The organism is Nostoc sp., from assembly GCF_036917195.1.
In the GTDB taxonomy this organism is placed as follows: Bacteria; Cyanobacteriota; Cyanobacteriia; order Cyanobacteriales; family Nostocaceae; genus Nostoc.
In genome coordinates this window covers 1-57,671 of record NZ_JBALDG010000092.1, presented here as the reverse complement: position 1 = coordinate 57,671, position 57,671 = coordinate 1, and the positions used below count along the sequence as shown (strand labels likewise).

At 41.3% G+C, this 57,671-nt stretch carries 54 protein-coding genes and 2 pseudogenes (1 of these 56 running past the window's edge); 27 read left to right on the top strand and 29 right to left on the bottom strand.

The annotated features are described in order from the left end of the window. The 3 genes from thiC to V7K40_RS31060 all read left to right on the top strand — a co-directional run. Positions 1-537: the final stretch of a phosphomethylpyrimidine synthase gene (gene thiC / locus V7K40_RS31070; RefSeq protein WP_334966662.1), read on the top strand. Its footprint begins 837 nt before the window's first position; the window shows 537 of its 1,374 coding nt (coding positions 838-1,374); the start codon falls outside the window, past its left edge; its stop codon occupies positions 535-537. A 256-nt stretch (positions 538-793) separates the two neighbouring features. Further along, complete coding sequence (locus tag V7K40_RS31065) at positions 794-1,954, top strand: glycosyltransferase (RefSeq protein ID WP_334966660.1); 1,161 nt, start codon at positions 794-796, stop codon at positions 1,952-1,954. A 244-nt stretch (positions 1,955-2,198) separates the two neighbouring features. Beyond that, on the top strand, positions 2,199-2,981 hold the full coding sequence (locus V7K40_RS31060; RefSeq protein WP_334966658.1) for an ATP-grasp domain-containing protein: 783 nt from the start codon (positions 2,199-2,201) through the stop codon (positions 2,979-2,981). A 182-nt stretch (positions 2,982-3,163) separates the two neighbouring features. Here the strand turns inward: V7K40_RS31060 and V7K40_RS31055 are convergent, their stop codons facing one another. Beyond that, positions 3,164-5,152, bottom strand: a complete 1,989-nt coding sequence (locus tag V7K40_RS31055) for a S8 family serine peptidase (protein ID WP_334966656.1) — start codon at positions 5,150-5,152, stop codon at positions 3,164-3,166. Positions 5,153-5,175: 23 nt separating this feature from the next. Here V7K40_RS31055 and V7K40_RS31050 point away from each other — a divergent pair, with 23 nt between their 5' ends. Together V7K40_RS31050 and V7K40_RS31045 are read left to right on the top strand one after the other, a co-directional pair. After that, the gene (locus V7K40_RS31050; protein WP_334966654.1) at positions 5,176-5,349 is read left to right on the top strand and encodes a hypothetical protein; all 174 of its coding nucleotides are present in this window, start codon (positions 5,176-5,178) and stop codon (positions 5,347-5,349) included. A gap of 843 nt (positions 5,350-6,192) precedes the next feature. After that, complete coding sequence (locus tag V7K40_RS31045) at positions 6,193-6,777, top strand: hypothetical protein (protein WP_334966652.1); 585 nt, start codon at positions 6,193-6,195, stop codon at positions 6,775-6,777. Positions 6,778-7,078: 301 nt separating this feature from the next. Here V7K40_RS31045 and V7K40_RS31040 read toward each other — a convergent pair whose 3' ends face one another. The 5 genes and pseudogenes from V7K40_RS31040 to V7K40_RS31020 form a co-directional block, all read right to left on the bottom strand. Next, entirely contained in the window at positions 7,079-8,386 is a 1,308-nt protein-coding gene (locus tag V7K40_RS31040) for a CO2 hydration protein (RefSeq protein ID WP_334966650.1), read from the bottom strand. Between the two features lie 74 nt (positions 8,387-8,460). Further along, positions 8,461-9,957: an NADH-quinone oxidoreductase subunit M gene (locus tag V7K40_RS31035; RefSeq protein ID WP_334966648.1), complete on the bottom strand. Its 1,497-nt coding sequence runs from the start codon at positions 9,955-9,957 to the stop codon at positions 8,461-8,463. A 165-nt stretch (positions 9,958-10,122) separates the two neighbouring features. After that, positions 10,123-10,836 (bottom strand): annotated as a pseudogene (locus tag V7K40_RS31030) (carbonic anhydrase). A gap of 51 nt (positions 10,837-10,887) precedes the next feature. After that, positions 10,888-12,765, bottom strand: coding sequence for an NAD(P)H-quinone oxidoreductase subunit F (locus V7K40_RS31025; protein WP_334966646.1), 1,878 nt, complete (start codon positions 12,763-12,765; stop codon positions 10,888-10,890). A 521-nt stretch (positions 12,766-13,286) separates the two neighbouring features. After that, positions 13,287-13,472, bottom strand: coding sequence for a hypothetical protein (locus V7K40_RS31020; RefSeq protein WP_334966644.1), 186 nt, complete (start codon positions 13,470-13,472; stop codon positions 13,287-13,289). 611 nt (positions 13,473-14,083) lie between these two features. Here V7K40_RS31020 and V7K40_RS31015 point away from each other — a divergent pair. Then, the gene (locus V7K40_RS31015; protein ID WP_334966642.1) at positions 14,084-15,601 is read left to right on the top strand and encodes a hypothetical protein; all 1,518 of its coding nucleotides are present in this window, start codon (positions 14,084-14,086) and stop codon (positions 15,599-15,601) included. 83 nt (positions 15,602-15,684) lie between these two features. On the opposite strand, the gene V7K40_RS31010 is transcribed toward V7K40_RS31015, so the two are convergent. Further along, the gene (locus V7K40_RS31010; protein ID WP_334966715.1) at positions 15,685-15,852 is read right to left on the bottom strand and encodes a hypothetical protein; all 168 of its coding nucleotides are present in this window, start codon (positions 15,850-15,852) and stop codon (positions 15,685-15,687) included. 114 nt (positions 15,853-15,966) lie between these two features. On the opposite strand from V7K40_RS31010, the gene V7K40_RS31005 reads away from it, so the two are divergent. Continuing rightward, a complete protein-coding gene (locus tag V7K40_RS31005; protein WP_334966640.1) occupies positions 15,967-16,227 on the top strand; it encodes a MoaD/ThiS family protein in 261 nt (86 codons plus the stop codon). Positions 16,228-16,639: 412 nt separating this feature from the next. Here the strand turns inward: V7K40_RS31005 and V7K40_RS31000 are convergent, their stop codons facing one another. Together V7K40_RS31000 and V7K40_RS30995 are read right to left on the bottom strand one after the other, a co-directional pair. After that, positions 16,640-18,031, bottom strand: a complete 1,392-nt coding sequence (locus tag V7K40_RS31000; RefSeq protein ID WP_334966638.1) for a hypothetical protein — start codon at positions 18,029-18,031, stop codon at positions 16,640-16,642. Between the two features lie 489 nt (positions 18,032-18,520). After that, positions 18,521-19,369 (bottom strand): 1-acyl-sn-glycerol-3-phosphate acyltransferase, encoded by an 849-nt coding sequence (locus V7K40_RS30995; protein ID WP_334966636.1) that lies wholly within the window; start codon positions 19,367-19,369, stop codon positions 18,521-18,523. Between the two features lie 2 nt (positions 19,370-19,371). Here V7K40_RS30995 and V7K40_RS30990 point away from each other — a divergent pair, with 2 nt between their 5' ends. Further along, positions 19,372-19,557, top strand: a complete 186-nt coding sequence (locus tag V7K40_RS30990; protein ID WP_334966634.1) for a hypothetical protein — start codon at positions 19,372-19,374, stop codon at positions 19,555-19,557. Positions 19,558-19,586: 29 nt separating this feature from the next. Here V7K40_RS30990 and V7K40_RS30985 read toward each other — a convergent pair whose 3' ends face one another. After that, positions 19,587-20,783, bottom strand: coding sequence for an MFS transporter (locus V7K40_RS30985; RefSeq protein WP_334966632.1), 1,197 nt, complete (start codon positions 20,781-20,783; stop codon positions 19,587-19,589). Positions 20,784-20,938: 155 nt separating this feature from the next. Between V7K40_RS30985 and V7K40_RS30980 the strand changes: the two genes are divergently transcribed. After that, positions 20,939-21,835, top strand: a complete 897-nt coding sequence (locus V7K40_RS30980; protein WP_334966630.1) for an AraC family transcriptional regulator — start codon at positions 20,939-20,941, stop codon at positions 21,833-21,835. Positions 21,836-21,943: 108 nt separating this feature from the next. Next, positions 21,944-23,296, top strand: coding sequence for a cytochrome P450 (locus tag V7K40_RS30975; protein ID WP_334966628.1), 1,353 nt, complete (start codon positions 21,944-21,946; stop codon positions 23,294-23,296). Between the two features lie 45 nt (positions 23,297-23,341). Here the strand turns inward: V7K40_RS30975 and V7K40_RS30970 are convergent, their stop codons facing one another. The 5 genes from V7K40_RS30970 to V7K40_RS30950 all read right to left on the bottom strand — a co-directional run bounded on the left by V7K40_RS30970 (position 23,342) and on the right by V7K40_RS30950 (position 27,543). Continuing rightward, positions 23,342-23,887 (bottom strand): GNAT family protein, encoded by a 546-nt coding sequence (locus V7K40_RS30970; protein ID WP_334966626.1) that lies wholly within the window; start codon positions 23,885-23,887, stop codon positions 23,342-23,344. Positions 23,888-23,956: 69 nt separating this feature from the next. After that, entirely contained in the window at positions 23,957-24,655 is a 699-nt protein-coding gene (locus V7K40_RS30965; RefSeq protein ID WP_334966624.1) for a glutathione binding-like protein, read from the bottom strand. 66 nt (positions 24,656-24,721) lie between these two features. After that, positions 24,722-25,504 (bottom strand): class I SAM-dependent methyltransferase, encoded by a 783-nt coding sequence (locus V7K40_RS30960; protein WP_334966622.1) that lies wholly within the window; start codon positions 25,502-25,504, stop codon positions 24,722-24,724. Between the two features lie 34 nt (positions 25,505-25,538). Continuing rightward, complete coding sequence (locus tag V7K40_RS30955; protein WP_334966620.1) at positions 25,539-26,228, bottom strand: SDR family NAD(P)-dependent oxidoreductase; 690 nt, start codon at positions 26,226-26,228, stop codon at positions 25,539-25,541. Between the two features lie 76 nt (positions 26,229-26,304). After that, the gene (locus V7K40_RS30950; RefSeq protein ID WP_334966618.1) at positions 26,305-27,543 is read right to left on the bottom strand and encodes a glycosyltransferase; all 1,239 of its coding nucleotides are present in this window, start codon (positions 27,541-27,543) and stop codon (positions 26,305-26,307) included. Between the two features lie 464 nt (positions 27,544-28,007). Between V7K40_RS30950 and V7K40_RS30945 the strand changes: the two genes are divergently transcribed. Then, positions 28,008-29,939 (top strand): glycosyltransferase family 39 protein, encoded by a 1,932-nt coding sequence (locus V7K40_RS30945; RefSeq protein ID WP_334966617.1) that lies wholly within the window; start codon positions 28,008-28,010, stop codon positions 29,937-29,939. Positions 29,940-30,016: 77 nt separating this feature from the next. Here V7K40_RS30945 and V7K40_RS30940 read toward each other — a convergent pair whose 3' ends face one another. The 4 genes from V7K40_RS30940 to V7K40_RS30925 form a co-directional block, all read right to left on the bottom strand. Next, positions 30,017-31,756 carry an MFS transporter gene (locus V7K40_RS30940; RefSeq protein ID WP_334966615.1) on the bottom strand — a complete coding sequence of 580 codons (1,740 nt, stop codon included), beginning with the start codon at positions 31,754-31,756 and terminating at the stop codon, positions 30,017-30,019. An 18-nt stretch (positions 31,757-31,774) separates the two neighbouring features. Beyond that, a complete protein-coding gene (locus V7K40_RS30935) occupies positions 31,775-32,440 on the bottom strand; it encodes a nitroreductase family protein (RefSeq protein ID WP_334966613.1) in 666 nt (221 codons plus the stop codon). 101 nt (positions 32,441-32,541) lie between these two features. Continuing rightward, positions 32,542-32,973: a nuclear transport factor 2 family protein gene (locus V7K40_RS30930; protein ID WP_334966611.1), complete on the bottom strand. Its 432-nt coding sequence runs from the start codon at positions 32,971-32,973 to the stop codon at positions 32,542-32,544. Positions 32,974-33,091: 118 nt separating this feature from the next. Further along, positions 33,092-34,204 (bottom strand): alkene reductase, encoded by a 1,113-nt coding sequence (locus V7K40_RS30925; protein WP_334966609.1) that lies wholly within the window; start codon positions 34,202-34,204, stop codon positions 33,092-33,094. Positions 34,205-34,422: 218 nt separating this feature from the next. Here V7K40_RS30925 and V7K40_RS30920 point away from each other — a divergent pair, with 218 nt between their 5' ends. Beyond that, the gene (locus V7K40_RS30920; protein ID WP_334966607.1) at positions 34,423-34,599 is read left to right on the top strand and encodes a hypothetical protein; all 177 of its coding nucleotides are present in this window, start codon (positions 34,423-34,425) and stop codon (positions 34,597-34,599) included. Here the strand turns inward: V7K40_RS30920 and V7K40_RS30915 are convergent. Together V7K40_RS30915 and trxA are read right to left on the bottom strand one after the other, a co-directional pair. Further along, complete coding sequence (locus V7K40_RS30915; protein ID WP_334966604.1) at positions 34,596-35,390, bottom strand: SDR family oxidoreductase; 795 nt, start codon at positions 35,388-35,390, stop codon at positions 34,596-34,598. The genes V7K40_RS30920 and V7K40_RS30915 overlap by 4 nt on opposite strands. Positions 35,391-35,535: 145 nt before the next feature. Further along, positions 35,536-35,859, bottom strand: coding sequence for a thioredoxin (trxA, locus tag V7K40_RS30910; RefSeq protein ID WP_334966602.1), 324 nt, complete (start codon positions 35,857-35,859; stop codon positions 35,536-35,538). A gap of 80 nt (positions 35,860-35,939) precedes the next feature. Between trxA and V7K40_RS30905 the strand changes: the two genes are divergently transcribed. Beyond that, positions 35,940-36,290 carry a helix-turn-helix domain-containing protein gene (locus tag V7K40_RS30905; RefSeq protein WP_334966600.1) on the top strand — a complete coding sequence of 117 codons (351 nt, stop codon included), beginning with the start codon at positions 35,940-35,942 and terminating at the stop codon, positions 36,288-36,290. 111 nt (positions 36,291-36,401) lie between these two features. On the opposite strand, the gene V7K40_RS30900 is transcribed toward V7K40_RS30905, so the two are convergent. From V7K40_RS30900 to V7K40_RS30890, 3 genes are all read right to left on the bottom strand, one after another. Continuing rightward, a complete protein-coding gene (locus V7K40_RS30900) occupies positions 36,402-37,181 on the bottom strand; it encodes a nucleotidyl transferase AbiEii/AbiGii toxin family protein (RefSeq protein ID WP_334966598.1) in 780 nt (259 codons plus the stop codon). Further along, entirely contained in the window at positions 37,178-37,414 is a 237-nt protein-coding gene (locus tag V7K40_RS30895; RefSeq protein ID WP_334966596.1) for a hypothetical protein, read from the bottom strand. Before V7K40_RS30895 ends, V7K40_RS30900 begins: the two co-directional genes overlap by 4 nt. A gap of 79 nt (positions 37,415-37,493) precedes the next feature. Beyond that, entirely contained in the window at positions 37,494-38,702 is a 1,209-nt protein-coding gene (locus V7K40_RS30890) for a glycosyltransferase (protein ID WP_334966594.1), read from the bottom strand. Between the two features lie 125 nt (positions 38,703-38,827). On the opposite strand from V7K40_RS30890, the gene shc reads away from it, so the two are divergent. After that, positions 38,828-40,744 (top strand): squalene--hopene cyclase, encoded by a 1,917-nt coding sequence (gene shc / locus V7K40_RS30885; RefSeq protein WP_334966592.1) that lies wholly within the window; start codon positions 38,828-38,830, stop codon positions 40,742-40,744. Positions 40,745-40,865: 121 nt separating this feature from the next. Continuing rightward, on the top strand, positions 40,866-42,167 hold the full coding sequence (locus V7K40_RS30880) for an NAD(P)/FAD-dependent oxidoreductase (RefSeq protein ID WP_334966590.1): 1,302 nt from the start codon (positions 40,866-40,868) through the stop codon (positions 42,165-42,167). A gap of 107 nt (positions 42,168-42,274) precedes the next feature. Here V7K40_RS30880 and V7K40_RS30875 read toward each other — a convergent pair whose 3' ends face one another. The 3 genes from V7K40_RS30875 to V7K40_RS30865 all read right to left on the bottom strand — a co-directional run bounded on the left by V7K40_RS30875 (position 42,275) and on the right by V7K40_RS30865 (position 43,953). Further along, positions 42,275-42,448 (bottom strand): hypothetical protein, encoded by a 174-nt coding sequence (locus tag V7K40_RS30875; protein ID WP_334966588.1) that lies wholly within the window; start codon positions 42,446-42,448, stop codon positions 42,275-42,277. A 240-nt stretch (positions 42,449-42,688) separates the two neighbouring features. After that, a complete protein-coding gene (locus V7K40_RS30870) occupies positions 42,689-43,180 on the bottom strand; it encodes an orange carotenoid protein N-terminal domain-containing protein (RefSeq protein WP_334966586.1) in 492 nt (163 codons plus the stop codon). Positions 43,181-43,554: 374 nt separating this feature from the next. After that, on the bottom strand, positions 43,555-43,953 hold the full coding sequence (locus V7K40_RS30865) for a DUF6335 family protein (protein ID WP_334966713.1): 399 nt from the start codon (positions 43,951-43,953) through the stop codon (positions 43,555-43,557). A gap of 424 nt (positions 43,954-44,377) precedes the next feature. Between V7K40_RS30865 and V7K40_RS30860 the strand changes: the two are divergent. The 6 genes and pseudogenes from V7K40_RS30860 to V7K40_RS30835 form a co-directional block, all read left to right on the top strand. After that, positions 44,378-44,509 (top strand): annotated as a pseudogene (locus V7K40_RS30860) (hypothetical protein); the annotation flags it as partial. A gap of 46 nt (positions 44,510-44,555) precedes the next feature. After that, the gene (locus V7K40_RS30855) at positions 44,556-45,653 is read left to right on the top strand and encodes a DJ-1/PfpI/YhbO family deglycase/protease (RefSeq protein WP_334966584.1); all 1,098 of its coding nucleotides are present in this window, start codon (positions 44,556-44,558) and stop codon (positions 45,651-45,653) included. A gap of 183 nt (positions 45,654-45,836) precedes the next feature. Then, positions 45,837-46,532 (top strand): SRPBCC family protein, encoded by a 696-nt coding sequence (locus tag V7K40_RS30850; protein ID WP_334966582.1) that lies wholly within the window; start codon positions 45,837-45,839, stop codon positions 46,530-46,532. Between the two features lie 25 nt (positions 46,533-46,557). Continuing rightward, positions 46,558-47,004 carry a zinc-binding dehydrogenase gene (locus V7K40_RS30845; protein ID WP_334966580.1) on the top strand — a complete coding sequence of 149 codons (447 nt, stop codon included), beginning with the start codon at positions 46,558-46,560 and terminating at the stop codon, positions 47,002-47,004. A gap of 243 nt (positions 47,005-47,247) precedes the next feature. Continuing rightward, positions 47,248-47,565 (top strand): hypothetical protein, encoded by a 318-nt coding sequence (locus V7K40_RS30840; RefSeq protein WP_334966710.1) that lies wholly within the window; start codon positions 47,248-47,250, stop codon positions 47,563-47,565. 408 nt (positions 47,566-47,973) lie between these two features. After that, on the top strand, positions 47,974-48,324 hold the full coding sequence (locus V7K40_RS30835; RefSeq protein WP_334966578.1) for a cupin domain-containing protein: 351 nt from the start codon (positions 47,974-47,976) through the stop codon (positions 48,322-48,324). 379 nt (positions 48,325-48,703) lie between these two features. Here the strand turns inward: V7K40_RS30835 and V7K40_RS30830 are convergent, their stop codons facing one another. After that, the gene (locus tag V7K40_RS30830) at positions 48,704-49,075 is read right to left on the bottom strand and encodes a hypothetical protein (protein ID WP_334966576.1); all 372 of its coding nucleotides are present in this window, start codon (positions 49,073-49,075) and stop codon (positions 48,704-48,706) included. A gap of 52 nt (positions 49,076-49,127) precedes the next feature. Then, on the bottom strand, positions 49,128-50,369 hold the full coding sequence (locus V7K40_RS30825) for a methionine gamma-lyase family protein (protein WP_334966574.1): 1,242 nt from the start codon (positions 50,367-50,369) through the stop codon (positions 49,128-49,130). A gap of 85 nt (positions 50,370-50,454) precedes the next feature. Here V7K40_RS30825 and V7K40_RS30820 point away from each other — a divergent pair, with 85 nt between their 5' ends. From V7K40_RS30820 to V7K40_RS30795, 6 genes are all read left to right on the top strand, one after another. Beyond that, positions 50,455-51,276 (top strand): acyl-CoA desaturase, encoded by an 822-nt coding sequence (locus V7K40_RS30820; protein ID WP_334966572.1) that lies wholly within the window; start codon positions 50,455-50,457, stop codon positions 51,274-51,276. 343 nt (positions 51,277-51,619) lie between these two features. Next, positions 51,620-52,672, top strand: a complete 1,053-nt coding sequence (locus tag V7K40_RS30815; RefSeq protein WP_334966570.1) for a fatty acid desaturase — start codon at positions 51,620-51,622, stop codon at positions 52,670-52,672. 221 nt (positions 52,673-52,893) lie between these two features. Continuing rightward, positions 52,894-53,973, top strand: a complete 1,080-nt coding sequence (locus tag V7K40_RS30810; RefSeq protein ID WP_334966568.1) for a fatty acid desaturase — start codon at positions 52,894-52,896, stop codon at positions 53,971-53,973. A 538-nt stretch (positions 53,974-54,511) separates the two neighbouring features. After that, positions 54,512-55,207 (top strand): NYN domain-containing protein, encoded by a 696-nt coding sequence (locus tag V7K40_RS30805; protein ID WP_273767763.1) that lies wholly within the window; start codon positions 54,512-54,514, stop codon positions 55,205-55,207. 168 nt (positions 55,208-55,375) lie between these two features. Further along, positions 55,376-56,086: a response regulator transcription factor gene (locus tag V7K40_RS30800; protein WP_273769498.1), complete on the top strand. Its 711-nt coding sequence runs from the start codon at positions 55,376-55,378 to the stop codon at positions 56,084-56,086. A gap of 5 nt (positions 56,087-56,091) precedes the next feature. Then, complete coding sequence (locus V7K40_RS30795; protein WP_334966565.1) at positions 56,092-57,180, top strand: HAMP domain-containing sensor histidine kinase; 1,089 nt, start codon at positions 56,092-56,094, stop codon at positions 57,178-57,180. Positions 57,181-57,671: the final 491 nt, after the last annotated feature.

Below are 57,671 nucleotides of genomic sequence, written 5' to 3'. Positions count from 1 at the left end.
GTGCCAATGGATCAAATTGAGTTCAACGTCCGTAAACAGATGGAAGAGTGTTCTGAAGCACCTTTCTATGTGTTGGGGCCATTGGTGACAGACATTGCTCCCGGTTATGACCATATCACTTCAGCCATTGGAGCAGCGATGGCTGGATGGTACGGAACTGCAATGCTGTGCTATGTAACACCCAAAGAACATTTGGGTCTACCAAATGCTGAAGATGTTAGAAATGGGTTGATTGCGTATAAAATAGCAGCTCATGCGGCTGATATTGCTAGACATCGCCTTGGTGCAAGGGACAGAGACGATGAACTTTCAAAGGCGCGTTACAACTTCGATTGGAACCGTCAGTTTGAATTATCACTCGATCCAGAAAGAGCTAAGGAATATCACGATGAAACTCTACCAGCAGATATCTATAAAACTGCTGAGTTTTGTTCGATGTGTGGGCCTAAGTTCTGCCCAATGCAAACTAAAGTTGATGCTGATGCGCTGACCGAATTAGAAAAGTTCTTGGCGAAAGAGGCTGTTACCCAAAGCTAACAGATTGGCATATCGAGTCCGGTTGAATACTTGTAGCGGTTTTCAGATGGATGAGATATAGGATAGAACACGCTGTAGGGAATTGTGGTTTAAATAGTTTTGTAGGGTGCGTTAGGACGAATGTCTTAACGCACCTAAAATTTGAGGTGGTGCGTTACGTGATGATTATCATTATGATTAGGACTTACGCATTGACAGAAGTCAGTGTAGATATGTGGGGCGGCTTTGCCAAAGTCATTTTTGAGGAGGTCACTGAATGAAAAGAATAGATTTGATTTTCTATGATGCTGGTGGGGGACACCGCAGCACTGCAACTGCTTTGTCCCAAGTCATTGAGAAGCAACAGCCGAACTGGCAACCCAGGCTAGTCAACATTGAAAAAATTGGAACTATAGAGCGTACAAATACAAATATTTTTGATATCATCATTGGTCGTTTGACTGGAAGTGAGATTTACAACCTGATACTAAAAAAAGGCTGGACATTCCTCTTTCCATTATTTCCATTACTTCGGACTTTGACAAAGTCAAACATTCGTCAAAATTCTTCCGAGCTGATAGCTATGTTTGAAAGTCACTGGCGGAAGAATCAGCCGGATTTAGTAGTATCGTGCATTCCATTTTTTAACCAAATACTCCGAGAAAGCTTACAAAAAGCAAGGCCTACAACACCCTTCGTCACTATTCTTACGGATTTTGCGGATTCTCCTCCTCACTACTGGATAGAACCACAGGAGCAATTCCTAATCTGTCCTACTGAACAGGCAGTCGAACAAGCGCGCACGTTCGGGTATCAGGAAAAGCGAATCTTTCGCACATCAGGATTGGTAATTAATCCTCGGTTCTACGACCCCATTACTGTCGATCGCCGAAGCGAAAGACAACGCTTGGATCTAGATCCAGATTTACCCACTGGATTAGTTCTGTTTGGCGGTTATGGCTCTAAGGTTATACTCGAAATTGCCAAGCGTCTCGAATGTTTTCAAGACAAGCTCCAACTCATTTTTATTTGCGGACGCAATGAAGAGTTAGTTTCAGCACTCCGTCAAAGTCAAGGTTTTCAGAAGCGGTTTGTCACTACCTTTACTGAAGACATTGCTTACTATATGCATCTTGCAGATTTTTTTATTGGTAAGCCAGGACCGGGTAGCCTCAGCGAAGCTATGGCGATGAAGTTGCCCGTGATTACAGAAGGCAATGCCTTAACTATGATTCAGGAAAAATACTGCTGTGAATGGATTACGGATAAACAAGTCGGGATTGTAATTTCTAATTTTCACAACATCGAGCGGGCTGTCGAAAAGCTAATCCAACCAGAAAACTATTCTCACTACCGGGCTAATCTCAACACCCTTAATAACAGGGCTGTATTTGAAACAGTTAATATTTTGGAAAACATTTTGAAAATTCCTATTTAAGTAAGGACTTCCAAAAAATAAATTATCCGCTTTCTTTCATTTGGGTAGACCACAATATGACCGTAGGGGCGGGGTAACCCCGCCCTTACCATGTGGTCAATTCTACTTCCTGAAACGACCAAATTCCGTTAGACACATGATGCTCAATTTGTATAGTGCGTAAGTCCTAATGATTTACTGGTGACTTGATTTTTTGGGAGTCCCATTATAATTAGTAATTAGCTGTAGATTAAATCTAAATATTGTGAGATTTCTTTTTCCTAGTGATTACTTCAATCCTAAGAAAGCGGATGCAGCATACTTAGAGCAGGTTGCTTGTATGCAAAATGCTGGGTTTGCAACTTCCGTTATTTCTTTGGAGTCGCTGGGATCTGGTTCATCAAAGATTATCCCAGTTCCCACTCCTGATTCAAAAGTGGTCTATCGGGGTTGGATGCTCTCGCCCTCGGATTATGAGTTATTAGTTAGTGTTGTAGAGAGTACAGGGGCAAGTGTCTTAACTTCTAAGGCTGAGTATCTAGCTACACACTATCTGACAAAGTGGTATCCCCTGATTACTGATTTAACTCCAGAGACTAAATTTTATTCCGTTGATGATGATTTAGAGAGTGAGTTGAATCGACTTGGTTGGAATGGATTTTTTATCAAAGATTATGTTAAATCTCTTAAAACCTCAGTTGGTTCGATGATTGATAAACCTTCAGAAATCGAAACAGTGGTTGCCCAAATGCAGAGGTTTCGGGGCAGTATTGAGGGAGGTATTTGTGTCCGCCGGATTGAAGATTTTGTGTCTGAAACCGAGAGGCGTTACTTTGTCGTATCTGGTAAACCTTTTGCCGCTTTACCAGATGAAGAAGTTCCAGAGATTGTTTGTGAGTGTGCCAAGCGGATTAGAAGTCAGTTTTTCTGTGTGGATGTAATAGAGCGTAGAGATGGTACTAAGCGGATCGTAGAAATTGGTGATGGCCAGGTATCAGATATTGTTGGATGGACAGCTGAACGTTTTACTCAACTATGGGTGGTGTGACAGCTAAGAAGTTAATGCAGCTGACTGTTGAGAGAAGAGATATTGGTTGGGTTACAAAGCTTATGTAAGAAACAAAATGTAAGCAAGGGAATTCTTAAAGTTTTGCTTCTCTGAAAATACAAGGTTGGGTTTCGCGATCGCTCTACCCAGCCTACAATTATCCTTAAGCCAAGCTTATTAGCTTAAAATCCAATTTCAATGGTCAAGCTGCGAATCTTTCCTGTATCTGTCTCAGCTTTATCTGCAACTTGAAGAGTCCAGGTTCCTTGGGGACTTTTACCCTTAAAGGCAGCAAGTTTCAGGGTATTTACTTCGTCATAGGTTGTTTTGATATTATCTGTAGCTCCGCCCTGGCGATCGTGCAGAATTATCGGAAGTATGCCTATTTGCACCGGGGGAAGGAGAGTAACTACAAGGTCACCAATATAAGTATGCTCGATGTCTACATTAACTTTGATGGATTTCATCAGGCTGGTATTAGCGATCGCCAAGGACAATGTTGATGTTTGCAAGTCGTTAATTGGGATATCTTGCACTGCCTTGAATATGCTAATGGGCGATGTTTGAGCCGGCTTGGCCAATTCCACAGCTTTGAAAGCATTGATTCGACCGTAACCGTAGAAGGGGCTACGACCATTGGCATCATATTTACCTTTAGCTGGATCAATGCGATCGCTGGAGCGTTTAATAATATCTCGCACTTCGTCCCAGCGCAGATTTGGATTTCTGGCAATAATCAGGGCTACTACACCAGCTGCACCTGGACAGGAACTGGAAGTACCGCCGAAGTCGTTCGTGTAGTTACCTCCGGCGTCACCCAAATTCCGATTAACTGAATTATAGCCAACTACACCAGAGCGATCGGTTGTCCAAATGCCAGGGGTTTGAGAACTATCACCATTGTTGCTGGGGAAGGCACACCAGACCGCCTGACCAAAGTCGCTGTAAGCGCTTCTCGTGCCAAAGTCGTTACAAGCTGCCACAGCAATCACCTTTTGGTAGCTGGCGTAGCCGTCATTATCCACGCTTTCGTTACCATTGCCAGCCGCAAATAAAATTACACATCCCTTGCCGTTGCGTCCTTTATTGATTGCAAAATCCATAGCAAGTCGTGTGGAGTCAGGTAGAGGTACTTTTTGGTTGTGTACAGGATCGTTTGGCTCAAACCAAGTCCCATCTGCTGGTCCCCAGCTACAAGAAATGACATCAGCACCATTTTGAGCCGCCCAAATAAAAGCATCTGCTTCGTCTTGTGACCCTAGCGCCGAAGCTAAACGAATCGGCATCAGCTTTGCACCTGGTGCCACACCAGATGCACCAAAGTTGCCGTTTGCACAAGCTACTCCAGCACAGGCTGTGCCGTGGTTATTGTCGTTTCCCGGTCTGGGATTGTTAGTTTTACGTGTGACATCACGCGGGGCAACAATCTTTCCAGAGGAACGGAACTCTTCATGATCGAGATCCACACCGTCGTCGATAATTGCAATAATCGTCCCTGTGCCATCGCTTAACTTCCAAGCTGCCTCAACGTTGGCATGGGCGTTAATTACTTTATTATTAATTGTTGTTTGCTTTAAGTGCCACTGCTGCGGGAAAACCTGACGTTGGCGTGATTCACGTGCTAGTTCAGGATGGCACAGTTCTACTGATTCCTCATTCAGAAGTCTCTCGGCGATGTCAAAGATGGCTATACCAGTATTTGCTGGAGCACTGACAAAGTAAGCATTTCGTGCATATTCAAGTTGGCGTTTAATTGTTAAGCCGTAACGTCCCAATACTTCTTGGCAAACCCTTGACTCTTCTTCGTTATCAAATTTAACGAAGAGGTTTTCAGTGTAGACTACAAGTTGTTTGGATACTGGATCGAGAAGGACACGTCCGGCAAATTGGACTTGAGACTCTTTGTTGAGAATTTCACGGGCGTGATCGCGCAAACCGACACCCTGAGTCGGAACTTTTGATCGCAGAATTTCTACACCCGCTTGCCGAAACCGCGTTACTAACTCGAATTGATTGAGGATATTGCGAGCTGTGGGTGATACAGGTGCGACTTCAAATGGTCTTGCACCGACAAGAGTAGTGCGGCTTTCGGTACGCACTACAACGTGTTCGTTACTGATAGCAAGTTCATAGTGTTGACCGTTCTGTCCACCATAGCGAACCTGAACCATAGTTTAATCTCCTGGGATATTGAATGTCTATTGGGCATTGGGGAGCCAGCGCCGTGGGCGGGTTTCCCGACTTGAGGCGACTGGCGTCATGGGGCGTTGGGCATTGGCAAACCTTATTATGCCCAACTTTTAAAGCTTGTTACACGCAGTGTGCGCGGGTAGCGTTTTCAATGCAAGCCGATGCATTGGCATTGTAAGCTGACGCATTAACAATGTAAGCAGATGCATTGGCATTGTAAGCTGACGCATTGGCATTGTAAGCTGATGCATTGGCATTGTAAGCAGATGCATTGGCATTGTAAGCTGACGCATTGGCATTGTAAGCTGATGCATTGGCATTGTAAGCTGATGCATTGGCATTGTAAGCTGATGCATTGGCATTGTAAGCCGACGCATTGGCATTGTAGGGTTATTGCCAAATTTAATTTGCTACGAATTAATGAAATGCTGTACTGAGTTCATCCAAGCTTTCAATTCTTCTTTCCAAACAAGAGGGATTAAAAGTCAGGTTGTTTTAAAAATCTTTACTATCAATAGGGGTGTATAGCTTGCATCCCAATGAAAGATTTGTATTCCATAAATTAGATGCATTTAAATAAATATAAGATAATTCGTCATCGCGTTGGCGCAGCTTTCCCGTAGGGTACGAAGTGTTCGCGGTAGCGTCTTTAAGAGTTGCAATTTTAGTTATGACTTACGCAAAAAACCTCTCAAACTCTCATTCCTCCGTGTACTCTGTGTCTCTGTGGTTCGTTTTTTCATGACCCGTGCGTAAGTCCTATTAGTCTTTGCGATTACAACTCTTAGAGACGCTACGCGAACACTCCACTACGTTACGTACCCTACAGTTAGGCTTACGCCAACGCAATGACATTTTATCAGGACTTATGCACAGGTAACGGAAAACGAACCACAGAGGACGCAGAGGTCACGGAGAAATGATAGTTTGAGAAGGTTTTTGCGTAAGTCCTATTTAGATTTAATTTCGCCCAACTACTTACCACTGAAAAACGTTATAACATCATTAGAACTTGAGAAAGATGTTTTACTTTTCGGCTGAGTATTTTCTACAGGTGTACTCTTTACCCTTGATTGCTGAAGTGAGATTTCAAAAAGATTACTTTTCTGAGTATCCTGAACAAATTCGCGTTGGCAGCGGTCGCACTGCTGTATCCTACACTCGTAAGCCTGGGTACTATGCAATACATTACAATCAACCAAAGACCGTGGCATCAGGAGCAGTTTTACACCTTAACGATGGTGCGATGTCTACGACGGGCTACGCCTACGCAGTTTTTCCAGGCGAACCCAATCAATCAGAACAAGGGACACTAAGCCCAATTTACACACTACAACCTAATGGTTCTTTGGCAGTACCAACTGGACTGGTTTTCATCCGCTTTGCTGAAGGGGTTGATGTGGAGTCCCAGCGCGAAGTAATTAATCAAGCAGGTTATGAAGTAGCGCAAAGTCTTGACTATGCACCTCACGCCGCTTGGTTGCGTGTCCAATCAGGTAATATTGCTGATGCGATCGCCAAGATTCCTCAATTAGAAGCGATACCTAAAGTTGAGAATATCGAACCTCAGATGCTTATGGAAAAAGGTTTGAGACTAGGGCATTGATTATCACCAGCGATCGCTCTTTCGCGTCAAGTTTGTGATCTACTGACTTTATCTTTTCTTACTCCCCAGTATTGAAAGGCGATCGCACTCAGCATCAAATCAGTTCCGATTATCCAGACTTGATATTAAACTGCGTCCACCTTGAAAACTGTAGTTCTTTCCGTATGAAAAGAAAAAACCCTCATCCCCCAGCCCCTTCTCCCAAATTTGGGAGAAGGGGAGCCGGAAAGAAGTCCCTCTCCCAAGTGGGAGAGGGATTTAGGGTAAGGGCAAAAACTACGGTTCTCAACATAGATGAGGTTTATCTATAATCTTGCTTTTGAATACTTCCCAAACGAGCAGCATCACGAATATTGTAGTCGGATCGAGTAAAGCGATTTAGCTGCATCTCAAAAAAATCTCGATTGGCTTGTAAATGCTTGGGATTTTGGTCATCTAAAGGATATAAAAGTGCAGTTCGCAAGGCTTGGATTACCGCAGAAGTAACACAGTACATTGACCGTTGAAAACTAACTCCCAACTGAATCAACATATCTTCTTCACCCCGGCAATATTGGCTGTAATAATCAACAAGATATGGTGGCAAAAAATGCAACATGTCTTGCATTAGTAATGTGGGAGGAATGCCAGCAGTACCCACTGGAAATACATCAGCGTAAAGAATGCCATAGTGAAAGTCTTTCTGGTCTTCCGGTACTTGACGCGCTTGAGCATTATAAGATTTTGTGCCTCGGAAGGGTGCGGTGCGGTAAAAAACAGCTTCTACATAAGGTAATGCTGCTTCATATAGCCACATGAAGCCCTTGGATTTGGGAACAATTTCGTAGCATTCGCCACGAATATAAACATGATGGTAAATGGGACGACCTGCGATCGCAAATATACCATTAACTAAGAAACTCATCGCCTCTGGGACGCTGCTAATGCTGCCTTCGTCATAGCGATCGGACATTTCAAAGAATACTGGGGCCATGACTTCCCAGAATAAGCCCAGATTAGCGTAGTATGACATCTGGCGACACTGTTCTAAAAACATATCGGGGAACAGCTTGTAAAGTCCCAGCATTACGGGGTTCCCTTGGAAGTAAGCTTTAATTGCCCTGTCGGCGTTGGCTTTGTATTCTTCAGAATCTAGGTAAGGGTCAAATTGTCCACCCATCCCTCTGTGCCACAACATCGCCCGCATACAAGCTTCAGCAAATTCCATGTTAATGCGATCGTGGAATAAGTGGTGCAACAACTTTGGCATTTTGAAAGTTTCACCCTTATCAATAAATGCCAAAAGTTCTGGATGTGCAGTAGCTTCACCGCGCCAAATTCGCAAATCGGCATCATCGCCAGCGTAATGATTATGAAGTTCTAAATACTCTTTGGGTAAAAAGTATTTAAACAAGGGAAGCGGGTTTAAAAATTCGCGTTCAGCAATATAAAGTAGGTCACGCCAGTAAAAGTCCATCGGCACAGCATAAGCTTTGTATAAACCGATGATTTGCATCAAGTTTTCTGGGGTATCAGGTAACATTGCACCGCCTGCTTCTAAGCGATGAATTACTTCTGCAAATTCATGCTTGGAAGGAGGTAATTTAGTGGGTGTTTTAATTGCTGTCATAGTGATGGTATTTGCTAAATTGCGTAAATTAATAGCGAATAAAATTCCCAAACTCTGCGTTGAAATTCCAACTTTCAATTATTTGGTACTTCAGAGATTACGGTTTTTTCCAAGGAGGGAATTACAGCCACCATTGCTGTAGTTGTAGATTCACTCCAACGCACTAACCAAGTGGGTTGTATTCCCAAAAAGATGATAAAAGCTGCCAAAATTAAAGCTGGTATTTTCTCAGACCATAGGACTTTGGGATAGTAGGCTAAATTATCGAGTCTGCCAAAACAAGTGCGGTTGAGGAGGATGACGAAATAAACTGCGGTTAATCCACTAGCTACTACACACAAAATTGTCGAGATGGGAAAGGCAGAAAAGCTGCCTTGAAAGACGATAAATTCGGCGATAAATCCTGTTAAACCGGGAATACCTGCACTAGCCATGCCACTTAAAACTAGTAAGGCACTAATTAGAGGTAAGCCGCGTATAGGACTCATCAAACCATTGAGTTTATCTAACTCGCGGGTACCGACTTTGGCTTCTACGACTCCCACCAAATGGAAGAGAATCGCCAGGATAATGCCGTGGCTAAACATTTGGGCTACTGCACCAACAAGTGCTAGGGGAGTACTAGCGGCACCAGCTAGCAAGATATAGCCCATGTGACCGACGGAACTGTATGCTACCATGCGCTTGATATCTTTTTGAGCGATCGCAATTACTGCTCCATAGATAGCGCTGACTGCTCCCCAAATTGCCAGAGTCGGTGCAATAATACTCCAAGCATGGGGAAACATACCCAACCCAAATCGCAGCAGTCCATAGGTTCCCAGCTTTGCCAACACACCACCGAGAAGAATGGCAATTGGTGCTGAAGCCTCAACGTAAGCATCAGGTAGCCAAGTATGGAAGGGAACTAAGGGAATTTTAATCCCAAAACCCAATACTATCCCTGCTAGTAAAAGGATTTGCTTTGCTGTTGACAGATTTTCTGTAGAGACTGCATCAAAAGCAAAATTGGTAGAACCACTCAGCCACACCATACCCAAGAATGTTGCCAGAATTAATGCTCCCGATACGGCAGTATAAATCAGGAATTTAATCCCAGCATAACCCCGTTTTTCTCCTCCCCAAATGGAAATTAGTAAGTAGAAAGGGATTAATTCTAGTTCGTAAAATAAGAAGAATAGCAGCAAATTCTCTGCTAAAAAAGCACCTGTAACTCCTCCACTAACTAATAAAATCATGGAGTAGAACAGGCGGGGGCGTTCAGTTTCTTTACTACTGCTGTAAATAGCAATCCACGTCAGCAGGCTATTTAAGACCAACATCAATATAGAAAGCCCATCAACACCTAATTGATAACTCAAACCGAGAGTTTCATTCCAGGGAAGATATTCTTCAAATTGCATCCCCGGATTACTGATATCAAATTTCAGCAGGAGCAAAAGGTTCCAGAGGAAAACTATCACAGAAAAAATTAATGCTGTCAAACGAATGCGATGAGTAGGGATATTTACAGGTAATATTGCTATGAGAACAGCAGCGAAAATCGGGAGCCAAATCAAGACACTTAACATGGTATACTTATCCTTTATTTTTGGTTATTTGCCTTTTGTCTTTTATGATTTACTTTTAGCCAATGACCAATACAACTCTTAGAGAAGCTGCGCCCTAAGCGTAGCTACACCGCAGGCTTTACGACTGCGCTCAGTACAAGTGACTAATGACAAAGGACAAAAAAACTAACTTACTATACTAATTTCTCCAGTATCTAAATCGTAATAGCCACCGACTATTTTCAGCTTCTCAGCTTTGATTAACTCAGATAAAACTGACGATGATTGCAATCTTTTAATTTGTGCCAAAATATTTGCTTTACAAACATTTTCTACCATATCTCCTGATTTATTTTTTGAGCTTTCCACACTTGGCTTAATTGCTTCAAGCAAACTTCCAATATTTCCAGGTACTGGAGCACCTTTAATCGCCGCTTGTACCGCACCACATCTTTCATGCCCTACTACCATGATGACTTTGGTGCCTAATACTAAGCTGCCAAATTATAGACTACCAATTTGCTGTGTTGTGGCAATATTACCAGCTATCCGGCAAACAAATAAATCTCCAAGTCCTTGGTCAAAAACAATCTCTGAAGGCACTCGTGAATCAGCACAACCGAGAATAGAAGCGAAAGGCTTTTGACCTTTAGCAACCTCGACTAAACGTGAATAGCTTTGGTCAGGATTACGACGTTTTCTTTTGGCAAACCTTTCATTTCCATCTAATAACTCTTGCAGTGCTTTATCGGGCGTAATATCTTCTTCTACTGGTTTTTTTTCGGCTGCAAGTAAATTTGAGCCAAGTCCTGCTGTCAATACACCTGTACCGATCGCACCTGCACCAAACTTGAATAAACTCCTTCTGGAAAGATTTATCCGTGGATGTCGTATGCTCATGGAATTATCCTCACAATATTAAACTGTTAACTTTTCGTAGGATAGTTATTGCTACCTAAGTGTCGAGATTTGAAAAACAAAATTTAAAAACTGTACTCCCCAAAATGGCCAAGTTACCCACATTCCTAAAAGACTCACTCCTAGAAGAACAGTGAATGCATAAAATTGGGTTTGTCCAGAGGTGCTGTATTTGAGACTTTCACCACCTAATAGCGAAAATAAACCAACTAAATTAACAATGCCATCGACTACAAAGCGGTCAATCATATCAGCAAGTTGAGAAATTTTGGCAACGCTGAAAATAATTGTTATCCGATAGAGTTTGGGAGTGTAAAAGTCGTATGCGATTAAATCTTGTAAACCTTTCCAAGGCAAACGAATCGGTTTGGGAATATTGCTTAAATAAATCACAGCAGTGATAATGCAACCAAAAATACTCGACCACATTAAAAGTAGTGCGACATCTTTATTTAGGTTTGCCCAATCTGGTAAAAGTGATAAGTTTTGCAACACTAAAGGAAGATGTAGGTTTAAGCCAAGTAAGATTACCATCGGCAGAGTCATTGGCCAGTGAGCTTCAGGCGATCGCTGGGCCATTTGTCTAGCTTTACCGCCAAAAATTAAAGCGAATTCTCTCGTCAAACTCACAGCTGTCAAAGCATTTACAGCTATTAATACTCCCACTAACCAAGGTTGAGTTTCCCACAACTTATCTGCTAATTCGATCAGCGCCCAAAAGCCACCCAATGGTGGAAAACCAATTAACCCCAAACTTCCAACGATAAAGGCGATTGCGGAAATTGGGCGGCGTGTCCACAGTCCACCAAGTTGGGTTACGTCTTGGGTGATGCTATTCCAGATAATTCCGCCAGTACTCATCACCAACAATGCTGCGGATATAGCATTGCTAAGGACTAACGACAGCGCTGCTTCGTCTTGTTGCACTCCCACAGCAATGAACACTAAGCCCATGTATGCACTGACAGAATAGGATTGACAGCGTTTTAGGTCAATTTGGGCGATCGCAATTAAAGAAGCACCCACGGCTGTCACCGCACCAATTCCCACCATCGCCGAGGAAACTATCGGCGACAGGCTTAAGACAGGTTGCAGTTTAATCAGCACCCACGCACCACTAGCGACTACTACCGAGTTCCGCAAAATTGTACTGGGAACAGGGCCTTCCATCGCTTCATCTAACCATAAATGCAGGGGAAATTGGGCACATTTGCCCATCGGTCCAGCAATTAAAGCTAAACCCACTAATGTGATTGCTGTCGGGTTGACGTTCGCAGTAGTCGCCCATTGGGCTAGTTCTGTATAATTCCAAGTTCCAGCTAAAGGCCATAATGCCAATACGCCCACCAGCAAGAATAAGTCTCCCACCCGCTTGGTTAAGAAAGCATCTCTTGCACCTGAGACTACCAACGGCTGGCTAAACCATAAGCCGACTAGTAGGTAGGTTCCTAAAGTGAGGATTTCCAGAATGATATAACTGAAAAACAAGTTATTACATAGAGCAAGGGCACATAATCCCGCTTCAAATAATCCCAACAAAGAATAGAAGCGTCCCCAACCCCAATCCATTTCCATGTAGCCGATCGCATAAGTCTGCGCCAGCAAATTCAAGCCAGTAATCACAACTAAAGCACCGACACTCACCGAGGATATTTCCAAAGCAATTGTCAAATCTAAACCAGCCGTAGATAACCAAGGAATAAACACTTCTTGGGCTGGCTGATTCCAAGTTGCTTGTAAGGCGATCGCACTATGTACAAATGCCAAAAATGTCATCACCAAGTTTACATAACCCGCCGGTCTTGGCCCGGTTTTCCGAATGATCCCTGGCGACCAAGGCACGGCTAACAAGCCACCTATTAAGGCATAGCACGGAACTAGCCAAACAGTCTCAAGTAGAAACTGAGCCATCAACTTACCTCTATATTGTGATCAAAAATTTGGGGTTTTGAATCAACTTGTGTTGATCCCAGTTAACCCAGGGATGTCTACGACGGGCTATGACGCTCGTTGCGCGGCATCGTCTCCCCGAATCCCATTCGTGAGAGGCTAGCGCCTGCCGTAGGATGCCCAAAGGGCTATAGGGAGAAGACTCGAAGAGAGTAACTCTTGGAGACGCTCTTGCTAGCAAGATCCCCATAGGGGTACGCTATCGGCGTCGCAGATAATGCAAATTTATCTTTGCTTTATTTTGATTAAAAATAGCTTACCGTTATATTTGTCAAAATGGAATTAATTAATTAAATAAATTTCCAATAAGAACTCTAATTATTTCTTATCCAATCAACTATTTGACTAATGAATAATAACTATTATTTTTTATCTATGAATTGACTGTGGTATTAATCAATAGTCATCATTAGTTTTTATTTATTGACATAAATCATAAGAGACGCAAGTCCCTTGCGTCTCTATAGTCAGCTAAATGTAATTTACACTTTGGCAATTTTGTCAATCTGCCAACAATTAGAAATAATTGCAGGCGTTTGGTCAAATTGGCTGATGGGAGCGGGTTTCATGTCCCGGTAGTCCAGCAGTTGGACTAAGATCAGGTAGGCGATCGCTAAAACGATCGAAATCACACCTGTAATAATGGCAACTAATTTTGAACGATCCATCAGTATTTCCTGTAATGCAAGTTATTGTGCAGTGTCTATATCCACATTAATACTTGAGATACACACTTACCGATATACTCGCGGTTGCTCAAAGCAACGGTTTAGACGTTCTGCTAATGATGCATCTACTTGCTGATAAAACTTATGTACTTTGCGAATTAATACCAGCATCTACGTTTAGCCGATTATTGCTGCTTGGTCTTTAACTCCCTGTGTTTGTCTGCTGTTTTAAAGTAAAACACAAAGTTCGTCTTGCTCACAAGTTAGGAATATACTCAAATGAGCGGTTGTATTTAAGTCATCTCAGTAAATGCATTCGATTTATTTATATTTACATAGTTTAGTTTTTTCGTGCCTACTTACTTATTGAAGCAATATATGAATATGGAGTTTTGCTTACACTGTAAACATTTGCAAACACTAAAAGGTGTGAAAGAACATAATAAAGTTAAGATTACAGTTAAGTACCAAGAAACTCATAGCTATTTACCATTATAGTATCTTTACAGTTTCTAAACATTATCAATAACAAAGAAGCTACATAGTAACTATTATCTTGTTAGGATATTAACTACTGCGGTATATTTACTTATATTTAAATTAAAAAATTCATGATTAGGATTGCTAAATTAACTAAAATTGACTTTTTAGTTGTGATTGTTATTGTCATGATTGGTCTTGTACATTTACCTTTTCCATTTGACGGAGATCAAGCATTCTTTAGGCTAGGTGCTTTAGAGATGCAACAGGGAAAGGTACTCTATCGTGATTTTTGGGATATTAAGCAACCGGGGATTTTCTACTTTTATTTTTTGGCAGGAAATTTGTTTGGTTTTAATGAGATTGGCATTCATGTCTTTGAACTTATTTACATGGTGCTTTTTTCGATAATATTGCTGCTGACTCTAAAAAGCTATTTTCAGCATCAAATAATCGCAAGTCTAGTACCTTTGTTAACGGTTGGCGTTTACTATATTGTTTCAGGTGCTTGGCACCTTACTCAAGTAGAAGCACTGATTGGTTTTCCTTTATTCCTTTGCCTTTGGCTGACTTTTAACTCTTTTAAATATGAAGGAAAGCAAAGATTTTTCCTGCTTTTAATCTCAGGCTTCATTGGTGGAATTGTCCTCCTATTTAAATTCGTATTTCTGCTTATCTTGCTTTCGTTTTGGCTAACTATACTGATGTATTCTATATTAATAAAGCGACATGGCATTCAACAAACTATTATTGATATTTGTCTGCCAATTTGTATAGGAATTATATTTCCTCTTTTAGTTTTTGCCAGCTACTTTGTCTGGCTTAATAGCTTTTCAATAGTGTATCAGACATTTTTTATAGATCCACCTCGGATTATTGCTAATACTAATTCTGCATTGGATAAAATTGATTTAATTTCAGGAATCAAATGGTTCTTACAGAATTTTTACCCTTTAGTGTTACTGGCTATTGTTGCAGTATATTTATCATTGTATAAGTTTAAGAATATATTGACTTTGCTACTAGTTATTTGGTGTATTTTTGGTTTAGGTATTATTGGTATTCAATATACAGCATTGTGGGAATACCATTATTTACTGTTGTTTGTACCCATAGGTATTTTAGCAACTAAAGGATTAGATATATTATGGGATTCTTTAAAACAATTAAGTTCCTCACTTCCGACAATTCTACTCATATTTTTATTGTTCTTCCCCTTATCATCCACTCTGACAAAAAAGAGTATTACTCTAGTTAATAATAACTTTGCTTTAACTGAAGATACACGATTTAAATATCAGACTGTCTTAAGAAAAAAATATGCATCCCTTCGTTCAGAGGCTAACTTAATCTCTCAACCAGGAAGTCTTCCTGGTGAGATTTATGTAGCTGGTGATCCATCTATTTACTACTTCTCTGGTCGGACTCAAGCAACAATACTACGTGGTTGGGCACTTGAATATTTTCTGCCTGAACAATGGCCAACACTTCTAGAGCAGTTAGATTCATCAAAGCCTCCTTATATTTTTATTGATTATAAACCCCAGGCTATAATCAAAGAAAGTTTTCCAAAAATGCTGGAATTTATTGGGCAAAGGTACTCGATTTTACGTCAAAATAATAACGGTATTTGGTATATCATCAAATGAGCTGTTTATAGTGGAACGATGGTAAATTATTGACAGCCATTTTCAAACTTGGGTTGAATACAGGGCATTGCAATGCCCTGTATTCAACTGATGGAGGCGGGTTTCATGTCGTGGGAGTCTAGCATTTGAACTAGGATGAGGTAGGCGATCGCTAAAATAACCGAAATTGCACCTGTAAAAATGGCAATTATTTTTGAGCGTTCCATCAGTAGTTCCTGTAATGCAAGTTCTTGTGCTGTGCCTATATCCACATTTTTCGCTATGAACTTGTAAAATCATCTACTTAGTAATGTATAATAAAGCTCAATAGTTTAGGGTGCTTGTCAAGTATTAAACTACTTGCTAGTACTGCCAAAGCATATTGTATGTCTAAATCTGCAATCACCGTTACCGTCAAATTGTTTGCTGCTTATCAAGAAGCCTTTAGGGTTTCGGAACTTGTACTAGAATTTCCCAATAGTATGCCAGTCAAAGCAGTATGCGATCGCCTCATATCTGAACACCCCGAACTCTCCCAATGGCGTGACATCACCCGCTTTGGGATTAATTTAATATTTGTCGAACCAGATACCCTACTACAAGATGGGGATGAAGTCGTGCTGATTCCACCAGTCAGTGGTGGCTAGCAAAACAGTTATGAGTTAGGAGTTATGAGTGATGAGTTAAAGATTCAAAACTTCTAACTCATCACTCAAAACTCCTCACTTGCTTGGGACTTACGGAAGAACTCTCTGAAACTCTTGTTCGTTTGTGATGGCTAGCTAGTTCATACTTGAACAAGGCTTGCGATGGCGATCGCACCCTTTGTTTGGCTGCAATTTTTCCTCCTACCTAAACTTGAATAAATGCAATTTTGCTTAATAACCCAAGATAACCCACAACTTTGGTTAATATATTTTTGCCAAAGTGGGATGCTTCCATATTAACCTCAGTACCAGCACCATAGGCGATATAGTCAATAATTAATCAACCAGCATCTCATGTAAATGATTCATTTGTTCAATATTATATTAATTTGCAATTAAATGATTTTTTGATTCAGTTTGCCACCATTCTTTTTTGAGCTTGGATATCACGCCTAAACCAAAATATAATTAATGCTAAAGTTGGTATAACCGTTACAACATTGAAAGGTGGGAAACCTTGTATTAGATAGTAAGCAACAGTACTTGTAGTACTAAATACTATACTAGTAATCACAAATCTTTTTGAATGTATGTTTAAAGCTACGACTGCCAGCAGCACAGACGAATACCAAGAGCAATACCAAGGAGCAGCAAACAGAAATAATATTAAGGTAATCCATCCAATATTTATACTAAGATTAGTTTCAGAATAATTTTTTTTCAAATATGGTTTTAGCATAACAACAAAATAAGCAACTAGAAATGGAAAAAATATTATAGGTTTAAATATCGAGAATATAGTCTGTTTAAAACTTAGAGAAAAATTTATAAATTTAAAATGTAGTACTTGCGTAAGCAAAGCATATAAGGAACCATTTACTTTGTTTTCAACCCCAGGATTTAAAAGGCTTTTCCAAGCCTCGACTGTATGTAAAGCTATAATATCAACTGCAAAAACTATAACTACAGAGATACAAATAGCACTGAATAAACTTTTCCACCGTTGTTGCTTAATCAAATAAACAAAAATTAAAGGCAACCAAATAATTGGTAATGTTTTAATTAAAAAACCAATCCAAACTGTAATAGTGGCAGCTATATAATTATGGTTTTTTAGGCAGATTATTAAAGTAATTAAAATTGTAGAAATTAAGACATCAATATGTGCATTTGTAACCTGCTCAAACAGCAAAACTGGGCTAACTAAATATGCAATTGTTACATTGATTTTCTGAGGAGAGTTTTTTAATTGCCCCCAGATTAAGTAAGTATTTAATATATGGAATAAAAGACATATTAATTTAAATACATAAATTCCCAAACTAGGAGTAATTGCAACGAAAGCAGCGGAAATAATAAAAAATAATTGAGATACAGGCCCATAAGTTGAAGTCTGTTTCCAGACAAGAAATGAAGACAACTTTGAGGTAAATGTGCTTGCAGCATTAATAAAAGGGTTAATTCCATTTAAGTCCATCAAACCATAATGCACATATAAATTAATATCAGTAGTTATTGGATAACTTATGAAGGCGATAAATAAAAAAAATGAACTATTTCTAAGTATTTTTCTAAAAGTTATATCTCTTTTTTTGTTTTTATTTCTATTTATGATTAACCAAACAATATATATAACATTTAAACCAAGGTATTCTATACCTGTTCTTACTTTATCAAAACGGCTAGAAAAATCAGGTAAATATTTACCTGTGTAATTAGTTAAAGCTTCAATATCAAAAGAATAAGCTCTAATTGCTAATTCTCCACATAATATTAACGACAAAATTATGGCAAGGCCTAACAATATTTGGTTTTTTCTCGTGGAATTATAATCATTCACATTTAGCATAATTATATAAAAATTAAATGAATTAAGAAATTTTTCACTTATATTATAGCAATCCGAATTGAATCGTGAGAAAATATGGAGATGAAAATTATGTATTTATAGACTTTTCAGTCTTTTACTTTCTCACAAATGATTTAGGATTGCTATATCAGAATTAACGTTTATTTTTCATTGGATTTTATAAAATTGAATGTGTTTAATTCAATAGTACTATAAAGTTACACAGTAAAACTGAAAATTTTCAATTACTTCAGCTTCTATTTTTGGCGAAGGTATTGTTTATGGATCACTTTTAGGATGGGGAGTGGTGTAGTTCAATTAATTGAAAAACGCAGTAAATAATTTTTGCGCTGATCACCATTGGCCGGATAATTCTCGTGCTGTCCTTACTCATCTGAAATCAAGTTAGTTAGAAGTTGTCCGTGCCAATTCTACTCAATACCTTTAGGAGTTAGCAGTTAGCTTCACTAAGTTATCTAACTCTTGCTGCATCTGACTAACAACTAATTCATAACATTCATTGACATAATGGCGATCGCTAGCTGCTTTAGGGCCGTAGCGTTCAAATACAATTGGCGGACAAACCCGCGTGTAGATGGTCACAGGTAATGGAATGTTAGGCAACGGGCCAATTGCTAATCCCCAAGGCAGTCCAAGATAGATCGGAAAAACTTCCGGATCAATCCCAAACAGCCAAGGCATTCCCCATTCATGGAGTTGCTGTACAATTTTGTAGTAGTCAGCTAGCACAATCAGCGTATCGTGAGCACCCCAGGAAATCACAGGCACAATCGGCACATTTTCCCGCAACGCTAACTTGATAAATCCTTGCCGCCCCGCAAAGTGGATTTTGTCACGTAAATAATGCGGTCGGAAGAGATCTTCGCCTCCCCCTGGATAAACTAGCACACTAGCTCCAGAGTGCAAGGCAGCGTAAGCCATTTTTGGATGAGCGATGATTGCTCCAGCTTTGACGACCAGTTGCGCTAGTGGTGGGCTAACCTGCCAAACTTTGGGATGCATCAAACCATAAACGGGTTGCTCAACACCAAATCGTCGAAACCAGTCATACATCACCATCGTCATATCGGGTGCCGCCAGTCCCCCATTATGGGAACCGACAAATAGGACTTTTTCTTGGGGTTGAATATTATCCCAGCCACTAGTTTGAACTCGGAAATAGTAGTGATAGAAAAAGCCTATTAGGGGCATCAAAAATTCTATGAACTTTGGATCTCGCTCATCCAAAGACCAACCAGGTTTTTTGTTTAAGAGATGTTGCTTTTTTGACATCGATGCATTCTAACAGGATTGGTAAAGGTCAAACAATTAATGCAGGAGATGACATTGGCATTGTCAGCCGACGCATTAGCATTGTAAGCCGATGCATTGGCATTGTCAGCCGACGCATTAGCATTGTCAGCCGACGCATTAGCATTGTCAGCCAACGCATTAGCATTGCAGGGTATTACCTTTCTTGAATTCGCTACGAATTAATCAAATGCTGTACTTAGCTTTCATCGCTGTTTTGCTTCTGCTTGACTAACCAAACAGAGAGCAGAGCGATCGCTACACCAACCACAAGAAAACAATAAATGTAATCGAAGTTATCCACAATCCTACCAAATACTGCCGCGCCGATGCCCTGGCCGACAAACAGGTTGAAGGCGAACAGCGAAACGGCTGTGCCTCGTGCTTCAGGTGTTAGCTCAGTGGCTTGAGTCTGGAGGGTGCTGTGCATCATATAAAAGCCCAATCCCATTAAAATATTCAAGGGGATAAAAAGCATCCAGTTATGGAACAATGCGATCGCTAAGAAGCTGATACACATTAAGCCTCCTCCCACCCCTATTAAACCAATTTCACCCAGTCGCTTGACTAACCATTTAACTGAGCGACTGTAAATCAGTCCACCCAATCCAAAACCACTGAGCATAAACCCGATCGTTAGATAACTTAGACTATAGCGATCGCGCAAAAATGCGCCGATGTAAGCAAATGCCCCAAAGACGCAAAAGCCTTCCACAAACACCCCTATAATTACAGTCCGGGCGATCGGTTGGGTCAATAGTTGGTAATAAGGTCGAAATGTTATTTTACCTATCCGACCTTGGGGACGTTGAACATCGCCCAGGTGGCGCGTCTCACGCCATAAAAGTCCAGCAATGGCAAGGGAGACGATGCCAAATATGAGAAAGATGTCACGCCAGCTGATATATTCCCCAAAGATGCCGCCCAAACTACCACCGAGAATTTGACCTAGCATCAGGGCACTTAGATACTTGCCGATCGCAGCTTGGCGTTTTTCATAAGGAAAGTTGTCACCAATATAAGCTAGGGTAACGGGAATCACCCCAGCAGCAGCCATCCCTGTGAGAAACCGCAGCAAGGTAAGTAAGACGATATTTGACACAAAGGCACAAACAGCAGTACCCACAGCAAATGCTGCCAATGCTACCGTAATTACCTTAAGTTTGCCGATGCGATCGCCTAGTGGGCCATAAACTAACTGAAATAACCCGTAGGGAATTGTGTATGCCGAGATAATTATCGCAGCGCTGCCAACACCAACTTTGAACTCGTCGGCAATAATGTGCAGCAGAGGGTCAATTACCCTTGCATCAGCAACCACCATGAAGGCAGCAGCGCCTAACAATCCTAATGAGACAGGTGTCTTCCCTGCTGTATCCTTTGCTAACCTGCCCACTGCTATGTTCTCCTGTAATTTGAGTTTTCGCACTTCTAGAATAGACTTTTTGCAGAAGGGCAAGGGCTGAGGAAGTAAGAGAGTTACTGAACAGTAACTCTTTTACTTTCCGTTCTTCAGTAATTTATATTTAGAAAAAAAGCGTGCGAGTCGTCATGCAAATAGAGCAGCCTTTTAGAATTAATGCCGCCCAACCAGACAAGCTAAAACAATTCCTTCCCAAACCTTTAATTATCGTCAGCCCAGCCGCCGGTTGGAATGGTTTTTATTTTGCCTATCATCGCCAGTCGAACTATCAACTCCCTGAGACATCGCCTTTTCAGCACATTATTACCATTTACACTAGAGAGTTTGAGGCAAAATTAAAAATTAACGGACGCTGGCAAAGTAAATTCTATACAACAACTGATGTGGGTATCTTTCCTGCTCACCAAATTTCTCCAGCAGTACAATTTGAACAGGAATTAGGGTTTATTCACGTCGGTCTTGAACCAGCGATGATTACTCGTGTTGCCTACGAGTCAGTAAATCCTGATGCAGTTGAAATTGTCCAACAACTGCAAACCCACGATCCACTGATTCAACAAATTGGACTGACACTCAAGCAAGAAATAGAAACTAGTGGATTTGATAGTTATCTGTATATAGAGTCAGCGGCAAATCTGTTAGCGGTGCATTTATTGAAACGTTACTCAACGCAAAAATTCCTGATTCGAGAATACACAGGTGGATTACCAAAACATCAATTAAAAGAAGCGATTGCCTATATCAACGATAACTTAGACCAAAACTTGTCCCTTGCAGAAATTGCTGCGATCGCACAGATAAGTCCGCATTATTTTGCTAGCTTGTTTAAGCAATCAATGGGAATAGCACCTCACCAATATGTCACTAAATGCCGAGTTGAAAGAGCAAAGTATTTACTTGCAAAGCGAGAATTATCAGTTATACAAATCTCCCAATTAGTAGGATTTCAAAGTCAAAGTCATTTCGCCAAGGTTTTTCGCAAATATATCGGCATCACTCCTCAAGCATTTAAGAAGCTATATTGAATTTTTCGGAAGATAACGCTAGTTTTCGGAAGATTGCGTGAGACAGCATGATCTTGTTAAAGCTAGACTCAATAGTTATCACCACACTTTCAGTCCATAATCCAAAAAATGACACAACTAAAACCAGCCGAGGAAATGCCCGGTAGCTTTGGGCTACCCATTTTAGGTGAAACTCTCCGATTATTTGCTACCCAAGGATGGGGGCTGACGAAGAACTACCAACGCTACGGGCCCATTTTTAAAACCAGCATTTTAGGAAAGAAATATGCAGTTTTGGTAGGGACAGAAGCAAATCGACTAATTTTGCAAGAAAAAGCCGATCATCTATCTTCCTACTTAGGATGGAAACTGGCTATGGAGCATATTTTCGGGCAACCAATGATGCTTCAGGATGGCGAAGAACATCGCCGCACTCGTCGCTTAATGGCTCCAGCATTTCATGGAAAAGCTATTGCAAACTATTTTGACATCATGCAAACTGAAGTTAACAAGTACCTAGAAAACTGGATAGAAGGCAGTCCAATTTCCATCAAAAATGAATTTAATCAGTTAGCATTGCGAATTGGGATTCGGCTATTATTAGGTGTTCAACTACAAAGCGAAGTTGAGCAAGTCGAACAGTTGTATAACACTTTGACGCAGGGAGCATTGGCACTATTGCGGTTAGATATACCGTTCACAAAATATGGTCGTTCCCAAAATGCCCGTCGTCAACTTAAAGCTTTCTTACAAAAGATTATCAGTAAGCGCAAACTTCAAGGCAACTTGCAGGAGTCTTGTGAGGTATTAGGATTGTTTTTGGCAGCAGTAGATGAAGAGGGAAATGCTTTAGCTCAATCGCAGATCATAGACGAACTGATACACTTATTAAATGCAGCGCATTTCACTACTGCTACATCCTTAACGTGGGCAATGGTTGAATTGGCAGCGCGTCCGCAATGGCGTGAGATACTCCGCCAAGAACTGGCAGAAGTTGTAGGAGATGAACCTTTGAACTTGGGACACCTCAAGCAACTTAATCAAATTACTTATTTTTTAAAAGAAATAGAACGACTTTACAACCCCGCAGGTGTAGTACTGTTTCGGGGAGTTGTCAAGGAAATTGAATACGCAGGTTACCGCATTCCTCCTGGTTGGGTGGTAATTGTTGCTCAAGGATTAACGCATCGCATGAGCGAGATTTATACTAACCCAGAAAGTTTTGATCCAGAACGCTTTGCCCCTCCCCGTGAAGAAGATAAAAAAGACTCCTTTGCTTTAATTGGTTTTGGTGGTGGTGAACATATATGTATTGGAATGGAGTTTGCCAAGATGGAAATGAAGATTTTTTTGACAACCTTGCTGCAACGATATGATTGGAAAGTAACACCAGAATATGAACCTAACAACTATCATCAAACACCGTTTAAAGTAGAAAGAAAATTACAGGCGCAAGTCAGCAAACCCAATCTGAAAAACTAGACTCAACATCAGCTGTATCCATTGCTAAGTTACTCACTCAGTTTTTTATTTTTGAAGCACAAATTGCTCCAGATCGTGAAACTGCCCTTTGAAGAAGCCATACTGTTTCAGTACACCTTGACTGTGAAAACCTAACTTTTCTAGCAACTTTTTAGAAGCTATGTTGTCCACCATGACTTGGCCAACAATAAAACGCAAATCCATTTTCTCAAACCCAAATTGCAAGATACTACCCACCGCCTCAGTCATGATACCTTGTTTCCAAAAGGTACTAGCAAGCTCATAACCGACTTCAGCAGAGTGTTCTTGTGGGTTTACGTGGAACCCACAAGAACCAATCAAAACGTTGTCTTGCTTACGAGCAATTCCCCAGCGAATTCCATCTCCTCGCTCAAGCCGCTTGGCTCTACGTTCAATGACTGCGATCGCTTCTTTAATAGAAGTGAAGCTATCAAGATCATGAAACTGAGTCACGCCTGGATCACAAAAGACAGCAAAGATCGCCTCAGCATCCTGCAACGTTGTTTCACGCAGAAGGAGCCTTTCTGTTTCTAATTGAGGAAAGGAAGATAGTGAGAAATCTTTGCTCATATAGCAACCGATGATCTAGGGTTAGAGCTGACTTAGTACACGCCACACTCACAAGATAATTCAAAAGGCTCAAGGCTGAATAGTCTTCGCCGACTGGTTAAATAACATATCTCGTGATTTATCTGGATCAAGCGCTTGAGTTTGCAATGCCTCAGCTTTCTCATAGGCGCGAATTGTTGCCGGACGGGCTTTAATTGTCTCAAACCAGCGCTTGAGGTGAGGAAAATCCTCTAGGTTTTGGTTTTGGCGTTCATAGGGCACAATCCAGGGATAAGCAGCAATATCGGCGATAGAATAATCGCCAGCCACAAATTCTTTATCTGCTAATTGCTTATTCAGCACTGCATATAAGCGTCCCGTCTCATTCACGTAGCGGTTAATGGCATATTCAATCTTTTCGGGAGCATAGGCGCTAAAGTGATGATTTTGTCCCGCCATTGGCCCCAGCCCTGCCATTTGCCAGAATAACCATTCTAAAACTTTAGTGCGTTGGCGTAAATCTTGGGGGATTAATTTCCCAGTTTTTTCTGCTAAATATAGCAAGATTGCACCAGACTCAAATACTGAAATTGGCGCACCTCCATCGGCTGGTTCGTGGTCAATGATCGCAGGCATCCGATTGTTAGGAGAAATCTTCAGAAATTCCGGCTTAAATTGCTCCCCAGCCCCAATATTCACAGGATTTATGGTATATGGTAAGCCGACTTCTTCCAAAAAAATTGTGATTTTATGACCGTTTGGAGTTGGCCAATAATAAAGATCAATCATGGTTAATTTTCCTTATATTGAGGGTTGAAATTTAAACGCAAAAGGGCGCAGAGAATTCGCTACGAATTAATGAAATGTTGTATATTGCGGTGATTTTGCGATCGCTGCCCAAACTCTGTGGTGAACCTGAAGAATTGGTGTGGGATATTTTGCTTCAAGTAATGTTGCCAATTCTTGGTCAAATACTTCTACCTTTTCTGGTGTCAAGCTGGCTCCCACACCAGCACTAGCCCGAATTCGCCCCCGCCAATCTTCCTGTGTATAAGGTACAAATACATCATAAGAAAATGTGCGGATTTCTCGGAATCCTCCTTCGCCAATGTCTTGTAACCACAGGGGATACAATCCATTACCGCCGTCCAGATTCCACGCGGGATTATGAGCCTTAATCAGTTGTTCTGTTGCTTCAACTACATTACCTTTTAAGGGTATCCAATCAAAATGAGCGATCGCAATCAAGCCATTTCTTCTCAATATGCGAATAATTTCCTGGACGACACGCAAACGGTCAAACCAATGCCAACACTGTCCAGCTGTTACCACATCCGCACTTGAGTCTGGTAACTCGGTATTTTCCGCAGTTGCGACTCGATAATCTACTTGGAGTTGGGCAGATTCGCTTAACTGGCTCGCTTGTTCTAAAAGTGATGCTGATCGGTCTATGCCAATCACATAAGCACCTCTATCCGCAAAGCCCCGCGCTAGTGTTCCTGTTCCTGTGCCAAGGTCAACAATGTTCTGCCCTGGTAAACCTATACCATATTCAGACAGTTTGTTAAATAATGAACTGGGAAAGCCAGCGCGGTGTTTTGCATAATCAGTAGCAGTTGCACCAAAATCAATTCTCATACCTGCAAAACTATCTTTTTAACAATTGTCTAGGCTAGAAGTTCTCTACCCACGGACGTAGTTCTATTTCCCATGTCCAAGCACTGCGGGGTTGGCGGAGAATACTGAGATAAGTTTGAGCGATCGCATCCGGGTCAAGGGTACTATCAGGATTATCTGCTGGATCTGGGCGGTCTGTTGAGCGGATTCCACCATCAATCACGAAATGCGCCACATGGATATTTTTCGGTGCTAATTCTCTAGCAATACTCTGAGCCAAACCGCGCAGTGCAAATTTACCCATTGCAAAGGGAGCAGACAGAGGATAACCCTTGATACTGGCTGAGGCTCCAGTAAAAAATATAGCACCACCACCAAGCTGCAAAAACCTTTTGGTAGCAGCTTGGGCCACAAGAAAGCCACCATAGGCAGTTACATCTAAGGTTTTTGCCACCTCACCAGGGTCTAAATCAACAAGAGGCCCCCGCACCCGAAAACTGGGATTGTAAACGACAATATTCGGGGAACCGACTTTATTTTCAACATCAATAAATAACTGTTCTACTTCATTTGGCTTTGAGACATCAGCAGCGAAACTAACTGTGCCAATTTCACTACTCAATTGAGTGAGTTTTTCAATTTGACGAGCCGCTAAAGCAACGGTGAATCCTTCTTTGGCAAATAGGCGGGCTAAAGAAGCGCTCAGTCCACTACCTGCACCGACAATTAAAGCTGTTGTTGCCATAAATTTAATTCTCCTTGTTAGAATAAACGATTAAGACGTTTATATAGCGATCGCTCAGGGAGCATCCCAAATCTACTTACTTCACCTGTGTTACTCGCCAACTCAGCTTTAGATTTACCCAAAAATTCCACATAGTCGCAACTGCGATCGCAATTAAGTTAGCAGTATATCGGTTATGAATGATTAAATTAAACACAATATTTAATATCAACACGTTTAATCCCAATCCGGCAAGGCAAATAATATTGAATTTTAAAAACCGCTTTAGGCGTTGACCCCCTTGTTTTTGCTGTATCATTACATCAGCAAAAGTCCAAGCATCATTCCAGAAGAAATTATTAAAAATAGCTATTTCCCCAGCAATAATCTTACTACGTGTCAAAGGTAAAGCAAGTGTAGAAGGGTCACTTAATAAATAAAGAAGCGCCATATCTACAAAAACCCCACTCAGTCCCACTAAACCAAAACGTATAAAACGACCTATGGGGAACTTTTGAGTGAAACGTTCTAAATTTCCTGTAGAAAGACGCAATCGTAATAAATGGTGAATATATTCTACATACTGCTTCCATGTAACTTTACTTTCACCTTCTTTGCGTTCAGAAAACACATAACCAACTTCAGAAATCTTACCTACTTTACCCCTACCAATCACTTCTAAAAGAATCTTATATCCAACTGGATTCATTGTTGCACCTGCAATACACTCTCGGCGCACCATAAAATAACCACTCATCGGATCAGAAACTCTACCCAATACTTTTGGTAAGATAATTAATCCTAATAGTTGAGCACCACGAGATAAAAAACGTCTGGCAAAACTCCAACTACTTACTCCACCTCCTTCGACGTGGCGACTAGCAATAGCTAAATCTGAATTTTCTTCTATAGAATGTAACAATTGCAACAGTATATGGGGTGGATGCTGCAAATCTGCGTCAATAACCCCCAAAATACTTCCCTTTGCTATTTGCCAACCACGAATTACCGCAGAAGATAATCCTCGTTCATTTTGGCGACGCATCACACGCAGTTGAGGATATTGCACCATTAATGACTGCGCTATTTTCCAAGTACCATCTGGGCTATTATCGTCTACTACAATTAACTCATATTTATCAGGTATATATTCATCTAACATCTGACTAAGCAAGTTGATAATTTTCTCAATATTTGCCGCTTCATTATAAGTCGGAATTATTAAAGACAACCAGGGGTAATGAGTATTTTTATCAGTAGCACTAGGTGGTAGATTTAAGATTTTTAAAGTTCCAGAAGGAACTGCTAAAAATGAATTAGATTGATTATTGTTCATTAGTTAAGCCTTAATTAAACAAAGAGGATCTGGACAAATTTATGGAGAATATTCTATTAGTATCGAATTCTTTAGTGAGACAATATAATCTTGCTATTTTTACAAGGCTAATATCATCAACAAAATTACTTAAATAAATGTTTTTTTACGATTAAAATTACGTAAATATTCTAATAACTTTAGGTAAATTAGTATGATATAATTATAAATAACTAAGTAAATCGGCGTTATAAAAATCAACTAATGTGACGTTGAAATTACCAAAAAGCTTAAAAATAAGTAATTTTATAGATTTGAAAAAGTTGAATACACATGAGTTTTATCGTGCCGACCTACTTATTTATGCTTACATAACAGCAAAAAGCTTAGAAAATAATTTAATATTTACCAGAGAAGCTAAAATTTTTGATTTTTAGTAACAAGTGATTATTCAGTTTATACTTTAAACAACTGGGAGATAATTAATGTTAATTTTTTTACCGACAATATTTTATGTATTTTTATTTTTAATATTTAGCTCTCACCGAAAATCTCTCCGTAGCTCATTATTGTCATCTTCTATTATTTTGGGGGTAACAATAACTCTAATAACTGAATTACTCAGCTTATTTCATCTGATAAATTATGGATTTTTGTCAGGGTTTTGGTTATTTCTAGACATTGGATTAGTTGCTACTTATTTTAGTTTTTCTAAAAATAAATTTAATTTAAAATACTATCTTTCAAATTATCCTTTTCCAAATTTTCTAATTTATTTATTAGTGGGTGCGTTTTTTGTAGTAGGAATAGTTGGTTTAATTGCGCTCATAGCACCAACAAACAACTGGGACTCTATGGACTACCATATGAGCCGTATTGTTCATTGGATACAAAATCATACTGTTGAGCATTATCCAACAAGTTATACACCACAGTTATATCAAAATCCTTGGTCAGAATTTGCAATTATGCATTTTCAAATTTTAAGTGGTAGTGATTATTTTGCTAATCTTGTGCAATGGTTCAGTATGATTGGGTGTATGGTAGGAGTCTCATTAATTGCCCAGCAATTAGGAGCTGATTTACTGGGTCAACTTTTGGCTACTGTCACAACTGCAACAATTCCTATGGGAATTTTGCAAGCTTCGAGCACTCAAAACGATTATGTCGTTGCCTTTTGGATAGTTTGTCTTGCATACTATGTGCTATTAATTGTGCAAAAAGGTAAAACAACGAATTTGACTGATTATTTTTACCTTGGTAGTAGTCTAGGACTAGCTATTTTGACTAAGGCTACAGCTTATTTTTATGTATTTCCCTTCTTGCTTTGGGTAGTTTTTTCACATATAAAATATTTTAAGTTCAAAGTATGGAAGCCAGGTTTAATAGTCGGTTTTGTGGCTTTATCTTTGAATATTAGTCATTATTTACGCAATTATAATTTATTTGGTTCTCCTCTTGGCGAACCAAGTGCATATAAAAATGAAGTGCTTGGCATTAATGTAATGCTTTCTAATATATTAAGGAATGCAGCTTTACATATAGGAACTCCAATAGGCTTCTGGAATGGAAAAGCACATAAGATCATTGAAATAATACATATATTTCTTGGTCTAGATGCTAATGATAAAAGGACAACATTCGCTGGTAACTTTTTTGTCCCAGGAGGTTGGTCTACCCTGGGATTAACTGGGAATGAAAACAGTGCTGGTAATTTAGTACATTTTTTATTGCTCTTATTATGCATTAGTGTTTTTTTAATAAGGAAAGATTTCCGAAAACAAAGTTATTTAAGAATTTATATTTTCGCTACTATTGCAACGTTTTTAATTTTTTGTTATTTGCTCAAATGGCAACCTTGGAATAGTCGGCTCCATTTACCGCTATTCGTACTAACATCTCCATTTATTGGTTTAATATTATCTAAGATTCTGCAACGGAGAATGGCAATTTTTCTGGCCTTGATTTTGATATTTTCATCATCTCCGTGGATTTTTTATAATAGGTACAGACCAATTATTGATTCTAATAACATTTTTACAGTTAGCAGAATTGAGCAGTACTTTAGCAATCGACCATATTTTAAAGATCCTTACACTGAAGCAGTTGAGTTTTTAAACACAAAAAGCTGCTCTAAAATCGGTCTGGTTTTAGCAAACGATCCTTGGGAATATCCGTTTTGGGTGTTAATGCAGCAAACAAAGGGGAAAGATTTTCATATAGAACATATTAATGTCACGAATATCTCAGTAGTCAAAGAAAAACAGGCACCCTATAAAGACTTTGAACCTTGTGGTGTTATCCATATGGAAACCAAAAAAAGTAAACAGGTGCAACAGCAAGAGATAAATTATAAAGATAAAACTTTTGTGAGAGCATGGAACTCTACTGGTCTGGCTGTGTTTCTCAAAAAGTAGAATTTTAGTGCGATCGCTCATTTGTATGCAATATACTTTGACCTCTCTCCTTTTTTGGAGAGGATAAGCGCTATAGATTAAGAATTGAGCGTGACTGAAGATAACTGTGAATTGCCCTTAGTCGGACTTTGACCAATTTGCAATACACAAACTGCGGCAATCAGACAGAGAACGCCTGATAAAATAAACGCTTGTAAATAACTACCCGTCCAGGTTCTCAATACCCCGGCTCCGAATGCTGCTGTGGCTGCACCGAGCTGATGTCCTGCGACAATCCAGCCGAATATCACGCCGACATTTTCTTTACCGAAGACGTTAGCAACAAGACGTACTGTAGGTGGTATGGTGGCAATCCAATCAAGTCCATAGAAGACAGCGAAAATGGAAAGTCCATAGAAGGAAAAGTCGAAACTGAAGGGTAAGAAAATCAAAGACAAACCCCGCAGTCCGTAGTACCAGCACAATAAGTAGCGATTGTTCCAGCGGTCAGATAGCCAACCGGACATAGTAGTTCCAAAAAAATCGAATAGTCCCATGATTGCCAAAAGACCAGCAGCTTTGACTTCAGGGATACCGTGGTCAATACAAGCGGGAATTAGATGAGTACCAATTAACCCATTTGTGCTAGCACCGCAGATAAAAAAGCTACCAAATAACAGCCAGAAGTCTCGATTACGCATTCCCCGCCACAGGGCATTGAGGGTGGAGGTGATGGAGTTCACTCTAGGCTGTGAGACTTCCACCGTTTCGCTGTTGTCGCCAAAGGTCCGCAAACCGACATCTGCCGGACGATCGCGCATAAAGGCTGCGATCGCTGGAATAATTAGAAGTGCTGCACCAGTGAGAACAAGAGCGGCTATTCGCCACCCAAAGCGATCGCTTACTGAGGCCAGCATGGGCAGAAATACCAGTTGCCCGGTAGCTGTACTGGCGGTTAGGATGCCGAGAACCAGACCCCGCTTTTCAAAAAACCAGCGATTGACGACAATAGCACCCAAAACCAGGGCGATAACTCCGCTACCAGAACCGACAACTACACCCCACAGCAAGACTAGCTGCCAAGATGCTGACATCAAAGTGGTTAAACCGACACCGAGAGCAATGATAGCAAGTGAGAACACCATCATCCGGCGAATGCCGATCCGCTCCATGACTGTCGCAGCAAAAGGGCCAATTAATCCGTAGAGTACTAAGTTAATGGAGATTGCCAAAGATATAGTAGCTCTACTCCAGCCGAACTCCTGTTCGAGAGGCACTATAAAGACTCCCGGAGCAGAGCGAATTCCGGCTGCAACCAACAAGGCTAGGAATGTTAAACCCGCGACGAGCCAGCCATAGTGAAAGGAACGACGCGCTAGGAAGGAGGCTAAGGACATGGTGGGAAATGGGAGTGGGGAGCAGGGGGCAGGGGGAGCAGGGGGAGCAGGGGGCAGGGGGCAGGGGGTGGAGTTCAAAGACTCGTCTGCGAGTATCAAAGACTCGTCAGCGAGTATTAAAGACTCATTTACGAGTATCAAAGACTTGTCCGCGAGTATCAAAGACTCGTCCGCGAGTATCAAAGACTCGTCCGCGAGTATTAAAGACTCGTCCGCGAGTATCAAAGACTCGTTCACGGAGTTCAAAGACTCGTCCGCGAGTATCAAAGACTCATTCACGAGTATCAAAGACTCATTCACGAGTATCAAAGACTCGTCAGCGAGTATCAAAGACTCGTCAGCGAGTATCAAAGACTCGTTCACGGAGTTCAAAGACTCATCGGCGAGTATAAAAGACTCATTCACGAGTATTAAAGACTCATCCCCAATGCCCAATGCCAATGCCCAATTTAGGGAAAGCTACCCTGCATAAGGATTACCAATTCTGCCTACAGAAACATTGAAGGAGAATGGCAAACGACCTGGATTTAAGCGTGGTTCGGCTGCATAGCCAACAGGAACTAAAACAGCGATCGCTAAATCTGGATTATCCCCAGCCCCAATCACTTCCTTTACCTGATCCTCAGTCCAACCGTTCATAAAACAAGTGGATAATCCCAGACTTTCTGCTGCTAACACCAAATGGGTAGCGGCAATCATGGCATCTTTGATGGCATATTCGCGTCGCTTGTTGCCTAGCCCAGCTTGAAATTGGGGGACGGCGGTTTTAAAGTAGTTTACCGTACCTTCATTCCATGCCCCAGTTTCGAGTCCCCGCTCTATAATTGGGGCCAAGTTTTGTTCGCCTGCGTTAGGATCGGCGGCGAAGACAAAGGTTACAGGTGCTTGAACAATTTGCTGTTGATTAAAAGATGCTACTGACAGTGCTGCCTTTTGTGCTTCATCTTGCACAAGAATAATTTGCCAGTCCTGGAGATTATAGCTGCTGGGTGCAGCCACGGTTAACTCTACCAGTTGCTTGAGCAGTTCTGGGGCGATGGGGTCTGTTTTAAAAGTTTTGATGGCACGACGTTTAGCGATCGCACTGGGTACATCTAAAGCTTGGGTTTGAGTAATGGAAATCATGAAATTCTCCTGATAGTTGAGTTATGAGAGGGTTTGAGATTTTACTCTGCTGAGAGTGATTAAGAGTGTTAGAAGAGCAGGGCAATGTAATGTGTTCCTCTCTAATTGGTAATGTTAACCGGGTTAGAGATGTGCTCGTGGATAATGCGCCATTGTCCCTGTCGCTTTTCCCATACAAGCGTCGCATGAGCCGTAATTTTAACCGCCTCATTCGCTATGGTGGTTGCTGTACTCTCAAAAATCAGAGCCGAGACGGTAATGTTATCACCTGTAAATATCTGAATATCCCCAGCTGATTTAACTTGCCACTGTGCTAGTGCTGCCATGAAGGGCTTCCATATCTCCTCATACGATTGCCATCCTTGAATTCGAGTGGTCTGCGGTGAGAGGGTATCGAAAGCGAGGAATTGTTCATCTTGCCAGTAGAGATTGTCTAGGACAGAAAAATCAAATGGTTTATTGCCTGCACTAAACGCAGCTAGCCAATCGTTAACGCGTTCTTTGATTTCCGTTTCTTCTAAAGTATCTTTCATAGTTGACAACCAATTTACACAACCATTTTGTTGTATCTTGGAAAAATCTAAAACTCCTCAGTTTGATTTGATACTTTAGAGTGCGGAAAGTGGGTTTTAATTATTCAGATGAGAAGAATTAGGCATTGACCGCCTGCTCGTTAGCAGCTGACCAAAATGGATAGTCTGTATATCCGTGTTCATCGCCACCATAAAAGCTTGCTTGATCTGCTTGATTTAGTGGTGCATTTAAAGCGAAGCGTCGAGGTAAATCTGGATTTGATATAAATAATGTGCCAAAGGCAACTAAATCTGCTGCTTTGTTTGCCAGTACAGCATCGCCTTTTTCACGGGTATAACCACCATTGACGATAAGTGTACCTGTAAAGCGATCGCGGATATGACTGGTGGGTACAATTATCGCGCCATGTCTAATATCTGCCTCTATTGCCTCAAAAATATGCAGATATGCCAAATTAAACTGGTTTAACGCTTGAGCCGCATAACCGAATGTCTCCAGGGGATTCGAGTCATGCATATCGTTATAAGCCCCACTAGGAGATAAACGTACCCCGACTCGGTTAGAATCCCACACACTAGTTATTGCCTCTGTCACCTCTAACAGGAATCGGGCACGATTCTCAATCGAACCCCCATATTTATCTGTACGTTGATTGGTGCGATCGCGGAGAAACTGATCTATTAGATAACCATTAGCTGCGTGAATTTCCACGCCATCAAACCCAGCCGCTAGAGCATTTGCTGCTCCTTGACGGTACTGTTCTACTATCTGCGGTATTTCCGAAGTTTCTAAAGCACGGGGAGTAACAAAGGGTTTTGGCCCCTCATAAGTTAAGGCTTCACCTTTAGCAGCAATGGCAGAAGGTGCCACAGGTAAAGCTCCATTCGGTTGTAAGTCAGGATGGGAAATCCTGCCTACGTGCCATAATTGCAGAAAAATTCTCCCTCCATGCTGATGCACAGCATCGGTTACTAACTTCCATCCCTCCACCTGTTCTGGTGAATGAATTCCTGGTGTAGCGGGATAGCCCTGTCCTTCAGGAGTTACCTGTGTTGCTTCAGCAATAATCAGTCCGGCGGAAGCACGTTGGGTGTAGTAAGTAGCATTCAGTTGGTATGGTACGTTTCCTTTACCTGCCCTGTTTCGGGTTAAAGGTGCCATTACTATCCGGTTAGGTAGTTCCAGATTCCCTAATTGGTAAGAAGAGAATAAGTTGATATCAGTAGTCATTGGTTGTATCTCCAAATTAGTGAGGATTGGGCATTGGGGATGAGTCTTTGATACCCGTGAATGAATCTTTGATACTCGTGAACGAGTCTTTGATACCCGTGAATGAGTCTTTTAGGACTTATGCAAAAAACCTCTCAAACTCTTATTCCTCCGTGTCCTCTGCGTCCTCTGTGGTTCGATTTTCCGTTGCTTGTGCGTAAGTCCTATCTTCAATACCCGTGAATGAGTCTTTGATACTCGTGAATGAGTCTTTTATACTCGCGGACGAGTCTTTGATACTCGTGAATGAGTCTTTGAACTCCGTTAATGAGTCTTTAATACTCGCTGACGAGTCTTTAAACTCCACTCCCCTGCTCCTCCCAGTCCACAGCTTTATAACAAAGCGCATTAACTAAACAATCGAGCGAATAACGCCACCATCTACCCGCAAAGCTGCACCATTAGTTGCTGAAGCTACAGGACTAGAAAGGTAAACTACGATCGCTGCTACTTCTTCATTACTTGCAAAGCGTTTGATTAGGGAAGTTGGGCGCACATTTTGGAAAAACTCAGCCTCAACTTCCCCTGGACTAATACTGCGTTCCTGTCCTAGCTGGGAAATATAGTCCTCAACTCCTTCTGAGCGGGTTGGCCCTGGTAGGACAGAGTTTACCGTGACTCCAGTCCCGACAGTGATTTCTGCTAGACCTCGTGCAATGGCAAGCTGCGCTGTCTTAGTTGTACCGTAGTGAATCATTTCTACTGGGATTTGAATAGCAGATTCGCTGGAGATAAAAATTATCCGCCCCCAGTTTTGCTCTAGCTGCTTTTGCAGATATTGCCGACTCAAACGGACTCCGCTGAGGACGTTAACCTCAAGTATTTTTAACCAGTCTTCATCAGTAATATCAAAGAAAGTTTTTGGCCCATAAATACCCACATTGTTAATCAGGATATCAACGTGAGGAACTTTTTGAAAGAGTTGCTCTACCCCTGATGCAGTGCCTGCGTCAGCAACAACACCAGAAACTTTCGCATCAGGTGTACTTTGCTTAATTTTGTCGATCGCCTGGGCTACTCGTTCTTCAGACCGACCGTTGACAATCACTGATGCACCCTCTTGAGCTAACCCAAGGGCGATCGCCAAACCAATACCTGCGGTTGAACCACTCACCAGTGCGGATTTACCATGCAATTTCAAGTCCATTTCGCTCTTTCCCCATTAGTTGAAACACAATTCAGGAATTGGGAGTAGGGAGTGGGGAGTGATTGGGCACAAGAAGCTCCTGGGGAAAGCTTAGTGCAACTTCCCCTCTGTTCCCCCTACTCCCTACTACTCCCCTTAACTTAAATTAAAGATGCTGTGCTAAGGTCTTATTCAAGGTGGTTTTTGGAACTGCCCCTACGACAGTATCAACCTGCCGACCTGCTTTAAAAACCATCAGCGTCGGAATGCTGCGAATTCCATAGTGGCTGGCGACAGTAGGATTTTGATCTGTGTTCAGCTTCACAAATTTCACCTGTCCTTCGTATTCAGCAGCGACTTGATCGACGACTGGACCCACCATCCGGCAAGGACCGCACCACGGTGCCCAAAAGTCCACTAACACCGGAATTTCACTTTCCAAGACTTCTTGCTTGAATGTGGCTTCTGTGACATTGGTAATGGATGACATAAATTGCCTTCCTAATTAATTCTATAATTCGATAATATCGAATTATAAAAATATATGCCACCTGATGAGATAATGCAACTATGAGATTTCTTTATCATCCAGATAAAAAAAATATTTCTTTACCGGGAGTGTTATATGCATTGGGCGATCCAGTGCGGCTAGAGATTGTGCGGCTGCTGGCGACTGAGGGGGAACAATGCTGTGCCAGGTTTGATTTTGCGATCGCTAAGTCTACGATGTCCAATCACTTTAAGATTTTGCGGGAGTCGGGGATAGTCTTTACACGTAAAGAAGGGACACAGCACATTAACATCTTGCGGCATGAAGATTTAGAGATGCTGTTTCCAGGGTTGCTGGATGCGGTGTTGAAAGCCGCTCAACCATTACCTGTTGAACCCGCCAGTACTAAACAAACAGCCTCAAGAATCTAGGGACATTGGCTATAACCTGTGTAATCCAAGTAAAAAAATGCCCAATTGTCATTGCGTAGGCTCCACCTAAGCAATGACAGACTTTGGATCATTTATTTATTAGAACACTCTTTAAGAATCTTCTTGTTTTTTAATTCGTGTTTCTAAATTAGCAAAGATATCATGTTGTTCTCGAAAAACCCTTGGAGTGCGAGATAAACCTAAATCTGTAGAGAGTAAATCAATACCGTCGATAATTTTGGGTATCTGAGCTTGATCAACTTGTAGACTGAGAAAGCATTTCTCTCTGTAATCTGGTCTTTCCTGAAAGCGTTTGATCGCTTTTTCTAAAGGGCGCATAACCTCATAGGCTTTTTCAGCCTTCTCAATTGATGCTTTTGGGATTGGAGATTGCAGCCTGAGAATTGCTAGATCAATTAAATCTCTTGCCTCAACGCTGTCATCTGCGTAACGGTCAGAATTTGACAGCAGCTTAGAGGTAAAACAGTCATTGAAGCTTAAGCAGGGAACGAGTGACCAGTTTGGATATCTTGGTGGGTCTAGTTGAAAACGAGTTTCGGCAATAATTTCCGTTTTAATCGGCACATCATCCACAAAAACTATCATCCGAATTCCATATTGGTCAGTTGTGCTACGTCCAACTTTAATTTTACTTAAATCCTGAAATAATGCTTCATGCCCACCCTCAAATATCACTGTACGCAGGTATTTGTAGCCTTCTGTACCAACGGAAGCGATAAAATCAACGTCCTTACTCCAGCGATATTCATCAAACTCAAATGCAAGAAGGGTTCCGCCACCGAAGTAAGCAGAACCCTTTCTAAGTATGTCCGAATCTAAGGATTCAAGAACTGTGAGAATTTGATTATGCTGTTCAAACCTGAAGGTCATAAACAAACTTGCAACCAGGATTTATAGCGTTTGGCAAGTTCTTTAATAAAATTGAGTTCTTCACCTTCAAGATTATTAAATAGGTTGTGATATTGCCAACCACGCTCGTAGCGACTCAGCATTTCTTCTAAAGTGAACCGATACACATCGGCAGTCTGCCAACAAATTGACTCCAGAAAAGGCAGCTTTTTGGGGACAATAACAGGATTATTTGTTGGTGTTGCGGTTGTCATAATTCTTTTAATCAACCACTTTAGGCTTACTTTAATTTTAGATTACCACTACCGATTTTGAAATTTAATTTTATTCCAACTATAAATTATCTGGGTTTGGGTAGACTCTTCCTTTCCAAGCGCCGCCGCGCCCTTGCCAGTGACGGAGTGCTGAGTCTAGAGTCATCAGGGTATAGAGAAAAGCGATCGCAGGTAAGCTCAATGCTAACCAGGGAGAACATTTATAAAAGCGGATTGTCGGGTAGTAAGCCAAGGTCATTAAAAACCATCCTAATAAACCTGTAAGTGCGATCGCCCAATTGCCCCAAACTGCACCCAGAATTACACACACAGGTGGAACTAGATAAATCAAGATCATTCCCACCAAAGTTCCCACTAGTACTAATGGAGAATAATTCAGTTGGGCATAGGCACTACGGGCAACCATATCCCAAATCGTCCCCAGCGAGTTATAAGGACGTACACTCTGAGTCAATATACTCAATCCTAGCCAGATCCGGCCAGGGGAGGCAGGGGAGAAAGAAGAATTACTTTGTCTTCCAATCTGTTTAACGGCGTTAGCAAGGGCGCAATCGTCAATTAAAGCTTGGCGAATCACTTGAATACCACCGATTCGCTCTAAAGCTTCACGGGCGATCAGAATAGATCCCCCAGCAGCGGCGGCTGTGGGATTATTTAGATTATTAACCCAGCGGAAGGGATAGAGTTTTTGGAAGAAAAAGACGAAAGCTGGAATCAAAAGTTTTTCCCAAAAGCTTTCACACCTGAGTCGCACAATTACCGAAACCAGGTCTAAATCTTCTTGGACAGCTTTCGCAACCAGTCGGCGGAGATTACCAGGATCATGTTCGATATCTGCGTCGGTCAGCAAAAAATAGTCAGGTGCAAATAAACTCGCGCTGTTTATACCTTGCTCAACTGCCCAAAGTTTGCCCGACCAACCAGGAGGCAGTGATTCGCCAGAGATAATATGCAATTGCTCAGGTTTACCTAGAGTGTGTGCAACTCCTTCGGCAAAATTTGCTGTCCCATCTGTACTGCGATCGTCTACCAAAAACACCTTTAAAGAACCAGGATAATCTTGGAGTAGGAGCGATCGCAATGTGGTTGGTAGTAATTCAGCTTCGTTACGGGCTGGAACCACCGCACAAACCATAGGTAACGACTGTAGCTGAGTTTCTCTAACCTCTAATTGCTGGTCTGTCCGCCAAAATTGTCCCCAAAAACACAGTAATCCCAACCAAATTGTCAAGGATAACAGCATCAATCCTAATACAATTACACCCATGAGCTATTGCAAATTCTCAGTAACTCAGACAGAATACTATGTCTACTGAAATAGAGGAAAAAAATTTTTTCATCGTATTGTCGTGTTCATAACTAGTGTTGAGTGTTGAGGTTAAATAGTATTTGATGCAAACACAAGACAGGGTAAAAGTCAATCAAGTCGCAGAAGCGATCGCAGCCAGTCAACAATATTTGCTTTCGATTCAAAATCTGGCAGGTTACTGGTGGGCAGAGTTAGAATCTAATGTCACCATTACTGCTGAAGTCGTCCTCCTCCATAAAATTTGGGGAACAGACCAAGCAAGACCGTTACACAAAGTTGAAGCCTACTTACGTCAACAGCAACGGCAGCATGGCGGCTGGGAACTTTACTACGGTGATGGCGGAGAACTTAGCACTTCGGTTGAAGCCTACATGGCACTAAGACTGCTAGGTGTACCAGCAACCGATCCGGCGATGATTCGGGCGCAAGCCTTTATTCTCCAACGGGGTGGTATCAGCAAAACTCGGATTTTTACCAAGCTGCACCTAGCCTTGATTGGCTGCTACAACTGGCGCGGTATTCCCTCGCTACCACCTTGGGTGATGCTGTTGCCAAAAGCTTTCCCCGTCAATATCTATGAGATGTCTAGCTGGGCACGTTCCAGTACAGTACCATTACTGATTGTATGCGATCGCAAACCTGTTTTTATCACCAACCCAACTATCAACCTAGATCAGCTATACGTTGAAGGTATTGATCAAGTCCGGTGGGAATTACCCCAGAGTGGCGATTGGACAGATTTATTCCTCACACTTGATCATGGGTTCAAGTTGGCAGAAAGCCTGAATTTAGTACCCTTGCGCCAAGAAAGCATCAAAGCTGCCGAAAAGTGGATTTTAGAGCGGCAAGAAGCTACAGGCGACTGGGGCGGCATTATTCCGGCGATGCTGAATTCAATGCTGGCTTTGCGGTGTCTGGATTATCACCCAAACGACCCGATTGTGGAACGAGGTTTGCAAGCAATTGATAACTTTGCGATTGAAACAGAGAATAGCTACCGGATACAGCCCTGTATTTCACCCGTCTGGGATACCGCTTGGGCGATGCGGGCCTTAGTAGAATCTGGCTTTGCACCAGATCATCCGGCTGTGGTAAAGGCTGGAGAATGGTTATTGCAAAAACAAATTTTGGATTACGGAGATTGGGCTGTCAAAAATCGCCAGGGAAAACCAGGGGCTTGGGCTTTTGAATTTGACAATCGCTTTTATCCTGATGTAGACGACTCGGCTGTTGTGGTGATGGCACTACATGTAGCAAAACTCCCTAATGAAAAAATTAAGCAGGCTGCGATCGCTCGTGCCTTAGATTGGATTGCATCTATGCAATGTAAACCAGGTGGGTGGGCTGCTTTTGATTTGGACAACGACCAAAATTGGCTCAATTCCATCCCCTATGGCGACTTGAAAGCCATGATTGATCCAAACACCGCAGATGTTACGGCTAGAGTTGTAGAAATGCTTGGTGCTTGTAACCTGTCAATTGATAGTTATAATTTAGAGCGATCGCTTAGTTATCTTCTGCGCGAACAAGAAACCGAAGGCTGTTGGTTTGGTCGTTGGGGTGTAAATTATATCTACGGTACCAGTGGCGTTTTATCAGCCTTGGCCTTGATTGACCCTCAAAGGCATAAACTCAGTATAGAACGGGGAGCAGCTTGGTTAGTTGGATGTCAAAACCTAGATGGTGGTTGGGGTGAGACTTGCCGTAGCTATGATGATCCCAGTCTCAAAGGAAAAGGAAATAGTACTGCATCTCAAACTGCTTGGGCTTTAATTGGTCTCTTGGCAGGTGAAGCAACTGGTAAATTAGCTCTTGAGGCCATTGAGCGGGGAATTGGCTACCTAGTGGCAACTCAACAGCCCGATGGTACTTGGTTTGAGGCAGATTTTACAGGTACTGGTTTCCCCTGCCATTTTTATCTCAAATATCATATGTATCAACAATACTTTCCTTTGATAGCTTTGGGTCGTTATCAAACAGTGATTTACAATATAACTTAGAATTCAGCAGACACGGTTAATCGCGTCAGTACAGGATTCAGAAGTAAAATCTGGAAATTAACATTGAAATTAGCAAATAGCCCGATTTTTCTATCAACAGTTTAGTAAACGAGGATTGAAAATGGCTAAGAAAGTTGTAATTGTAGGTGCTGGTCCCAGTGGAGTTCTTCTGGCTCACTATTTGTTGCAACGTGATCAGGACTATCAGGTGGAAATTTATGAACGACGTAACGATCCGCGCTCAATTTCCCTGTCAAAATCTAGAACATTTCCGCTTGTTATTAATCAGCGAGGAATTACTGCACTCAGCAATATTAAAGGACTTCTAGAAATCCTCAAATCTGCAAGTATTGAGAGTACTGGCTCCCTAAATCATCAGAAAAATGGAAAAACGCAATTAATACCTCGAAATCAACCTATTTATATTCTTGATCGGATCCAACTAATTATCATATTATTGGAAACACTGACCGCAAAATATAATAGTGATCGCCTCAAGATTTATTTTGAAAATCAATGCAATATGGTTGATTTTGAGACAAAAACAGTAATATTTTCAAACGTTGGCAATGCAGATGAGACAACAAATGTCACCGTTAATTATGACTTATTAATTGGTGCAGATGGAGCGCGATCGCAAGTGAGAGAGCAATTTCTCTCAAAAGATGAATTTGAGGTGGAGCAAAAATATGTTCCCTTAGCTTACAAATCTATCTTTTTACCTGTGAATGTAACATCCCTCAAACCAGGCTACATTCATAATTGGAGAGGGGATGACGGAATCGCAGCCATACTGGTGCATCGTATAGACGGTTCGCTGAATGGAACCGTTAACTTTCCCAGAGAGAATAACCCAGTTGCAAATTTTTCTACTACAGAGGAAGTATCCCAATTCTTTAGCGAGCAGTTTCCAGAAATTGCTCAGATTTTACCAGAATCGGAAGCCGAAGCATTTTTAAATCGACCCATCTCAAGCATTATAACAATTCGTTGTAATCGTTATCATCATGGTGATAGTGTGCTACTGATTGGTGATGCAGCTCACGCCACCTCTCCTTCGCTGGGTCAAGGTTGCAATGCTTCCTTTGAGGATGTAGCTTTCTTTGATAAGTTATTGGATGAATATTCTGATGATATTGCGAAAGCGATCGCGCAATTTTCTCTACGTCGAAAGCCAGATGCTCATGCCTTAGTCGAGCTAAGTGACAATGCCTATCCATTATCCGGTAAACTGTTATTTTTAGAGTTTTTTATCAGATTGCGATCTGCTCAAATTTTGCATCAACTATTTCCTAAATACTTTTACCCGTCATTCTTGCAACTTCTTTCTGAAACCACGGTTCCCTACTCAGAAATTTTGAATATCTACAAGAATTGGATTGCAAAAGTGAAGCGGGCAAATGAGAACTTTTTACATAATTGATGCGGCTAATAACTCTTAAAGGAAAAAGAGAACCTGGGGGAATATCTAGTCAGGTATGAGGATATCGCCTTTTTTGAAGGTACGATTCCCCACAGTTATATCTCTATCTAAAGTGACTTGCAGATTGTTGTATGCTTACCACCAAACGAGGCGATCGCTTTCGCTAAATTAGCGATATTCAGTGGTTCATCAAAAGCACCAGTAATATCAGTTAATAAAAATCTGTTAAAGTTCTGATCTACGTTTTTCCTCTGTTTGGGAGAATATACCAGAACAATCAACTTAAAAATGCAAGTGTTTCCTAACTTGAAAAAATAAAGGTGAGGCGTAGCCCCACCTCCGATTACTAACTCAAAACTGTTACAGCACCCCTTTGAAGAAAGTCATTAAATCTTCAATGTTCAGTGTGTAAACTAAATCTAATACTTCTGTTGCTTTTTCAGAAGGTATAAGGCAAGCATATTTATCGTCATCCGGAGACTAAAAAGGTAGCCTCAAGTATCCTAAAAATTTCAAAAGTGCTAAATTCCAGCCCCTGCTTTTGGTTCAGCACCCATTGGCGAAACATAATCACGGAAAAGAGTAATCTGTTGCTCATACTCTAATCCTTGAATTTTGCCAAACAATGCTTTAGATTCTGAGGGAAGTTCATAATCAGAAGGTACAGGAATGATAGTACCACTATCCATACCTTGAGATAATCGATACCAAAACAGTAGCTTAGTGGTATCACCCAAAGAGCCATATTCACGAGAAATTTCGGTATCCGCTTTATTAATCAAGTCACGCTGAACTTGTAATTGTTGTTCGTGAGATAATTCCTTAACTTGATTAAACAAACCTTCAGCAATTTCTGGGGAAACAGTACTAGCACCAGCTGCAGCTGGCGTAATTGAGCCACCCATTTCTTTGTAAACAAACCAAAATAAAGCCAGTTGTTGATCCACACCCAACTGTTGCCAAGCTTGAACATGCTCACGAATAGTTGGATCGCCTGTTTGGGTAGATGTCATTATTAACTCCAGTTGTAATTCATCAATGTTACTAGCAAAGTTATCAAATGTACATCTGCACTTTTAACCTACTGAAGACAGATGTATTGGAATCATAAAGAATAACAATTATAAATAGAATATAAATCGGGCTGTAGTCCTGCATTAAAAGCATTATAGTTAGATAAACACCCTAGAAAAGCCGAAATAATGCTTGCCTTAGGCAAGGTGAAGAGTTGACAATTGGAATACTACAAAATTGAGAGATTTTCACCAGGTATGTCGGTAGATAGATGTTAGTTTTATTGTGACAGTGCTTAGAAAAGCACTGCCCGATTTAGCGACATGCAATTTGTGAATATACAGAAGAAATACGGCTTCTGCTTTTATAGAGCTTACTCTCGCCGATCTTGATAATCTTCAGAAGACTTTGGATCTAACTCCCAGCGATCGCCGTCACGGTCTTCTAAAATATCGTTGGTATGGAGAAACTCAGAGTCATCCATTTCTAGCCCCACTGCTGCTTCTAGCTCCTCAGTTACATTTTTATCAGGAGTGGAAGTACTACCACCAACAGCTTCATCCCCAACTGCATCTGCATCTTGCCAATAAGCATCAACATCGCCACCAGTGAGTTCAGGACTAGTTTCTGTATACTCGCGCCTTTCGTCCTGCATGGAGCGCCCACCAATATTGTATCCTGGCAAGTCTTTCACACCAGTGCCGTAGGATTCGGTAATTTCCTGCGGCAAATCATTGGTTTTAATTTCGTCATTATGATTTTTTTCTGCCATGATGTTAGCCGTTTTCTGCTTTCTCACAATAACGCTTTCCTGTCAATAATTTGTATTACTAGAGATGTATAGCTTTAGAAATAAAATAATCTATCCCCTTGGAACGAAGCTAAACTAGCGATCGCACCATAGGATTGGAAATATGAAATCATGGTTAAGCAACTTGTAGTTGAAGTTTTTAGTTATGAGTTAGGGGTTATCAAACCGAAATTATTCATGAGCCAACTTCTCACTCATAACTATTTTTTTATTAATTAGAGGAAAAATAAAAATTTAAGTTTAGCCATTTGAATTTAGTCTTCATGCTTTTAATTACCTGAATGCAAAACCACAAGACATTCAATAATTTTGATCAGCGGAGGTAGCAGTGAAATATGACGAGTTGATTACAGATGTATAAAGCCTTGACCAATCAGATGATCCTCAAGAGGCAGAATCTGCTACTCGTGCCACACTAGAAACCCTTAAAAAACAGATAGCAGGTGACGAAGCACGGGAACTAGCAGCAAATTTTTTCAGGGAAAAATCTTGGATGTTTAATTGTCCTAATCGATGAACATTGTAGTTAGTTAAATACTAGAAACAAGCAGGAAACACCATCTATGACTGACCATAACAATTATTCCGCTAATAAAAAAGTTGCCATCCTTATTGAACAAGCAGTAGAGGATGCAGAATTTACAGTTCCTTATAATGGACTAAAACAAGCAGGAATGGAGGTAGTAGTCCTCGGTTCCCGAATGAATGAAAAATATTTGGGTAAACAGGGCAAACTTAGCATACAAGCTGATGGTACGACCACAGAAGCGATCGCAGCCGAATACGATGCAGTAGTGATTCCTGGTGGGATGGCTCCCGATAAAATGCGGCGCAACCCTAACACAGTCCGCTTTGTACAAGAGGCTATCCAACAAGGAAAATTGGTAGCTGCGGTTTGCCACGGGCCACAAGTTTTGATTGAAGGCGATTTGCTCAAAGGTAAGCAAGTTACCGGCTTTAGCGCTATTACCAAGGATATAATTAACGCTGGCGCAAATTATCTAGATGAGTCGGTGGTAGTTGATGGGAATTTGATTACATCTCGTGAACCCGGAGACTTGCCAATTTTTACCACAGCTATTTTAAGCCGTTTGGGTTATGGTGGCAAAGATGCTGCATTACCTAATGAGAAAGACACAAGTGCTGAATGGTGGAAGCTGGCTGATGCTTGGGGTGGCTCAACTAAAGGTGATATCAGCAAAGGTTTAAATACTGCCCTTACTGGTGAACGTTATTCGCTAGAAACATTTGAGAACTACTTACAAAAGGAATCAGATAGCCAAGTAAAATCAGTCTTTCAAGAAGTCATTGCTAGTAAACAGCGCCAGATTAAAAAGCTGGAAATTTATCTTCAACAATTGGGTGAAAAACCCTCTTTAGGGGCAAATATTGCTAATCAGTATGCCAAGGTGAAAACTGCCTTGACAGGAAGTGATGACATATATCAGTTACGTTCTGCTTTAGGAGATGTGCAAACTGGTATTGGCGATATTGGCAATTTGTGTGTAATGTACACCGACCCAGCAGTAACTGCTATTTTCAAAGAAATTTACCAAGATTTATCGAAATACGAACAGCAATTGGTAGAACTATATCGGGCGCGGATAACCGATCAAATTCAGCCTCCTAAGCCGACAACAGGGGCTGCTGTGTCAATCTAAGGTTTTTTGAACGTAGACACAAAGTGGTGAGTCAGTCCGGTAAACGGGTTCCCCAGTATAAAGGAACTGGGGAACCCGTAGGGCTTACCAATTCGCATAGCGTCTCGTAGAGAAGAACACAGAGGTAGAAACAAGAGAGTATTTGCACCTCTATAGTTAATTGACTGTAATGGAGATAAAAAAGTGACTTCGACCTCAGGGGATAAACCAAGTACAAACCAGCCTGAAGCTAGTGAAGTAGAGCGTTGGGGATCTCTTCTCGGTGGCGGTGCTATGGTGCTGATGGGTTTAAAGCAAGGTTCATTGCGGGGAGTGCTGACGGCTTTAGCCGGTGGCGGTTTAATCTATCAAGGTGCAACTAAACAAAGCACAATCCAGCAAGCACAGGAAGCAATAGGTATAAACGAACCCATCAAAATTGAAAAGACGGTAACAATTAATAAATCGGCAGAAGAATTGTATCGCTTTTGGCACAACTTGGAGAATTTGCCCACATTTATGAAGCATCTCAAATCTGTCAAGGTGAATGACAAAAAACGTTCTCATTGGGTTGCGAATGCGCCCTTGGGTAACAGTGTGGAATGGGATGCAGAAATTCTCGAAGACCGGGAAAATGAATTTATTTCTTGGGCTTCTATAGAAGGTGCCGATGTTGATAATTCTGGTTTTGTCCGCTTCAAACAAGTATCAGATCGCGGCACGGAAGTGAAGGTTGTTTTGGAGTATAACCCACCAGGTGGAGCATTGGGAGCTACCGTAGCTAAACTTTTTGGTGAGGAACCAAAACAGCAAATTGGTGATGAATTGGGTCGCTTCAAGATGCTAATGGAAGCAGGCGAAATTGCCACCACTGAAGGTCAAACAAGTGGACGCAAGTAATTATTTGCCCAATGAATGACGCCAGATGATTAGTGCCTACATCATGGGAGCCAAAAAAGTGATCCCTATTGATCGCTTTCCCCAACGCCTAGAAATGGCGAAAAAGTTTGCCAAAGCAGAAGTGATTAACTACAAAAAAGTTAATGCTGGCGAAACGTTGAAAGAGACGACTGGTGGCCGTGGCCCCAATGCTTGCATTGATGCCGTTGGTTTAGCAGACTTCTACGACCAGACAAAACAAAAGCTCAGATTGGAAACTGATCGTTCCCACGTTCTGCGGGAAATGATAGTGGCCTGTCGTAAAGGCAGGACTTTTTCAATTATGAGTGTTAATGGTGCTTTTGTTGATAAAATACCATTTGGTGCAGGCTTGAATAAAGGACTAATCTTTAGGATGGGACAAATGCATAGACAAAAATATATCAAAAATAATATATTTTTGATTGCAGATGATTTGGGATGGAAAACTTGATCTATCCTTGGTTGTTACCCATCAATCGCCTTTAGAGGAAGCACCCCATGGCTACCAAATTTTTCAACAAAAAAAGGATAACTAAATCAAAGTTGTTCTTAAATTATGAATGGGAAATAGTCATTCAGCGTTTTAAATTGTCCACCTAACATAATGTAATTGAGGCTTTTTATGAATCGAGTAATTTCCTGGCTGCGGAATATTCGGATCTCCCAAATCCTTGTAGTTTTTCTAGTAGGATTTATGTTTCTCTTGGGTCAAGCTTTTAGCTACCCTAACATAGCACAAGCTGATGTTCAAACTCCAGAGGGTACTTATTATAAAGTAATCCCAAATGAGCAAGGTGAAATTAGAAACGAGAACCAAACAACAAATTCTCAAAATCCCTTAAAAAACGCTGCTGATACTATCCGTGAAAAGCTAAACTTGGATGAAAAAACTCCTAGAGCTACAAAAGAGTTTCTTAAGTCTACAGAAAATAAAGTTGAAAAAACAGTTGAGCCATTGACTGGAGAGAAAGAAGGTTATTACCAAAATCCTTCTAGCAAAAAGCTGAGATAGAGAAGCTAGACTTGTAGCGAATTTTGAGTCTAAATTTTTGACTCGTAGATTGTTGAATAAGATTTGAGTAGTTACTGAGACGTGATAATTATTGCGTCTCAGTATTAGGATAAATCGAGTATTTATCTTAATATTAACCAGCCGAAATCATAATGAAGGACTAAATAATTATGATAAGTTTGCTGGCATGGAGCAAACAATGCGTAGGTAGAAACAGTTACCTACCCAAAATTTATTAACTCGCGTGATGCCATTTTTAAAATTACTTACACGGCAATTTTTAGTTATGATTTGCATCTTTTCAACGCCTACATCGCTACAAGTTCAGTGTTGGGCTAATGCAGCTCATTTACCAAGCAGTTCGCACTGGTAAAATAATCAAACTTAAAACTAAAAGAGGCAAAAAATATGTCTGATACATCTGATAAAACCGTTATCAAAGTAGATTCTACCCATTCCCCAAAAGGTCAACTTGGTCAGAAATATCTTGCATCTGGCAAAACCATTTCCATGCGCCTGTGGGAGAATGAGCAACCGAATGAAGCTAAAGAGCCAACAGCGCGAGAATATGAAACTGTTGGTTATGTAATCACTGGTCGTGCAGAATTGCATATTGAAGGGCAAACGATTTTGCTGGAGCCTGGGAGTTCTTGGGTAGTACCCAAAGGAGCCAGCCACACCTATAAAATTTTAGAAGCATTTACTGCTGTTGAGGCAACCAGTCCACCCGCTGAAGTTCACGGGCGAGACGAAAACTAATTTGTTTGCAATTATCTGAAATTTTGCGATCGCTAAAAATTTATAGCCGTTTTCAATTGCATGGAATATAGAGCCTTCGCAGGGGAACAAAAATGTTGTTCCCCTTTTTACTGTGCTTTGCAGCTAAGAAAGAATTGCACAAAATGTCAGCCGATCGCCTACGGCGGGCGCTTGCGCCATCGCAAGGCTTACTTTGACTCGCTATCTAGCTTAGTAAAGCGATACAGTAAACTAAAACTGACAACGATCATTGGTGACCAATCATTGGCATGAAGTTGCATTTACATCTATTTTAATAACACTTGAACCCCCTAATTTCCTTTGCAAAGGAGGGTTGGGGGGATTTTTGCCAGTTGAACATGTATCAGCTAGCTAGCACTTATTTGGTAGTTTGATAGATTAAGAACAATGCGTACGCTGAAATAGCAAATGCGTACACCGAAATAACAAATGCGTACGCCGAAATAACAAATGCGTACACCGAAATAACAAATGCGTACACCGAAATAGCAAATGCAGTCGCCGAAATAACAAATGCGTACACCGAAATAACAAATGCGTACACCGAAATAGCAAATGCGTACACCGAAATAGCAAATGCGTACACCGAAATAACAAATGCGTACACCGAAATAGCAAATGCGTACACCGAAATAGCAAATGCGTACACCGAAATAGCAAATGCGTACACCGAAATAACAAATGCGTACACCGAAATAGCAAATGCGTTGGCGTAGCCCGCCGCAGGCATCACCTTTGATTAATTTCTCAATCAATAAACCTCATGCGCTGCGTAATATATGCTATAATTTCTTGCCAGCACTTCCTACTGCATTAATCGCAGCCTCTAATGCGATCGCCACATGAGTCCAATGAGTCCCCCCCTGGCAATAAACCACATACGGCGATCGCATTGGCCCATCTGCTGATAATTCCAAGGTACTCCCTTCAATAAATGTCCCCCCAGCCATGACTACCTGGCTCTCGTATCCCGGCATTTCATCTGGAACAGGGTCTAAGTAGGAACCTATAGGAGAATGCTGTTGTATCGCTTTACAGAAGGCAATTAGCTTTTCAGCAGAACCGAGTTTAATTGCCTGAATTACATCCCCACGAGGAGCCAGGGGTGCAGGATTCACTGGATAACCGAGTTTGTCAAATACATAACCAGTCAAGTAAGTCCCTTTCATCGCTTCTGCGACCATTTGCGGAGCTAGAAATAGTCCTTGGAACAACAGGCGATTTTGGTCAAAAGTAGCACCACCATAACTACCGATACCGGGAGCAGTGAGGCGACAGGCGGCTGCTTCTACTAAGTCGGCGCGACCGGCGACATAACCGCCAGTGCTGACAATGGTACCACCAGGATTTTTAATCAATGACCCTGCGATTAAATCAGCACCTACCGCTGTAGGTTCCCTGGTTTCAATAAATTCGCCGTAGCAATTATCCACAAAGCAAACGGTGTTAGGATTTTGCTGTTTGACTAAGTGGACGATTTTTTCAATATCGGCAATTGATAAACTAGGACGCCAAGAATAGCCACAAGAACGCTGAATTAACACTAAACGAGTGTTTTCAGCCACGCTACTACTTAAAGCTTGCCAATCTATAGTTCCTTCGGGGGTTAGCTCCAATTGGCGGTAATTTATGCCAAACTCAATAAGGGAGCCTTGACCTTGACCCCGTAAACCAATGACTTCTTCAAGCGTATCGTAAGGAGAACCAACCACTGCTAACATTTCATCTCCAGGACGGAGCACACCAAACAAAGCACAGGCGATCGCATGAGTTCCCGAAACAAACTGCACTCGCACCGCCGCAGCTTGAGCACCCATGACTTCGGCAAAAACTTTATCTAAAGTTTCTCGTCCTAAATCATCGTGACCATAACCACTTACACCAGCAAAGTGGTGTGTCCCTACACGGTGATTACGAAACGCATCCAGCACTCGTTTTAGATTATGCTTGACCTGAGTGTCAATTCCAGAAAAAATTTCTAATAGTGCCTGTTCTGCTTGCCGCAGCTGTTCTAAGCTGTTCATCAGTTCCTCGTTCAAAAAAAATTATAGATATGCGGATTTTTAGATCGCACAGACTAGGCTGGAAAATTCAAATTCAGGTTACTGCATGACAATTGCTACCTCAACAAAACCTCAAATTAACTGGGTCAATACCCTATTTTTCATTGGACTGCACATCGGCGCTTTGTTTGCCTTTGTTCCTGGTAACTTTAGCTGGACAGCAGTTGGTGTGGGTTTGTTACTGTACTGGGTGACTGGTGGTTTAGGCGTTACTCTCGGATTTCACCGCCTTGTTACCCACCGCAGTTTTCAAACTCCCAAGTGGCTAGAGTATCTCCTGGTTTTCTTCGGCACACTCTCTTGTCAAGGAGGCCCAATTGAGTGGATAGGAACACATCGGATTCATCATTTAAACTCTGATACGGACTCTGACCCCCATGATTCTAATAAAGGCTTCTGGTGGAGCCACATGGATTGGCTGATTCATTATTGTCCGGCTCACGCTCAAGTTCCTCGTTTCACCAAAGACATTGCCGAAGACCCAGTTTATCAGTTTTTAGAAAAATATTTCATTTTGATCCAGGTTGCTCTAGGTGTATTGCTTTTGCTTCTGGGTGGCTGGCCTTTCGTTATTTGGGGAATTTTTGTTCGCATTGTCTGGGTTTACCACTGCACTTGGTTGGTGAACAGCGCTACTCATAAATTTGGCTATCGCAGTTATGATTCTGGTGATAGATCGACTAATTGCTGGTGGGTAGCCGTACTAGTTTTCGGTGAAGGCTGGCACAATAACCATCATGCCTTTCAATACTCAGCTCGTCATGGGCTGGAATGGTGGGAAATCGATTTAACTTGGATGACTGTTCAATTGCTACAAGCAGTTGGTCTGGCTACTAATGTGAAATTGGCCCCAACAAAAGCTGGTTAGGAGTAGAGACGCGATTAATCGCGTCTGTACAGGAGTTAGGAGTTACGTTTAATGTGAATCAGGTGTCGAAATTCTTTATGTTGCCGTCGATTTTTCTCAAACCATAATTTTGAGACCCACAAATCCTTATGGAACAAGGAGCGTTTCTAATTCACATCAGGCGTGAGTTAAGAATTTAAACTCATAACTTATCACTGATAACTCCTCACTTTTCAAAAGTCTATATTACGGGTGCGCTTGTGTCGGTTAGGTTGCTATAATCCGAAGCGCTAATGTTAAGAAATTTTGCGGCAAGTTGCTTTTTGGTGACTTGGTGGAGGAGTTTGTTGTTTTTCAGGTGTTCATGACTACATCAATAATTAACAGCCAGAAACTAAGTGACGAGCCTGGTAATTCCGATCTAAGGCTCAAAGATATTGTCAAAACCCTGCCACGGGAATGTTTTCAGCAGAACCGTCGCAAAGCTTGGACACAAGTAATAATCAGTGTCTTGGCAGTTGCCTTGGGCTATTACAGCTTGATTATCACTCCTTGGTTTCTTTTGCCCCTAGCTTGGATTTTTACGGGTACTGCTTTAACAGGTTTTTTTGTAATTGCTCATGATTGTGGTCACAGGTCTTTTGCCAAACGTCGTTGGGTAAATGATTTGGTGGGGCATTTCTTCATGATGCCGTTAATTTATCCTTTTCACAGTTGGCGCATTAAGCATAATCATCACCATACTCATACCAATAAACTGGATGAGGACAATGCTTGGCATCCAATCAGACCAGAAGTGTTTGAAAATTGGGATAAAACCCGCCAGTCTGCTTTTGAACTGTTCATGCGTAAACGCTTCTGGTGGGTAGGTTCCATTGGACATTGGGCAGTTGTGCATTTTGATTGGCGGAACTTTAAAACTAAAGACCAATCGAGTATCAAGCTTTCTGTGGCTGTAGTAGTTGTGTTTGCAGCGATCGCTTTCCCGATTCTTATCGCCACAACTGGTATCTGGGGATTTGTCAAGTTTTGGCTAGTGCCCTGGATGGTTTACCATTTTTGGATGAGTACTTTTACTATTGTTCACCATACTGCCGCAGATGTTCCTTTTGTAACAGCGAACAAGTGGAACGAGGGTCTAGCACAGCTATTTGGCACTATCCATTGTGATTATCCGCGTTGGATAGAAATTCTGTGCCATGATATCAATGTTCATGTCCCTCATCATATTTCCACTGCGATTCCTTCTTATAATTTGCGGCTAGCTTACAGCAGCATCAAAGAAAATTGGGGGACTTATCTGCATGATGAGTGTCAGTTTTCTTGGCCTTTAATGAAGCAGATTACAGACCAGTGTCAACTGTACACAACTGATGTTGGCTATAAGACTTTCAACGAATATTATATAGAGCGATAAATAGCGCTCGCTGTGATTACACTCACGCTCTTGCACTAACGAGAGCGTTTATTATGCTGTGTTTAAATAGAATTTGGCAATTCTTTACTGACTAAAATTTTAGGTAAATTGCCAGAATTATCCTCTTGTGTGTTAGCGATCGCTAGTTTCGTGGGCATCCTAGAAGTGAGATTATATTGTCTCAAATAAAGTTCCGATTTCTATCCAATCAAAAGAATCCAGTGCAATCAAATATCATCACGTTCAACATTCCTCCTGCCTGCGAAATATCTGAGGATACAACTAAATTACCTTTCACTCTTCAGAATTTAAAAGCTGCAATTCCTGCTGAATGCTTTCAGCCCAATGTGATAAAATCACTTTATTACTTCTTTCGTGATATCTTGATTATCGGTCTGCTTTATGCAGTTGCTCATTCCCTGGATTCTTGGCTTTTCTTCCCAATTTTTTGGTTAATGCAAGGAACGATGTTTTGGGCTTTGTTTGTAGTCGGACATGACTGCGGACACCAATCTTTTTCTAAGCATAAATGGCTCAATGATTTGATTGGACATCTTTCTCACATACCAATACTTGTTCCTTATCATGGTTGGCGGATTAGCCACAGAACCCATCACAAAAATACTGGCAATATCGATAACGATGAAAGCTGGTATCCTGTGACAGAATCAGAATACAAGGAGATGCCTTTAGCACAAAAGATAGTCCGATATTATATTTTTCTATTGGCTTATCCTGTGTATCTATTTAAGCGTTCTCCTAATAAGGAAGGCTCACACTTTCTGCCTAGTAGTTCGCTTTTCAAACCATCGGAAAAATTGGATGTCATTACTAGTACTGTACTTTTGATTGGCATGGTAGGTTTGTTGGGTTTTCTGACCTACCAATGGGGTTGGATGTGGTTGCTGAAATATTACGCTGTGCCCTACCTTGTGTTTATAATTTGGCTAGATTTGGTAACATTCTTGCACCATACTGAGCCAGACCTTCCCTGGTATCGTGGAGAAGATTGGACTTTCTTGAAAGGTGCGATTTCTAGCATTGACCGTAATTATGGTTTGATCAATCATATCCATCATGATATCGGTACTCATGTTGCTCACCATATATTCCTTAACATCCCTCACTACAATTTGCTGAAGGCAACTGAGGCAATAAAACCGGTGATGGGTGAGTATTTCCACAAATCGGAAGAACCAATTTGGAAGTCATTATGGAATTCATGTATCAGCTGCCATTTTGTCCCTGATACTGGTAGTAAAGTTTACTATACATCCAATAATAAGTTAGCTAAAGGCTAAGACTCAGATTCCCGACTTCTTTAAAGAAGTCGGGAATCTTGTATTTTCGTCAGTGTTTTCTGACTATTGACCGTTGAGCATTCCCTGATTAAGATAAACTTTTATAATAATTGCATTAAAGATTACCTAAATACCTTAAGACAACTTACCTTTTGAAGGGCGATCGCATATTACATTATTAATGCTTCTAGCTCTTGTCAGTATTTGAGCTTCCTTAGCCTACGGTAAAATAAAATAGATAGATGACGTTCGCGGATTCTTGCCCTACCCTTACAGGAAGATTTATTTTCTCCAAACTCTTGCTGTCTCAGTGGGTAAAGATTAACATATCTGTGGGCAGATGCAATGTTTCGTTAAACCAACCCTGAGCACAGTGAAAAATCCTTGGGCTGTGTACTTTTGATTCTGTTTAGCGTCAGTTAAGTTTATCTGCATGTAGTGACTTAAGATCATTACCTGCTAGGGTTATAAATCAGCACAGACTATACTATAGACAATTTACCCAAAACTCTTTCAAGCTTTAAAATCAGAGGTATCAATGATTATAACTAATTTTAGCAAACAAACAAATGAATTTAAGGAACCTAAAGTACTCAAAGCTAAACCACATTGGCAAGGACAAAATTTGAGCGATACTGTTGTCAAAAGTAAAGATACCAAGATGCAAGATACTGCACCTGATAGTTTGATTATCAATAGCTTGAATCGTGGTCGAGTTGCTATTTTTATTGATGGTTTAAGTCTATTTCATACAGCTTTACAACTGGGCATAGAAATTGACTACGTTAAATTACTTTGTCGTTTAACCAACGGTTCAAGACTATTGCGTGCTTTCTTTTATACTGGGGTTGATATTAACAATGAAAAGCAACAGGGTTTTCTATTGTGGATGCGTCGTAATGGCTATCGTGTAGTGGCAAAAGAACTCATTGTGCCAGCAGAGAATTTAAAGAAATCAAATCTGAACGTAGAAATTGCTGTAGACATGATAACTTTAGCTCCTTACTATGATACTGCGGTTTTAGTCAGTGGGGATGGAGATTTAGCATATGCTGTGAACGCTGTCAGCAGAATGGGGGTTCGGGTGGAAGTGGTCAGTTTGCAAACGACCACTAGTGAAAGCTTGATTGATGTTGCTGACTGCTTCATTGACCTCGATAGTATTAAAGCACACATTCAAAAAGATTCTAATCTTGGCTATAGTTATCGCACGCCGTCAAATTCAAACCTTTAAAACCTGATTTCAAATCTATCGAAATCTCTACTGAGTTATTGCAAGCCTCTAGAAGGTTTATCAGGTTGGGTGGGGCTTGAATCCCCATCCACACCCGTCCCAGTCCTCAAATGCTTATTTTGAACAAGGGATTTTGCCCCTTGTCTACCCGAAGTCTTGTTAATTGAAATGGATATTTTAATAGTTGAAGATGAACCAGAAATTGCTCATTTAATCGAACTATCTTTAGAAAAAGAAGGATTTTTTTGTCGCATTAGCCGCGATGGCATGAATGCTTTACGGATGTTTCAGGAGCAACCACCTGATTTAATCATTCTAGATTTAATGATTCCTGGTTTGGATGGGTTGGAAGTTTGTGCCAGAATTCGCCAGAAACCAGGTGCAAAAGATCCTTACATTTTGATGCTCACGGCTAAGGGTGAGGAAATTGATCGCGTCATTGGTCTGTCTACTGGTGCTGATGATTATATGATAAAACCCTTTAGCCCCAGAGAATTGGTAGCTAGGGTGCGGGCACTATTGCGGCGTAGCCTCCGCCAAGGGGGACAACATCAAGTCAATCGTACCCAACACTTTATTGTAGATGTAGACCAGCGCACTGCCAGTCGTCAGATAAATTCTCAGGAGGTTGAAATTTTGGATTTAACTACCCTAGAATTTAACTTGCTAACTACCTTTGTCAGTAATCCTGGTAGAGTTTGGAACCGCACTCAATTAATTGATAAACTTTGGGGAGATAATTTTTTTGGCGATGAACGAGTGGTAGATACTCATGTAGCTCGGTTGCGAAAAAAGATTGAGCCTGATCCGGCAACTCCGACTTTTATTAAAACTGTTGTTGGGGTGGGCTATAAATTTGAAGATCCCCTGGTAGCGTAAATACTATGAAGATGGGGCTGAGAGGGCGGCTATTTTTCTCCCACTTAGTAGTAATGATCGTGGGGGTAGCTAGTTTGGTAAGTATCAGCAAAATCTCTTCCCCCCGCTTGTTTGTCTTGCATTTGGAACGATTAGAAAATCAGGGGTTCGACTTAATCGATGTCCGGACTGAATTGGTTACAGGATTTGAACTTGCTTGGCAGCGAAGCACAATTTGGTCAGTTTTAGTTGGGACTACCGCTGCTGGAGGATTAAGTTACTGGGTGTCTAGACGGATTATGCAGCGGTTGACAGAGATGGAACAAATCACCCAAAAATTTGCTGCTGGTCAGATGGATGCACGACTACCGATGTCTGACATTCCAGAACTTAATGGGCTTGGTGCTAGTTTCAACCGGATGGCAGCCAGTTTAGAAGGGGTGGAAGTGCGGCGGCGAGAAGTGATTGGAGACATGACTCATGAACTACGGACACCGTTAACAGTTGTCCGTGGTTACTTGGAAGAACTGGCTGATGGGGAAATTGAAGCGTCTCCTGAGATTTATCGGCGTTTAGCTAGAGAAACTAAGCGTTTAGAGCGCTTGGTGAACGATTTACAAGAACTCTCTAAGGCAGAAGCTGGTTATTTGCCAATTAATATACAACGGGTAAATCTGCGTCCGTTGTTAGAGTCATTAGTGGAGAAATTTAGTGACCAGCTGTTAGAAGATGGGCCAGTTCTGCTTTTGGAATGTCCATCTGTGCTGCCTCCTGTATTGGCGGATATTGACCGTACAGAACAGGTGTTGGTTAATCTGCTAGGTAATGCAGTACGTTATACTAACGAAGGTTCAATTACCATTCGGGCTGGGACTGAAGCTTCTCTTCTCTGGATTGCGGTTATCGATACAGGTATTGGTATCGTTCCAGAAAATTTGCCCCATGTATTTGAGCGCTTCTGGCGAGCTGACCAATCGCGCGATCGCCATTCGGGAGGCACTGGTATCGGCTTAACTATTTCCCGTCGTTTGATTGAACTACAAGGCGGTCAGATTCAGGTAGAAAGCGAGTTGGGAATTGGCAGTACGTTTCGGTTTTTTCTGCCTTTGGCTTAAGATTGAGTGAAAATGCTTGAGATACAAGGGATTGACACAGGGTAGTCACGGCTGTGTCATACGCAATTGCTAGTTTAAAAGTATCCAAAATTCAATCCGCTTGGTGTTGGTGATATTTTGCCCAGGAAGATCCCCCAAACTCCCTTAAAAAGGCTGGCTCTAATTCTCTCCTTTTTAAGAAGGGTTAGGGAGGAGCAAGCCAAAGCCTTAGCGGATTAATCCAAAATCTTATTTTTTGATGGGTGTGGAGATTTTGAAATTGTATAGAATATAACGTTAATTTGGCATTTGGGTAGAATTCTGTATGTCTACTTTTGTTATGGCTGCTTTTTTGGTTAGTTTAGTCAGTATTTCGGGTTACGCTGCGATCGCTTACCTGTTCCCTCAAAATCGTTCCTAACGGGACTTAAACAAAAGTAAAAGACAAAAAAAGGTATAATGCTTAACTAGATTAGCTTTTACGTTATAAAAGCCTGATGAAAGAAACGACC

Bases quoted from the DNA above. Each gene is read 5' to 3' on its own strand.
- V7K40_RS30895 (WP_334966596.1), bottom strand. From the start codon at position 37,414: ATGACAACCGCAACACCAACAAATAATCCTGTTATTGTCCCCAAAAAG.
- shc (WP_334966592.1), top strand. From the start codon at position 38,828: ATGCAAACACAAGACAGGGTAAAAGTCAATCAAGTCGCAGAAGCGATC.
- V7K40_RS31040 (WP_334966650.1), bottom strand. From the start codon at position 8,386: ATGACAGCAATTAAAACACCCACTAAATTACCTCCTTCCAAGCATGAA.
- V7K40_RS30925 (WP_334966609.1), bottom strand. From the start codon at position 34,204: ATGACTACTGATATCAACTTATTCTCTTCTTACCAATTAGGGAATCTG.
- V7K40_RS30840 (WP_334966710.1), top strand. From the start codon at position 47,248: ATGTTTCTCTTGGGTCAAGCTTTTAGCTACCCTAACATAGCACAAGCT.
- V7K40_RS30820 (WP_334966572.1), top strand. From the start codon at position 50,455: ATGACAATTGCTACCTCAACAAAACCTCAAATTAACTGGGTCAATACC.
- V7K40_RS30960 (WP_334966622.1), bottom strand. From the start codon at position 25,504: ATGAGAATTGATTTTGGTGCAACTGCTACTGATTATGCAAAACACCGC.
- V7K40_RS30930 (WP_334966611.1), bottom strand. From the start codon at position 32,973: ATGAAAGATACTTTAGAAGAAACGGAAATCAAAGAACGCGTTAACGAT.
- V7K40_RS30990 (WP_334966634.1), top strand. From the start codon at position 19,372: ATGCATTCTAACAGGATTGGTAAAGGTCAAACAATTAATGCAGGAGAT.
- V7K40_RS30805 (WP_273767763.1), top strand. From the start codon at position 54,512: ATGATTATAACTAATTTTAGCAAACAAACAAATGAATTTAAGGAACCT.
- V7K40_RS30795 (WP_334966565.1), top strand. From the start codon at position 56,092: ATGAAGATGGGGCTGAGAGGGCGGCTATTTTTCTCCCACTTAGTAGTA.
- V7K40_RS30915 (WP_334966604.1), bottom strand. From the start codon at position 35,390: ATGGACTTGAAATTGCATGGTAAATCCGCACTGGTGAGTGGTTCAACC.
- V7K40_RS30935 (WP_334966613.1), bottom strand. From the start codon at position 32,440: ATGATTTCCATTACTCAAACCCAAGCTTTAGATGTACCCAGTGCGATC.
- trxA (WP_334966602.1), bottom strand. From the start codon at position 35,859: ATGTCATCCATTACCAATGTCACAGAAGCCACATTCAAGCAAGAAGTC.
- V7K40_RS30905 (WP_334966600.1), top strand. From the start codon at position 35,940: ATGAGATTTCTTTATCATCCAGATAAAAAAAATATTTCTTTACCGGGA.
- V7K40_RS31050 (WP_334966654.1), top strand. From the start codon at position 5,176: ATGTCTATTGGGCATTGGGGAGCCAGCGCCGTGGGCGGGTTTCCCGAC.
- V7K40_RS30955 (WP_334966620.1), bottom strand. From the start codon at position 26,228: ATGGCAACAACAGCTTTAATTGTCGGTGCAGGTAGTGGACTGAGCGCT.
- V7K40_RS30865 (WP_334966713.1), bottom strand. From the start codon at position 43,953: ATGGCAGAAAAAAATCATAATGACGAAATTAAAACCAATGATTTGCCG.
- V7K40_RS30800 (WP_273769498.1), top strand. From the start codon at position 55,376: ATGGATATTTTAATAGTTGAAGATGAACCAGAAATTGCTCATTTAATC.
- V7K40_RS30950 (WP_334966618.1), bottom strand. From the start codon at position 27,543: ATGAACAATAATCAATCTAATTCATTTTTAGCAGTTCCTTCTGGAACT.
- V7K40_RS30945 (WP_334966617.1), top strand. From the start codon at position 28,008: ATGTTAATTTTTTTACCGACAATATTTTATGTATTTTTATTTTTAATA.
- V7K40_RS30890 (WP_334966594.1), bottom strand. From the start codon at position 38,702: ATGGGTGTAATTGTATTAGGATTGATGCTGTTATCCTTGACAATTTGG.
- V7K40_RS30900 (WP_334966598.1), bottom strand. From the start codon at position 37,181: ATGACCTTCAGGTTTGAACAGCATAATCAAATTCTCACAGTTCTTGAA.
- V7K40_RS30870 (WP_334966586.1), bottom strand. From the start codon at position 43,180: ATGACATCTACCCAAACAGGCGATCCAACTATTCGTGAGCATGTTCAA.
- V7K40_RS30830 (WP_334966576.1), bottom strand. From the start codon at position 49,075: ATGCCTGCGGCGGGCTACGCCAACGCATTTGCTATTTCGGTGTACGCA.
- V7K40_RS30965 (WP_334966624.1), bottom strand. From the start codon at position 24,655: ATGATTGATCTTTATTATTGGCCAACTCCAAACGGTCATAAAATCACA.
- V7K40_RS30980 (WP_334966630.1), top strand. From the start codon at position 20,939: ATGCAAATAGAGCAGCCTTTTAGAATTAATGCCGCCCAACCAGACAAG.
- V7K40_RS30815 (WP_334966570.1), top strand. From the start codon at position 51,620: ATGACTACATCAATAATTAACAGCCAGAAACTAAGTGACGAGCCTGGT.
- V7K40_RS30970 (WP_334966626.1), bottom strand. From the start codon at position 23,887: ATGAGCAAAGATTTCTCACTATCTTCCTTTCCTCAATTAGAAACAGAA.
- V7K40_RS31035 (WP_334966648.1), bottom strand. From the start codon at position 9,957: ATGTTAAGTGTCTTGATTTGGCTCCCGATTTTCGCTGCTGTTCTCATA.
- V7K40_RS31065 (WP_334966660.1), top strand. From the start codon at position 794: ATGAAAAGAATAGATTTGATTTTCTATGATGCTGGTGGGGGACACCGC.
- V7K40_RS30825 (WP_334966574.1), bottom strand. From the start codon at position 50,369: ATGAACAGCTTAGAACAGCTGCGGCAAGCAGAACAGGCACTATTAGAA.
- V7K40_RS31015 (WP_334966642.1), top strand. From the start codon at position 14,084: ATGATTAGGATTGCTAAATTAACTAAAATTGACTTTTTAGTTGTGATT.
- V7K40_RS30855 (WP_334966584.1), top strand. From the start codon at position 44,556: ATGACTGACCATAACAATTATTCCGCTAATAAAAAAGTTGCCATCCTT.
- V7K40_RS31055 (WP_334966656.1), bottom strand. From the start codon at position 5,152: ATGGTTCAGGTTCGCTATGGTGGACAGAACGGTCAACACTATGAACTT.
- V7K40_RS31025 (WP_334966646.1), bottom strand. From the start codon at position 12,765: ATGGCTCAGTTTCTACTTGAGACTGTTTGGCTAGTTCCGTGCTATGCC.
- V7K40_RS30995 (WP_334966636.1), bottom strand. From the start codon at position 19,369: ATGTCAAAAAAGCAACATCTCTTAAACAAAAAACCTGGTTGGTCTTTG.
- V7K40_RS31020 (WP_334966644.1), bottom strand. From the start codon at position 13,472: ATGGATCGTTCAAAATTAGTTGCCATTATTACAGGTGTGATTTCGATC.
- V7K40_RS30835 (WP_334966578.1), top strand. From the start codon at position 47,974: ATGTCTGATACATCTGATAAAACCGTTATCAAAGTAGATTCTACCCAT.
- V7K40_RS30975 (WP_334966628.1), top strand. From the start codon at position 21,944: ATGACACAACTAAAACCAGCCGAGGAAATGCCCGGTAGCTTTGGGCTA.
- V7K40_RS30845 (WP_334966580.1), top strand. From the start codon at position 46,558: ATGATTAGTGCCTACATCATGGGAGCCAAAAAAGTGATCCCTATTGAT.
- V7K40_RS31005 (WP_334966640.1), top strand. From the start codon at position 15,967: ATGTCTAAATCTGCAATCACCGTTACCGTCAAATTGTTTGCTGCTTAT.
- V7K40_RS30880 (WP_334966590.1), top strand. From the start codon at position 40,866: ATGGCTAAGAAAGTTGTAATTGTAGGTGCTGGTCCCAGTGGAGTTCTT.
- V7K40_RS31045 (WP_334966652.1), top strand. From the start codon at position 6,193: ATGTTTTACTTTTCGGCTGAGTATTTTCTACAGGTGTACTCTTTACCC.